Source organism: Ruegeria sp. BA12 (assembly GCF_056539625.1).
Genome location: NZ_JBQFVF010000001.1, coordinates 1 through 57,671, shown reverse-complemented (window position 1 = coordinate 57,671; position 57,671 = coordinate 1). Strand labels below are relative to the sequence as shown.

At 57.4% G+C, this 57,671-nt stretch carries 47 protein-coding genes and 1 tRNA gene (1 of these 48 running past the window's edge); 24 read left to right on the top strand and 24 right to left on the bottom strand.

Going from position 1 to position 57,671, the window contains the following annotated elements; translation table 11 throughout:
• The 3 genes from ACR0B0_RS00240 to ACR0B0_RS00230 form a co-directional block, all read right to left on the bottom strand.
• Positions 1–379: the 5' portion of a prephenate/arogenate dehydrogenase family protein gene (locus tag ACR0B0_RS00240; protein ID WP_170374211.1), read on the bottom strand. It extends 542 nt beyond the left edge of the window; only the first 379 of its 921 coding nucleotides appear in the window; the start codon lies at positions 377–379; its stop codon lies beyond the left edge, outside the window.
• A complete protein-coding gene (gene hisC / locus ACR0B0_RS00235) occupies positions 376–1,461 on the bottom strand; it encodes a histidinol-phosphate transaminase (RefSeq protein WP_480645982.1) in 1,086 nt (361 codons plus the stop codon). The genes ACR0B0_RS00240 and hisC overlap by 4 nt, the downstream gene beginning before the upstream one ends.
• Positions 1,462–1,526: 65 nt before the next feature.
• Positions 1,527–2,942 (bottom strand): aminotransferase class V-fold PLP-dependent enzyme, encoded by a 1,416-nt coding sequence (locus tag ACR0B0_RS00230; protein ID WP_170408960.1) that lies wholly within the window; start codon positions 2,940–2,942, stop codon positions 1,527–1,529.
• Between the two features lie 102 nt (positions 2,943–3,044).
• Here ACR0B0_RS00230 and ACR0B0_RS00225 point away from each other — a divergent pair, with 102 nt between their 5' ends.
• Positions 3,045–3,506 (top strand): Lrp/AsnC family transcriptional regulator, encoded by a 462-nt coding sequence (locus ACR0B0_RS00225; RefSeq protein ID WP_170347805.1) that lies wholly within the window; start codon positions 3,045–3,047, stop codon positions 3,504–3,506.
• 124 nt (positions 3,507–3,630) lie between these two features.
• On the opposite strand, the gene rpsD is transcribed toward ACR0B0_RS00225, so the two are convergent.
• The 3 genes from rpsD to ACR0B0_RS00210 all read right to left on the bottom strand — a co-directional run bounded on the left by rpsD (position 3,631) and on the right by ACR0B0_RS00210 (position 7,430).
• Positions 3,631–4,251 (bottom strand): 30S ribosomal protein S4, encoded by a 621-nt coding sequence (gene rpsD, locus ACR0B0_RS00220; protein ID WP_170347804.1) that lies wholly within the window; start codon positions 4,249–4,251, stop codon positions 3,631–3,633.
• Between the two features lie 203 nt (positions 4,252–4,454).
• A complete protein-coding gene (locus ACR0B0_RS00215; RefSeq protein WP_170374202.1) occupies positions 4,455–4,832 on the bottom strand; it encodes a hypothetical protein in 378 nt (125 codons plus the stop codon).
• Between the two features lie 315 nt (positions 4,833–5,147).
• Entirely contained in the window at positions 5,148–7,430 is a 2,283-nt protein-coding gene (locus ACR0B0_RS00210; RefSeq protein WP_480645979.1) for an adenosylcobalamin-dependent ribonucleoside-diphosphate reductase, read from the bottom strand.
• Positions 7,431–7,559: 129 nt separating this feature from the next.
• Here ACR0B0_RS00210 and ACR0B0_RS00205 point away from each other — a divergent pair, with 129 nt between their 5' ends.
• A complete protein-coding gene (locus ACR0B0_RS00205; protein WP_480645976.1) occupies positions 7,560–7,991 on the top strand; it encodes a DUF1489 family protein in 432 nt (143 codons plus the stop codon).
• Here the strand turns inward: ACR0B0_RS00205 and hisG are convergent, their stop codons facing one another.
• From hisG to hisS, 3 genes are read right to left on the bottom strand one after another with little or no spacing between them, the layout of a single operon-like run.
• Positions 7,992–8,681 carry an ATP phosphoribosyltransferase gene (hisG, locus tag ACR0B0_RS00200; RefSeq protein WP_170347800.1) on the bottom strand — a complete coding sequence of 230 codons (690 nt, stop codon included), beginning with the start codon at positions 8,679–8,681 and terminating at the stop codon, positions 7,992–7,994. It lies immediately after the preceding gene.
• Entirely contained in the window at positions 8,678–9,766 is a 1,089-nt protein-coding gene (locus ACR0B0_RS00195; protein ID WP_170347799.1) for an ATP phosphoribosyltransferase regulatory subunit, read from the bottom strand. Before ACR0B0_RS00195 ends, hisG begins: the two co-directional genes overlap by 4 nt.
• 3 nt (positions 9,767–9,769) lie before the next feature.
• The gene (gene hisS, locus ACR0B0_RS00190) at positions 9,770–11,257 is read right to left on the bottom strand and encodes a histidine--tRNA ligase (RefSeq protein ID WP_170347798.1); all 1,488 of its coding nucleotides are present in this window, start codon (positions 11,255–11,257) and stop codon (positions 9,770–9,772) included.
• Between the two features lie 126 nt (positions 11,258–11,383).
• Here hisS and ACR0B0_RS00185 point away from each other — a divergent pair, with 126 nt between their 5' ends.
• Positions 11,384–11,578, top strand: coding sequence for a SlyX family protein (locus ACR0B0_RS00185; protein ID WP_170347797.1), 195 nt, complete (start codon positions 11,384–11,386; stop codon positions 11,576–11,578).
• Between the two features lie 105 nt (positions 11,579–11,683).
• The gene (locus ACR0B0_RS00180) at positions 11,684–12,442 is read left to right on the top strand and encodes an SDR family NAD(P)-dependent oxidoreductase (RefSeq protein ID WP_480645974.1); all 759 of its coding nucleotides are present in this window, start codon (positions 11,684–11,686) and stop codon (positions 12,440–12,442) included.
• A 44-nt stretch (positions 12,443–12,486) separates the two neighbouring features.
• Here ACR0B0_RS00180 and ACR0B0_RS00175 read toward each other — a convergent pair whose 3' ends face one another.
• The 3 genes from ACR0B0_RS00175 to dnaE form a co-directional block, all read right to left on the bottom strand.
• The gene (locus ACR0B0_RS00175) at positions 12,487–12,855 is read right to left on the bottom strand and encodes a hypothetical protein (protein WP_480635759.1); all 369 of its coding nucleotides are present in this window, start codon (positions 12,853–12,855) and stop codon (positions 12,487–12,489) included.
• Between the two features lie 5 nt (positions 12,856–12,860).
• Positions 12,861–13,082: a YMGG-like glycine zipper-containing protein gene (locus ACR0B0_RS00170; protein WP_480645972.1), complete on the bottom strand. Its 222-nt coding sequence runs from the start codon at positions 13,080–13,082 to the stop codon at positions 12,861–12,863.
• Positions 13,083–13,167: 85 nt separating this feature from the next.
• Positions 13,168–16,668, bottom strand: coding sequence for a DNA polymerase III subunit alpha (gene dnaE / locus ACR0B0_RS00165; protein ID WP_480645970.1), 3,501 nt, complete (start codon positions 16,666–16,668; stop codon positions 13,168–13,170).
• 343 nt (positions 16,669–17,011) lie between these two features.
• Here dnaE and xdhA point away from each other — a divergent pair, with 343 nt between their 5' ends.
• The 8 genes from xdhA (at position 17,012) to ACR0B0_RS00125 (ending at position 27,878) form a co-directional block, all read left to right on the top strand.
• Positions 17,012–18,373 (top strand): xanthine dehydrogenase small subunit, encoded by a 1,362-nt coding sequence (gene xdhA / locus ACR0B0_RS00160; protein WP_480645968.1) that lies wholly within the window; start codon positions 17,012–17,014, stop codon positions 18,371–18,373.
• Complete coding sequence (gene xdhB / locus ACR0B0_RS00155) at positions 18,370–20,784, top strand: xanthine dehydrogenase molybdopterin binding subunit (protein ID WP_480645966.1); 2,415 nt, start codon at positions 18,370–18,372, stop codon at positions 20,782–20,784. The genes xdhA and xdhB overlap by 4 nt, the downstream gene beginning before the upstream one ends.
• Entirely contained in the window at positions 20,784–21,719 is a 936-nt protein-coding gene (xdhC, locus tag ACR0B0_RS00150; protein ID WP_170347791.1) for a xanthine dehydrogenase accessory protein XdhC, read from the top strand. Before xdhB ends, xdhC begins: the two co-directional genes overlap by 1 nt.
• Positions 21,716–23,233: an ABC transporter ATP-binding protein gene (locus tag ACR0B0_RS00145; RefSeq protein ID WP_170347790.1), complete on the top strand. Its 1,518-nt coding sequence runs from the start codon at positions 21,716–21,718 to the stop codon at positions 23,231–23,233. Before xdhC ends, ACR0B0_RS00145 begins: the two co-directional genes overlap by 4 nt.
• Positions 23,234–23,269: 36 nt before the next feature.
• Positions 23,270–24,352, top strand: a complete 1,083-nt coding sequence (locus ACR0B0_RS00140) for an ABC transporter permease (protein ID WP_170360597.1) — start codon at positions 23,270–23,272, stop codon at positions 24,350–24,352.
• Positions 24,353–24,355: 3 nt separating this feature from the next.
• The gene (locus ACR0B0_RS00135; protein WP_170374180.1) at positions 24,356–25,276 is read left to right on the top strand and encodes an ABC transporter permease; all 921 of its coding nucleotides are present in this window, start codon (positions 24,356–24,358) and stop codon (positions 25,274–25,276) included.
• Between the two features lie 31 nt (positions 25,277–25,307).
• Positions 25,308–26,381 (top strand): BMP family ABC transporter substrate-binding protein, encoded by a 1,074-nt coding sequence (locus ACR0B0_RS00130; protein ID WP_170347786.1) that lies wholly within the window; start codon positions 25,308–25,310, stop codon positions 26,379–26,381.
• Positions 26,382–26,444: 63 nt separating this feature from the next.
• Positions 26,445–27,878, top strand: coding sequence for an MFS transporter (locus tag ACR0B0_RS00125; protein ID WP_480645964.1), 1,434 nt, complete (start codon positions 26,445–26,447; stop codon positions 27,876–27,878).
• A 19-nt stretch (positions 27,879–27,897) separates the two neighbouring features.
• Here ACR0B0_RS00125 and ACR0B0_RS00120 read toward each other — a convergent pair whose 3' ends face one another.
• Both ACR0B0_RS00120 and ACR0B0_RS00115 read right to left on the bottom strand, forming a co-directional pair.
• The gene (locus ACR0B0_RS00120; protein WP_480645963.1) at positions 27,898–29,130 is read right to left on the bottom strand and encodes an HlyD family secretion protein; all 1,233 of its coding nucleotides are present in this window, start codon (positions 29,128–29,130) and stop codon (positions 27,898–27,900) included.
• A gap of 3 nt (positions 29,131–29,133) precedes the next feature.
• On the bottom strand, positions 29,134–29,514 hold the full coding sequence (locus tag ACR0B0_RS00115; RefSeq protein WP_170349334.1) for a hypothetical protein: 381 nt from the start codon (positions 29,512–29,514) through the stop codon (positions 29,134–29,136).
• 152 nt (positions 29,515–29,666) lie between these two features.
• Here ACR0B0_RS00115 and ACR0B0_RS00110 point away from each other — a divergent pair, with 152 nt between their 5' ends.
• Positions 29,667–30,740: an NAD(P)/FAD-dependent oxidoreductase gene (locus ACR0B0_RS00110; RefSeq protein ID WP_480645962.1), complete on the top strand. Its 1,074-nt coding sequence runs from the start codon at positions 29,667–29,669 to the stop codon at positions 30,738–30,740.
• Positions 30,737–31,390 carry a DUF938 domain-containing protein gene (locus ACR0B0_RS00105; protein ID WP_480645960.1) on the top strand — a complete coding sequence of 218 codons (654 nt, stop codon included), beginning with the start codon at positions 30,737–30,739 and terminating at the stop codon, positions 31,388–31,390. The genes ACR0B0_RS00110 and ACR0B0_RS00105 overlap by 4 nt, the downstream gene beginning before the upstream one ends.
• A 42-nt stretch (positions 31,391–31,432) precedes the next feature.
• On the opposite strand, the gene ACR0B0_RS00100 is transcribed toward ACR0B0_RS00105, so the two are convergent.
• From ACR0B0_RS00100 to ACR0B0_RS00080, 5 genes are all read right to left on the bottom strand, one after another.
• Positions 31,433–33,940, bottom strand: coding sequence for a GcvT family protein (locus ACR0B0_RS00100; RefSeq protein WP_170347781.1), 2,508 nt, complete (start codon positions 33,938–33,940; stop codon positions 31,433–31,435).
• 136 nt (positions 33,941–34,076) lie between these two features.
• Positions 34,077–35,351: a hypothetical protein gene (locus ACR0B0_RS00095; RefSeq protein ID WP_480645958.1), complete on the bottom strand. Its 1,275-nt coding sequence runs from the start codon at positions 35,349–35,351 to the stop codon at positions 34,077–34,079.
• A gap of 66 nt (positions 35,352–35,417) precedes the next feature.
• Entirely contained in the window at positions 35,418–36,839 is a 1,422-nt protein-coding gene (locus ACR0B0_RS00090; protein ID WP_480645957.1) for an FAD-binding oxidoreductase, read from the bottom strand.
• A gap of 12 nt (positions 36,840–36,851) precedes the next feature.
• Entirely contained in the window at positions 36,852–38,645 is a 1,794-nt protein-coding gene (ggt, locus tag ACR0B0_RS00085; protein ID WP_480645956.1) for a gamma-glutamyltransferase, read from the bottom strand.
• Positions 38,646–38,684: 39 nt separating this feature from the next.
• Positions 38,685–39,671 (bottom strand): 2-hydroxyacid dehydrogenase, encoded by a 987-nt coding sequence (locus ACR0B0_RS00080; RefSeq protein ID WP_170349330.1) that lies wholly within the window; start codon positions 39,669–39,671, stop codon positions 38,685–38,687.
• A 170-nt stretch (positions 39,672–39,841) separates the two neighbouring features.
• Between ACR0B0_RS00080 and ACR0B0_RS00075 the strand changes: the two genes are divergently transcribed.
• A complete protein-coding gene (locus tag ACR0B0_RS00075) occupies positions 39,842–40,330 on the top strand; it encodes an SH3 domain-containing protein (protein WP_425081164.1) in 489 nt (162 codons plus the stop codon).
• A 27-nt stretch (positions 40,331–40,357) separates the two neighbouring features.
• Here ACR0B0_RS00075 and ACR0B0_RS00070 read toward each other — a convergent pair whose 3' ends face one another.
• Positions 40,358–40,864: a ferritin gene (locus ACR0B0_RS00070; protein ID WP_170347778.1), complete on the bottom strand. Its 507-nt coding sequence runs from the start codon at positions 40,862–40,864 to the stop codon at positions 40,358–40,360.
• 430 nt (positions 40,865–41,294) lie between these two features.
• Here ACR0B0_RS00070 and ACR0B0_RS00065 point away from each other — a divergent pair.
• Positions 41,295–41,369, top strand: a tRNA-Gln gene (locus ACR0B0_RS00065).
• 332 nt (positions 41,370–41,701) lie between these two features.
• Here ACR0B0_RS00065 and ACR0B0_RS00060 read toward each other — a convergent pair.
• Positions 41,702–42,943 carry a hypothetical protein gene (locus tag ACR0B0_RS00060; RefSeq protein WP_480645953.1) on the bottom strand — a complete coding sequence of 414 codons (1,242 nt, stop codon included), beginning with the start codon at positions 42,941–42,943 and terminating at the stop codon, positions 41,702–41,704.
• Between the two features lie 95 nt (positions 42,944–43,038).
• Complete coding sequence (locus ACR0B0_RS00055; protein ID WP_480645951.1) at positions 43,039–44,424, bottom strand: DEAD/DEAH box helicase; 1,386 nt, start codon at positions 44,422–44,424, stop codon at positions 43,039–43,041.
• Between the two features lie 288 nt (positions 44,425–44,712).
• Here ACR0B0_RS00055 and ACR0B0_RS00050 point away from each other — a divergent pair, with 288 nt between their 5' ends.
• The 3 genes from ACR0B0_RS00050 (at position 44,713) to ACR0B0_RS00040 (ending at position 50,213) form a co-directional block, all read left to right on the top strand.
• Positions 44,713–46,095 carry an amidase family protein gene (locus tag ACR0B0_RS00050; protein WP_480645950.1) on the top strand — a complete coding sequence of 461 codons (1,383 nt, stop codon included), beginning with the start codon at positions 44,713–44,715 and terminating at the stop codon, positions 46,093–46,095.
• Between the two features lie 237 nt (positions 46,096–46,332).
• Entirely contained in the window at positions 46,333–48,255 is a 1,923-nt protein-coding gene (locus ACR0B0_RS00045) for a DUF3604 domain-containing protein (RefSeq protein ID WP_480645948.1), read from the top strand.
• A gap of 782 nt (positions 48,256–49,037) precedes the next feature.
• Positions 49,038–50,213, top strand: a complete 1,176-nt coding sequence (locus ACR0B0_RS00040; RefSeq protein WP_480645946.1) for a hypothetical protein — start codon at positions 49,038–49,040, stop codon at positions 50,211–50,213.
• Between the two features lie 166 nt (positions 50,214–50,379).
• Here ACR0B0_RS00040 and ACR0B0_RS00035 read toward each other — a convergent pair whose 3' ends face one another.
• Both ACR0B0_RS00035 and ACR0B0_RS00030 read right to left on the bottom strand, forming a co-directional pair.
• Positions 50,380–50,754, bottom strand: a complete 375-nt coding sequence (locus tag ACR0B0_RS00035) for a hypothetical protein (protein ID WP_170347768.1) — start codon at positions 50,752–50,754, stop codon at positions 50,380–50,382.
• A gap of 544 nt (positions 50,755–51,298) precedes the next feature.
• Positions 51,299–51,901 carry a helix-turn-helix domain-containing protein gene (locus ACR0B0_RS00030; protein WP_170347767.1) on the bottom strand — a complete coding sequence of 201 codons (603 nt, stop codon included), beginning with the start codon at positions 51,899–51,901 and terminating at the stop codon, positions 51,299–51,301.
• 146 nt (positions 51,902–52,047) lie between these two features.
• On the opposite strand from ACR0B0_RS00030, the gene glyA reads away from it, so the two are divergent.
• The 5 genes from glyA to ACR0B0_RS00005 all read left to right on the top strand — a co-directional run bounded on the left by glyA (position 52,048) and on the right by ACR0B0_RS00005 (position 57,552).
• A complete protein-coding gene (gene glyA, locus ACR0B0_RS00025; RefSeq protein WP_480645944.1) occupies positions 52,048–53,301 on the top strand; it encodes a serine hydroxymethyltransferase in 1,254 nt (417 codons plus the stop codon).
• A gap of 11 nt (positions 53,302–53,312) precedes the next feature.
• On the top strand, positions 53,313–54,692 hold the full coding sequence (gene lpdA / locus ACR0B0_RS00020; RefSeq protein ID WP_425081143.1) for a dihydrolipoyl dehydrogenase: 1,380 nt from the start codon (positions 53,313–53,315) through the stop codon (positions 54,690–54,692).
• A 14-nt stretch (positions 54,693–54,706) separates the two neighbouring features.
• The gene (gene lipA, locus ACR0B0_RS00015; RefSeq protein WP_170374142.1) at positions 54,707–55,651 is read left to right on the top strand and encodes a lipoyl synthase; all 945 of its coding nucleotides are present in this window, start codon (positions 54,707–54,709) and stop codon (positions 55,649–55,651) included.
• Positions 55,652–55,676: 25 nt separating this feature from the next.
• Positions 55,677–57,047 (top strand): alanine/glycine:cation symporter family protein, encoded by a 1,371-nt coding sequence (locus ACR0B0_RS00010; RefSeq protein WP_170374140.1) that lies wholly within the window; start codon positions 55,677–55,679, stop codon positions 57,045–57,047.
• Positions 57,048–57,129: 82 nt separating this feature from the next.
• On the top strand, positions 57,130–57,552 hold the full coding sequence (locus ACR0B0_RS00005; protein ID WP_170347762.1) for a universal stress protein: 423 nt from the start codon (positions 57,130–57,132) through the stop codon (positions 57,550–57,552).
• The last annotated feature ends 119 nt before the right edge of the window (positions 57,553–57,671 follow it).

The window sequence follows — 57,671 nt, the reverse complement described above, 5'->3', positions numbered from 1 at the left end:
CTGCCAGCGGGTGCGCCGGTATGAAATGCACTCCTTCGGGAATATGGGGCGAGACCGCCTCTATCACGTGCCGCTTGACCGAGCCCACATCGGTCACTGTCGCGCCCGGTTTCAGGAGCGGTGCGATTTCTTGCGCGACCGTCCCCATTGCGCCGACGGGTACGCAAAGCACTACCAAATCCGCACCCTCAACCGCCTCTTGCACCGTGTCACAGACGCGGTCGCACAGGCCTATCCGACGGGCAGTATCGCGTGTGGCCTCGGACCGGGCATAGCCGGTGACCTCACCCGCAAGGCCCGCGCGTTTGATGGCCCAGAACATGGACGACGCAATCAGGCCCAGCCCGATCAGTGCGACGCGGTCGTATACCTGGCTCATGCGGCGCCCCCTTTGAATGCGGTGATGGCCGCAACGACACGGCGGCATGCCTCTTCATCGCCCACGGTAATCCGCAAGGCGTTGGGCAGGTTGTAACCCGCCACACGGCGCACGATCAAACCCTGCGTCTTGAGGTAATCGTCACAGGCCTCGGCCTCGGCCTGATCGGTGAAACGGGCCAGTATGAAATTGGTGCAAGACGGGTCTGTAGGCACGCCAATCTTGGCAAGTTCTTCCGAAAGCCAAACGCGCAGCCGGGCGTTTTCGCCGTGACAGAAGGTCAGGTAGTCGTCGTCTTTCACCGCCGCTTCGGCCGCAGCCAACGCGGTCAGAGACAGGTTGAACGGCTGGCGCACACGATTCAGCACGTCGATGATCGATTGCGCGGCAAAGCCCCAACCGACCCGCATCCCGCCCAGCCCGTAGATCTTGGAAAACGTACGTGTCATGATGACGTTTTCGAACCGATCCACTAAAGACGCACCACCATCGAACCCATCGACGAATTCTGCATAGGCTCCGTCAATGACCAACAGACAGCTTTGCGGCAAAGCTTCGGCCAACCGCACAAGGTCCGCCTCGCCGATCATAGTCGAGGTCGGATTGCCCGGATTGGTGACAAACACGATGCGCGTTTGCTCGGTAACCGCGGAAAGGATGTTGTCCACATCCACGTGACGATCCCGTTCCGCCACCATGACCGGCGTTGCCCCGGCCATACGGGCGATAATCGGGTACATGGAAAACCCGTGCTCGGTGTAAATGACCTCATCCCCCGGCCCGGCATAGGCTTGCGCCACGAATTGCAGCACCTCGTCACTGCCCACACCGCAGATGATCCGCGCGGGGTCCAGCGCGTGACGTTCCCCGATCGCGGCACGCAGGCTAGCGTGGTCGGTGCTGGGATAACGATGCAAGGTCACGGCACTGTCGCGCACCGCCTCAATCGCCTTGGGGCTGGGCCCGAACGGGTTTTCGTTAGAGCTGAGCTTGATCACATGCTCGACCCCGGCCACATGCGACTGGCCGCCCTGATACAGCGCGATGTCCATAATGCCGGGTTGAGGGGTGATCTTGGTCATAAGAGGCTCCGTTAATTGGAGCCTCTCATACCCGTCTCAACGCGTTGAGAAAAGCGGCAATTCCGTCACGCCGCTTTGAAGCGGGCCGTTGCCGGGTCAGCGTTGTAGAATGGTACGAACTCTTCGGTCCGGTGGGACAGGTCATTAACACTGTCGATGATGAACTGAACGGTCTCTTCGCTCATCAAATACGAGAAGTTCAGCCGCACCCAGCCGGGTTTCTTCATCTCTTCCCCCGCGGACAGGGCCGCGTGCAATTCATCCGAGGTTGCGCGGTCGATCCCCAGAAGACGGTGCGCATATGGCCCCGCACAGGCACAGCCGCCGCGCGCCTGAATGCCATAAATATCGCTAAGCATCCGGGTGAACAGTTGCTGATGAACAGGCTGGCCAGAGTTATCCCGCACAAGGAAGGAATAGATCGGCAGGCGATGCGGGTTATCGACGCCCAGCAAGGTCAGGTTCGGGTTGTCACCCCACCCGTCCAGCGCCATACGGTTAAATTGCGCCTCTTTTTCGGCGATCTCATCAGTGCCGACAACATCCTTGACGATAAAAGCCAGCGCCGCGCGGATGTCTCCGACCACGTTGGGTGTTCCGGCCTCTTCGCGCGTGGCCAGGTCCTCGCTGTAGTCGTGCCGCCAGGGCGAAACAAAACTGACCGTGCCACCACCGGGCCAACTGGGGCATGTGCGGCGCACGGCGGTCTGATTGACGATCAGAACACCCGACGCGCCCGGCCCGCCCGGAAACTTATGCGGAGACACAACGATAGCATCCTTGCGCGCATCCTCTGGCCCCATGTCCATCGGCAGATAAGGACCACCGCCTGCGTAATCCCAGACCGAAACGGCGCCATGCGCCTTGAGCAGTCGGGTGATCGGATCCGGGTCGGTAATGATTCCGGTTACATTCGACGCAGCCGAAAACGACCCGATGATCAGATCCGATGCAGCATTGTCGATCAGAACCTGCTCCAGCGCCGCCAGATCAACCCCACCTTCAATAGCTTCAGGAATCTCGATCACCTGTGCCTTGCTTTCACGCCACGGCAAAATGTTCGAATGATGCTCGTACGGCCCAATCAAAACGACCGGCCGGTCAGCCGCATCCACACCCAACAAGCTGACCAGCCGGTTCAGACCCGCAGTAGCGCCGGACCCGGTGAATATCACCGCGTCTTCTCCCCTCGCGCCAACGATGCGGGCAATCTCTGCACGCGCCTCGCGGCGCAACCGAGTCATGTATGAACCGCAATAGGAGGCCTCGGTGTGGCTGTTGGCATAAAAAGGCAGCACCTGTTCGGTGACAAAATCCTCAACCTGCCGCAGCGCACGGCCCGAAGCGACGTAATCCGCATAAACCAGCGGCACGTCCCCATGCAGACCCGGGATCAGAACGTTCTCTCCGATCAGCCCGTCGCGCAGGCTTGAATTGCGAGTGGTGGACAGGATGTCTGCGCGAAATTTGGACAGGGTCATGGCATAGTCTCCGTATTGCCCTACCAATGTGATTGCTTTTGCCTGAGTAAACTTCACCGTTCTTTTGATAGATTTTTAAAAATTTGTGTCATATGATCAGGAATGGCGGAAAAAATAGATCAAATTGATAAACGCATCCTGCGTGAGCTGCAAACAGACGCGACCTTGTCCCAACGCGAACTGGCCGATCGGGTCGGGCTGTCGCAGAACGCCTGTTGGCGGCGGTTGAAGGCACTGAATGAGGATGGCGTGATCACCGGCTCAACTGCACGGATTGCCCGCGAGAAGTTGGGGCTAAGCCTTGTGGTTTTTGTTATGCTGCGCACCCGGCATCACTCGGCCGACTGGTTGCAAGCATTTCGCAGCCACGTACTGACCATCCCCGAAGTGGTGGATTTCCACCGGATTGGTGGCGACTATGACTATCAATTGAAGGTCGTGACCGAGGACATGGCGTCATATGACAAGGTCTATCAGCGCCTGATCGAAAAAGTCGAGCTGGACAGCGTGACCTCGTATTTCGCGATGGAAGCAATCGCCGAAGGTCGCCCCTTGCCGATCTGATCCGCTTTTTCATCTGGCCAAAAATACCTCGAGGGAGTCGCGCATCGACTGGGGCAGAGCCCCTACAAACAAAAAAAGACCGCGCTGAAAGCGCGGCCCTTTAAATTTTGCGTCTCGGCGAAGATTAGTTCTTCGCGTAGAATTCGACGACCAGGTTCGGCTCCATCATGACCGGGTACGGCACATCGCCCAGACCCGGTGCGCGCACGAAAGTCGCGGTCATTTTCGAGTGGTCTGCGTCGATGTAGTCAGGCACATCACGCTCGGCCAAAGCAACAGCCTCCAGAACAACAGCCAGTTGCTTGGACTTGTCACGCACTTCGATTACGTCGCCTTCTTTGACGCGGTAGCTGGGGATGTTGACCCGCTTGCCGTTCACTTTGACGTGTCCGTGGTTCACGAACTGACGTGCAGCAAACACGGTCGGCACGAACTTGGCGCGGTAAACAACAGCGTCCAGACGGCGCTCCAGCAGACCGATCAGGTTTTCACCAGTATCACCGTTCACACGGACGGCTTCTGCGTAGATGCGGCGGAACTGTTTCTCGGTCAGGTCGCCATAGTAGCCTTTCAGCTTCTGCTTGGCGCGCAGCTGCAGACCGAAGTCCGACAGTTTACCCTTGCGGCGCTGACCGTGCTGGCCGGGGCCGTATTCGCGGCGGTTGACCGGGGATTTCGGACGACCCCAGATGTTTTCGCCCATCCGGCGGTCGATTTTGTGCTTGGCAGACGTGCGTTTGGTCACGGCTGATCTCCTTCTTAAGGTCGAGGTCCAGACGGACCACTATGAAGGGCGTTGTCCTCTTGAGGTTTCCCCCATGACAGGCATCCCCTTGCGGGGGCCACCAACACCAATGAAGCCGCGCTTATATCCGCGAAACCGGCAGAGTCAACACACCATGCCATGCTACATTGGAATTTCCATTGAATTCGAGGTTTACCTGCGGATCAGTCAGCTCTGCGTCCGACAGAAACCGCCCTCTGCTGATCTTGATCATCCAGGACCGGAGTGGATCGGGATGGGAACGCTATGACAGTCTCATCCATCCCGGTTGCTTCGTTCCCTTGGCCCGCAGATTCGGCGAATTCACTAATCCAGAAATCCTGATCCCGCTCTGGGCAATCCCCTTCGAAGACCAGCATCGGGGCTGATTCGCCAGCAACTGGGAACAACGCCGCTGTGAAAGTTTGCGCACCGTTGGTCAACACAAGCAGGCCACTCGCTTCCTCTGAAAGGTTTTGAACATGCACGCAATGGCTCAGCGTCGCTAAGTCGGAACCAATGTCTTCGGCTCCTTCCAGCATCTGCACAGAGGAATTCTTCAAAAATCGTGCCTGTCCGCGCCACGACCAGGCAGCTCCGACGCTCAAAAAGGACAAGGGCGCTGCCTCAAGTCCATCGATTTCCGTTTGCCTCCAAAAAATGGCTATACGACCGCTTTGTCCGGTTCTCATATTACCGCCTGTACCCTTAAACCCATCACTGCGTACTGGGCTACCCTTATCAACGTAAATTAAGGCGGAAAAGAGACGTTAATGTAATGTTAACGAAATTGTGGCCTTTGAGATTCAACTATTGACTTCTGGCGGGGTATTTTCCCGCCAGAATCGATCAACTTTTGTTGATTTAGGATTTCTAACTCAGCCACACTTGGAATGCCCACAACTGCGGCAGGTCATGCAACCTTCGATCATCACCATATCGAATTGACCACAGGACGGGCAGGCTTTGCCGCGTGGCGCATCCATATTGACCACCTGCGCCTGAGGGTCGGATTTCAGCCCCATGCCTTCCCCTTCAAGAAAGCCGATATTGATCAGGTGCTGCTCGATCACGCCACCAATCGCGGCCAGGATCGACGGGATGTATTTGCCCTGAACCCAGGCTCCGCCGCGCGGGTCAAACACAGCCTTCAACTCTTCGACCACAAAGGACACATCCCCGCCCCGCCGGAACACAGCCGAGATCATCCGGGTTAGCGCCAGCGTCCAAGCGTAGTGTTCCATGTTCTTCGAGTTGATGAACACCTCGAACGGGCGACGCCGACCGCCGATGACAATGTCATTGATGGTCAGATAGATCGCGTGCTCGCTATCGGGCCACTTCAGTTTATAGGTCGACCCCTCCAACGCCTGCGGACGATCCAAAGGCTCGGACATGTACACGACTTCGCCTCCATCGACCTCATGCGGCGCAGCGGCGCTTTCGCCCGGCGCAGTGTCGGCACTTTCCGAAACGGTCAGCACCGACCCGGTCACGTCATTCGGTCGATAGGTGGTGCAGCCTTTGCACCCCTGATCCCACGCCTGCATGTAAACATCCTTGAACGCGTCAAAGCTGATGTCCTCGGGGCAGTTGATCGTCTTGGAAATCGAACTGTCGATCCATTTCTGCGCCGCGGCCTGCATCTTGACGTGATCGGACGGTGGTAGCGTCTGCGCATTGACGAAATAGTCGGGCAATTCCGCGTCCCCGAACTTGTCACGCCACATCTGCACGGCATAGTCCACCACCTCTTCCTCGGTGCGCGAGCCGTCTTTCTGCAGAACTTTGCGCGTATAGGCATAAGCAAAGACCGGCTCGATTCCCGATGACACGTTCCCGGCGTAAAGGGAAATCGTCCCCGTGGGCGCAATCGAGGTCAGCAATGCATTGCGGATGCCATGTTCACGGATCGCATCGCGCACATCCTCGTCCATTTGCTGCATCGTGCCGCTGGCCAGGAATTTCTCGGCATCGAACAGGGGGAACGCCCCTTTTTCCTTCGCCAAATCCACCGACGCCAGATACGCGGTGCGGGCGATCGCGTGCAGCCAGCGCTCGGTCTGACGCGCCGCCTCGTCCGAGCCATAGCGCAGGCCCTTCATCAACAATGCATCGGCCAGACCTGTCACACCCAGCCCGATGCGGCGTTTGGCTTGCGCTTCGGCCGCCTGCTCCGGCAGCGGGAATTTCGACGCGTCGACCACATTGTCCATCATGCGTACGGCGGTGGCGACCAGATCCTGCAATGCGGCCTCATCCAGGTGTGCCGCATCCTCGAAAGGTTCAGCTACCAATCGCGCAAGGTTGATCGAGCCCAGCAGACACGCGCCATATGGCGGCAGGGGCTGTTCACCACATGGGTTGGTGGCGGCGATGGTTTCCACATAGCTCAGGTTGTTGGCCTGGTTGATGCGGTCGATGAAGATCACGCCCGGCTCGGCATAGTCATAGGTGGCCTGCATGATCTTGTTCCACAGATCGCGCGCCTGAACGGTGTGATAGACCTTGTCGCCAAAGACCAGATCCCACGGGCCGTCGGCTTTGACGGCTTCCATGAAGGGGTCGGTCACCAGCACCGACATATTAAACATGCGCAGGCGGGCCGGGTCGGATTTGGCTGTGATGAACTGTTCGATATCCGGGTGATCGCAGCGCATGGTTGCCATCATCGCCCCACGACGCGAGCCCGCCGACATGATAGTGCGGCACATCGCGTCCCACACATCCATGAACGACAACGGCCCCGAGGCATCGGCGGCAACCCCATGCACATCAGCCCCACGCGGGCGGATGGTCGAGAAATCATAGCCGATCCCCCCGCCCTGTTGCATGGTCAACGCAGCCTCTTTCAGCATGTCAAAGATACCGCCCATGCTGTCGGGAACGGTTCCCATGACAAAACAGTTGAACAGGGTCACCTGCCGTGCAGTACCTGCGCCCGCAGTGATACGACCTGCGGGCAGGTATTTGAAATCTTCCAGCGCTTCAAAGAACTTATCTTCCCAATGCCCCTGATCTTTTTCCACTCGTGCCAAATCGCGGGCAATGCGCCGCCAGCTGTCTTCGACAGTCTGGTCGATCGGTGTGCCATCCGCCTGTTTGAAGCGGTATTTCATGTCCCAGATCTGCTCGGCGATGGGGGCGGCAAAGCGGCTCATTGGTGATTCCCTGTACTGAAAGAGGTATCCAGACTATCCTAAATCACACGTCCACCACAACACCTTGATGACGCCGGTCATCAGGCTACAATATAAAGGTGGGCCTTGGGACGACTCTGTGGGAAAGCTGTGGATAAGTACGTAAACCTGATAAAACTCTCGGTCGGATCGGAAAGTGTAGACACGCTGATCGCGTGGCAGGACAGCCGTAAACCGCTGTACGAGGATGGTTGCCCGCGCCATGTCACCCGCATGTGGCCCAAGCGCGAGGCCGAGATTTTGAACGGCGGGTCAATTTATTGGGTGATCAAGGGTGTAATCCAATGCCGTCAGCGCATCCTGCGGCTGGATGAGGTGCGCGGTGAGGACGGCATCCGCCGTTGCGCCGTCGTGCTTGATCCAGAGGTGCACCGTACGCAAACCGCTCTGAAGCGCCCGTTTCAGGGCTGGCGCTATTTGAAACCCGAAGACACCCCTGCCGATCTGCCAAAAGGGCGCGAGCAGGACGACGCCCTGCCCGATGATTTGAACCGCGCGCTGGCCGAAATCGGAGTGCTTTGATCAGGTCAGGTGATCCAGTAACTTGGATAGAACCGCTTTGTCATCGGCTGAATAGTTGGGCACCCTGCTGCGCCACAGCGTCGCCTGCGACCGTAAGATCACTCCGTCCGACAGAATCTTCAGGTGATTTGCCCGCAGGGTTTCACCGGTCGAAGTGATATCCGCAATCGCCTCGGCCGTTTCGTTCATCACCGTGCCCTCGGTCGCACCCTGACTGTCGACCAGGGTGTAATCGGCGACGCCCGCATCGGTCAGAAACTCGCGCACCAGCCGGTGGTACTTGGTGGCAATCCTCAGCCGATGGCCATGGGTTTTACGAAAGGCCGCTGCAGCAGCGTCCAAATCGTCCAGCGTGTCGACATCCACCCAGCAGGCCGGTGTCGCAATGATCAGGTCAGCCTTACCGAAGCCCAGCTGTGACACCTCTTCCACCTGCTGTTCCCAGCGCGGCAGCTTTTCCTGCACCAGATCAATACCGGTCACGCCCAGATGAATGCGCCCAGCCGCCAGTTCGCGCGGAATTTCCCCTGCAGACAGCAGAATCAGCGATACGCCCTCAATCCCTTCGACCTTACCGGCATATTCCCGGTCCGAACCACTGCGCGACAGGGTAATGCCGCGCTTTTCAAACCACGAGAAGGTTTTCTCCATCAACCGGCCCTTCGAGGGCACGCCCAGTTTCAGGCTCATTGCGCGCCCTCCTCGATTTCCAGGATCAGGTCAGGGCGCAGCACGCCACCCACAGCAGGGATTTCAGCACCATTGCCCAATTGCCGGGTCAGCGCATCATACCGCCCGCCCGTGGCAACCGGAGGCAGGTCCGGGCGTCCCTCAGCATAGAAGCCAAAGACGAACCCGTCGTAATATTCCATGGAAGTACGGCCATAGGCAGCTTCGAAGTCTAGCCTCTCGACATCGACACCACGCGCCTGCAATGCGGCCACGCGTGTCTCAAGACGGTCCAGCGCCGGGGTAATCTGCGGCAGGTCTACCGCCACATCGCGCAGTTGCTCTAACGCAAAAGGCATGGTTTCGCGCACGTTGAGCAAAGTTTCCAACCCGCCTAGTTCGCTGTCGGAAATCGGCGGGATGTCGCGGTCTTCGCGCAAGGCTTCGATCCGCGCCTCAATCTCGCTTGCGCGGCGTTTGCCGATCATCGGCACATCAATGGCCAGCGGGTCCTGGGAATCCAGCAAGGCATCACGGCCTTCTGGCACCGGCTTGCGCCCTGCAAACCGATCCAGCAGATTGCGGAAACGACGCGGATGCCACAGGTGCCGCATCAGGGCGGCCTTGCGGCGATCCGTGGTGCGCAGGCCCTGAACCGCAGCCATCAGGATACCAATATCGCCGGTCGCCGCACGCAACGGCAGCCCGCGCAGCTGAAGGGCGAACAGCGAAAAAACCTCGGCATCTGCGCCCGAGGGATCATCGCGGTCAAAGACCTCGTACCCCACCTGAATGTATTCGTTTGACCGATCCGGGTCGTGCTCCTGACGGCGGAACACCTCACCGGAATAAGTATAGCGCGCGGGTTCAGCCCCATCGCTCATGTGCATCTGCACGACTGGCAGCGTGAAATCTGGGCGCAGCATCTGTTCGCCGCGCAGCGCATCCGAGGTCACATAGGCGCGGGCACGGATATCTTCGCCATAGAGGTCCAGCAGCGTTTCGGCTGGTTGCAACAGGGGCGGGTCGACGACCTGTGCACCAGCGGCCTCGAACCGGACCCGCATCATCGCGGCGCGGGCTTGTATCTGGGAACGGTTGGCCATGGATCAGTCCTGACTGTCCAGAATTTCGCGCACCTTGGCGACCAGATCGCCACGCGGCACTTCGAACTGGCTTGGGCGTTCTTTCCATTCCTCCAGCGTGGCGCTTTCGGCGATCTTCGCACCCAGGATCAGGTCTTTGATCTGTACGATGCCATTGGCCTTTTCATCGCCGCCTTCAATCACCGCGATCGGAGAGTTCCTCTTATCCGCATATTTCAGCTGATTGCCAAAGTTCTTGGGATTGCCCAGATAGACCTCGGCCCGGATGCCAGCATTGCGCAGCTCGGCCACCATGGTCTGATAGTCGGCCATCCGATCCCGGTCCATGACAGTCACAACGACGGGGCCTGTCGCCTGCGCAGCGATCCGACCCTTTTCGCGCAACGCGGCCAGCAAACGGTCGACGCCGATGGAAATACCGGTCGCAGGCACTTCCTGCCCGGTAAATCGCTTGACCAGATCGTCATAGCGACCACCACCAGAGACCGACCCAAACTGCCGCTTGCGGCCTTTCTCGTCGAAAATCTCAAAGGTCAGTTCGGCCTCATACACCGGCCCGGTATAGTAACCGAGGCCACGCACGACTGAAGGGTCAATCTCGATCCGATCCGCACCGTAGCCGCCCGCATCCAGCAACGCGCCGATCTGTTCCAGTTCGGCAATACCATCGGCACCGATCTTGCTGTCACCGACAGCAGCACGCAGGTTGGCCAATGTCCCAGCGGTGTCTGCGGCTTTCGAAGTCAGGAAAGCAATCACTGGTTCGGCCTGATCGTCGCTGAGGCCCACGCCGTCGATAAACGCCCCCGAGGCATCCAGACGGCCTTTGGTCAGCAACTCGCGCACGCCCTGCTCACCCACCTTGTCGAACTTGTCGATGGTGCGCAGGACATTGTCGCGGGCAGCAGCGTCTTCGCCCAGTCCCATCGCCTCAAGCACGCCGTTCAGAACTTTGCGGTTGTTGACCCGTACCAAGTAGTCGCCGCGCGGGATGCCCACGGTTTCCAGCGTGTCCGACAACATGGCGCAAATCTCGGCATCGGCCGCCATCGAGGCCGTACCCACAGTATCCGCGTCACACTGGTAAAACTGACGATAGCGTCCCGGACCCGGCTTTTCGTTGCGCCAGACCGGGCCCATCGCATAGCGGCGATAAGGTGTCGGTAGATCATTGCGGTGCTGCGCATAGACACGGGCTAGTGGCGCGGTCAGGTCATAGCGCAGGGCCATCCAGTCGCCCTTGTCATTCTCGTCCACTTCCTGCCACGCGAACACACCCTCGTTCGGGCGATCTACGTCGGGAAGGAACTTGCCCAGCGCCTCAACGGTCTCAACCGCGCTGCTCTCTAAGGCATCAAAACCATATCGATGATAGACGTCCGCAATAGCCCGCAGCATCTCGGTGCGCTGCGTGACTTCCTGGCCGAAATAGTCGCGGAACCCTTTTGGCGTTACTGCCTTGGGGCGGGGCTGTTTCTTGGGCTTGGCCATGTGGGGCGTCCTTGGGCGTTTAGTGTTCCGCGCGCGGTCTATCCCATGGTCCGCATCGGGGCAAGGCGCGCTTTCGCTGGCCTTGGGCCTCACGTGTCGCTATGACCGGCAAAGAAGGAGTCTCCCATGCAGCATTTGGAAGAGCAGATCGCCCATCTGACCCGCACGGTCGAAGAACTAAACACGGTTGTCACCCGCCAGCAATCCGAGATCGACCGCCTGACCCGCCGGGTCGAGATGCTGATGCGTCGCGAAGGCGAACGGGCGCAGGAAGGATCAGGTGGTGTTGTGTTCGGAGACGAACGTCCGCCGCATTATTGAGCGCTTTTTGTGTACCGCCTTTATCAAGAGGCTGAAATTCTATTTCTTCAGTCTCATTGGTGAAACGGGTTGCATTCACAGCAACCAAATAACCGGAGAAAATTAATGGTCAAAAAACTCGCTCTGGTTACCGGTGCCGCGCGCGGTATTGGGCTGGCCACCTCAAGACTGTTTCTCCAGGACGGGTGGCACGTGGCGATGGTCGATCGTGATGCGGAAGCATTGACCGAGGCGGCGAGCAATCTTGATGGCACGATGCCGATTGTTGCCGATGTTTCAGATCCAGATCAGGTGGACGATACAATACAGGCCGTTATGTCAAATTTTGGACGAATTGACGCCGTGGTGAACAATGCGGGTATCGCCGAATTTGGACCAATCGAGCAACACGACTTTGCGGTGTGGCGCCGCGTCATGGAAACCAATCTTGACGGTGTGTTTCTGGTTTCACAGGCTTCAATTCCAGCCCTTCGCGAAAGCCGAGGGGCAATTGTCAATATCGCCTCGATCTCGGGACTGCGGGCCAGCACCCTACGTGTTGCGTACGGCACCTCAAAAGCTGGCGTCATCCACCTGACCAAACAGCAGGCTGCAGAATTGGGAGAATACGGGATTCGAGCCAATTGCGTCTGTCCCGGCCCGGTTCGTACCAAGCTGGCGATGGCCGTTCATACACCCGAAATCATCAACGCGTATCATGACGCCATTCCGCTGAACCGTTATGGTTCGGAAGAAGAGATCGCTCAGGTGATCTTATTTCTTTGCTCGGAAAAGGCCAGCTATGTAACGGGCCAAGTGATTGCGTCCGATGGCGGGTTCGAGAGCACTGGCGTCGGGCTGCCCGCACTGCGGTCACCCGACTGAATTCTCAATCCAGAAATCTGGTCAGAGATACGGAAAACCGTTGATCACAGACCCAGCGTCGTTTTCACCGCATTGTCGACCACCCCGCCCAAGAGGGCATGCTTATCCGCGGCGCAGCCTTCCGACAGTGCGGCTATGAAAGCTTCACGCAGTTGGGCCTTTTCTTCGTCCGTGGTCGCGTGATCTTCGATATTGATCTGGCGGTTGTAGAGCGATAGGGCCGTCATCTTACCAACAACCTCTACAACAAAGGCTTCATCCCCGTCCGCCTCCTCGGCAATCGAGGCGCAGGTATAGTGCATCACAGGCAATGCGTCCTGGACCATCTGTTCAGCAGCCTCATCGGCCGTCGCCAAACACGGGGCCGCCAGGATCGCGGCGCAAACAAGCATTCTGAATCTAACAAACCGCATCACAATCACTTCCAGTTATGTCCGATAATGGCCCCGGCCACGCCACCGATGGCTGCACCCTTGCCGTCGCCGATCAACGCACCCACGCCCGCTCCGATCAAAGCGCCTTCGATCGTTTGCTTTTTCTTCTTGTCATCCTTGTCATCTGCCAGCGACCCGGACGCCACCGCCAGTGACGCAGCGGCTGCCAATGCAAATATTCTGAACCCAATAGCTGTAATTGCCATAGCTGTGCCCTCCTGTGACACACCCCGAAACGGGGCATAAGTCCAGCCTAGCGGCGCAAAAACACTGTGGCAACAAAAGGGTGGGTCAGATTTCCTCGACCATGGTGACGCCATCCAAAGATTTAATGGCCCCCTTGATCTGCGGATTGATTGGGAAATCCTGTCCCAGATCCATCTCAACATCCCCCGGCAGACCGGGATCCAGCAGACAGATGTGGATCGGCCCTTTGGCCGCGCGCTTGGCTGCACCAGCCGCGTCTTCTAGAACCTTGGCGACCGTCGGCAGCACCTCGGGGACGTCAACAAATATTCGCAACCCCGTTGCGCCTGCTTCGGCAACTACAGAATCAACCGGCCCAACAGAATTCGCAAGCAACTTGAGCTGATCGGATTCCATTTCAGCTTTGACGGTCAGCACCACTTGCGACCCGGTCTCTAGAAACTCGCGCGATTTCTCCAGTGTTTCCGAAAACAGCGTGACCTCAAACGCCCCACTTGGGTCAGACAATTGCGCAAAGGCAAAGCGGTTGCCCTTGGCCGATTTGCGTTCCTGACGCCCAGACACCACACCGGCCATCTTGGCAATGAACGGACCCGAGCGCGCCTGTTCCGTCACCTCATCCAATGTCATGACCTTCTTGCGTTTCAGCGCGGGCATGTAGTCGTCCAGCGGGTGACCGGACAGATAGAAACCGATGGCTTTGAACTCTTCGCTCAGGCGTTCTGCAGGCAGCCAGTCCGGCGTCTGCGACAGGCGGGGTTCGGGTAGATCATCGCCAGCCTCACCGAACAATGATACCTGGTTCGAGTTCTTTTGGTCGTGGATCGCCGCCGAGTATTGTACCAGCGGATCAAGGCTTTCGAACACACGGCGGCGGTTTTTATCAAGCTGGTCGAATGCCCCGGCCCGCGCCAGCATTTCAAGCGGGCGTTTGCCGACTTTCTTCAGGTCCACACGGCGGGCAAAGTCGAACAGGTTGACGAATGGCTTGTCGCCGCGGCCATCAACCACGAGGGTCATGGCCTCGGCGCCCACGTTCTTGAGCGCGCCCAGCGCATAGACCAACTGCCCGTCGACTACATCAAAGGTTGACAGAGATCGGTTCACGCAGGGCGGCACGTAGGGCAGCTCTAACCCCTTGCGAACCTCTTCGAAATACACGGCCAGTTTGTCGGTCAGATGGATATCGCAGTTCATGACACCCGCCATGAACTCGACCGGGTGGTTCGCCTTTAGCCAACCGGTTTGATAGCTGACCACTGCATAAGCGGCAGCGTGAGATTTGTTGAAACCATAGTTGGCGAATTTTTCCAACAGGTCGAAAACCTCAGAGGCTTTCTTGGCATCCACGCCATTCTCACCCGCGCCCTTTTCGAATTTGGGGCGTTCGGCATCCATCGCCTCTTTGATCTTCTTACCCATCGCGCGGCGCAACAGGTCCGCGCCACCAAGGCTGTACCCAGCCATCACCTGCGCGATCTGCATCACTTGTTCCTGATAGACGATGATGCCTTGGGTTTCCTCAAGGATGTGGTCGATCAGAGGATGTACGGATTCAATCTTGCGAAGCCCATTCTTGACCTCGCAGTAAGTGGGGATGTTCTCCATTGGCCCCGGGCGATAGAGCGCCACAAGCGCCACGATATCCTCAATACACGTGGGCTTCATGCGTTTCAGCGCATCCATCATACCCGACGATTCCACCTGGAACACCGCCACCGTCTTGGCGGCTGAATAGAGCTTATACGTCGCTTCGTCATCCAGCGGGATAGCGTTGATCTGGTTTTCGGCCCCCTCGGCGGGCTCATACAGTTCCGTGCTATCGGCGGCGATGTGCAGGGGTCGACCGGATTTGAAGATCAGATCCATCGCATTCTGGATTACGGTCAGGGTTTTCAGACCCAAGAAGTCGAACTTGACGAGACCGGCCTGTTCCACCCATTTCATATTGAATTGAGTTGCAGGCATATCCGAACGCGGATCTTGATACAGCGGCACCAGCGCGTCCAGCGGACGGTCCCCAATCACTACCCCCGCCGCGTGGGTCGAGGCGTTCCGCAACAGACCCTCGACCTGCTGGCCATAGGTAAGCAGCCGGTCCACGACCTCTTCACTGCGGGCCTCTTCGCGCAGGCGGGGTTCGTCTTTCAACGCTTTTTCGATGGAGACGGGTTTGACACCCTCGACCGGGATCATCTTGGACAGACGATCCACCTGGCCATAGGGCATCTGTAACACTCGCCCGATATCGCGCACGGCGGCCTTGGACAGCAAGGCACCAAAAGTGATGATCTGCCCCACCTTATCGCGCCCGTATTTCTGCTGCACGTAGCGGATCACCCGTTCACGGCGGTCCATGCAAAAGTCGATATCGAAGTCGGGCATAGAAACCCGTTCGGGGTTCAGGAACCGTTCGAACAGCAGTGAATAACGTAGCGGATCAAGGTCCGTGATGGTCAGAGCATAGGCCACCAGCGAGCCCGCACCCGAACCCCGCCCCGGCCCCACCGGGATATCGTGATCCTTGGCCCATTGGATAAAGTCGGCAACGATCAGGAAATAGCCAGGAAACCCCATGCCTTCGATGATGCCCAGTTCGAAATCCAGCCGTTTCTGATATTCCTCGGGCGTCACCGCATGCGGGATAACCGCCAGACGTTTTTGCAGACCTTCATTGGCGATGCGGCGCAATTCGGCGACCTCGTCATCGGCGAATTTTGGCAGGATCGGGTCGCGGCGATAGGCCATGAAGGCGCATCGTTTGGCGATTTCCACCGTATTCTCGATCGCCTCGGGCAAATCCGCGAACAGTGTCACCATTTCCTGCTGCGACTTGAAGTAATGCTGCGCAGTCAGACGGCGGCGCCCGTCCTGCTGATCGACATACGCCCCTTCGGAAATACAGATCAGCGCATCATGGGCCTCGTACATGTCCGAGGTGGGAAAAAAGACATCATTGGTGGCGACCAGCGGCAGGTTCTTGGCATAGGCCATTTCGACATGCCCACGCTCGGTCAGGTGTTCGGCCTCGGGCTGACCACCCTCGCCCGGATGGCGTTGCAACTCGATGTAAAGACGATCAGGGAACATGCCCGCCAGCCGATCCACCAAAGCCTCAGCCGCCGGGAGTTGGCCTTGCTGCAGTAACATACCCACCGGCCCGTCCGGCCCACCTGTCAGGCAGATCAGGCCGCCCGAGTGCTGTGCCAGTTCTTCCAAGGTGACTTGCGGAAGCTGTCCGCCCTTGTCCACGTAAAGGCAGGAACTCAGCTTCATCAGGTTCTCATATCCGACCTCGGACTGCGCCAGCAGCACCAGCGGAGCCGGGATTTTCGGCTTTTCACCCGGCTGTGCCTGCACATAGGTCAGATCAACCTGGCACCCCATAATCGGTTGCACCCCTGCCCCGCTTGCGGTGACCGAAAACTCCAAAGCCGAGAACATGCTGTTGGTGTCGGTCACGGCGACGGCTGGCATCTCCATTTTTTCGCATAATGCGGGCAGTTTTTTCAGCCGTACGGCGCCTTCCAGCAGGGAATATTCGGTGTGAACGCGGAGGTGAATGAATCGTGTGGTGCTGCTCATACCGCCTACGCTATCCCAGCCAGCGGCGCGGCAAAAGCGGGAACCGATGCTTTTGAAAGCTTAAAAAATCAAAACCGATTGTTCGGTTTTTACAGAAGGTGCTTCGGGCAGAAATTCGTTGGATTGACAGAAAACACTTTAATTTCAGATGCCTGAATATTACAGAAACCCGGTGTTTTTTCGCAAAACGGTCCTAATGGTACATCATATAGGCAGTTTTTCTTGCCAGATAACCTGCCCTGTTTCTAACATCTAATGGCAAGCTTTCCGCCCGCCACTCTTTCTACGTCGCATCGAAGGAGGGCCACAGGGGCGCAACCGGGTAAGGCGACGGGTTTCTCGAATGGATATCACGTTTCTTCTGAACGGAGAGACAGTGGAACTGGCGGATGTCGATCCGACAGCGACCCTGCTGGATTGGCTACGCGAGGATCGGGGCCTGACCGGCACCAAGGAAGGCTGCAACGAAGGTGATTGCGGGGCTTGCACCGTCATGGTCACGGATGAAGGCGGCGCCAAGGCGCTGAATTCCTGCATCCTGTTTTTACCGCAACTGCACGGCAAAGCGGTTCGTACCGTCGAAGGTGCAAGTGGCCCAAATGGCGAAGCCCATCCGGTGCAGCAGGCCATGGTTGATCTGCATGGATCGCAATGCGGCTTTTGCACCCCCGGTTTCGTGATGTCGATGGTGGCCAGTCATTCAAACGACGCAAGGGACCATGACACGCAGTTGGCGGGGAACCTTTGTCGCTGCACCGGATACGCCCCGATCATCCGCGCGGCCAAAGCCGCCGAAGAACACCCCGTGCCCGTTTGGGTCAAGGACAAACCTGTTTCTACACCTGCCACGATGCCCATGCTGCCGGGCTCCTCTGACGAATTGGCCGCGGTCTATGCCGAACACCCAGATGCCACTCTGGTCGCGGGCGCAACCGATGTAGGGCTGTGGGTCACCAAGCAATTGCGCGATCTTGATCCGGTGATCTTCCTGAACCGCTGTGACGATCTGAAAGACATTACAATAACGGACGATGAAATTCGTTTTGGGGCCATGGTCGATATGAACCGCATGGGCGAGGCGCTGACCGATCTGCACCCCTCGTACGCCGAAATGATCCGCCGATATGCCAGCGTTCAGGTGCGCCACGCGGCCACCGTCGGCGGCAACATCGCCAATGGCTCCCCCATCGGGGACAACCCGCCCGCGCTGATTGCCCTGAACGCCACCCTGCATCTGCGCAAGGGCAACGACCGCCGTTCGATACCGCTGGAGGAGTTCTTCATCGACTACGGCAAACAGGACCGCACCCCCGGCGAGTTTGTCGAGGCCGTCAGCTTCCCCCGTCAGGCGGATCGCCTGAAGGCTTATAAGATCAGCAAACGGTTCGATCAGGATATCTCGGCCGTGTGTGGCTGTTTCAACATCACCGTTTCAGATGGTGTCGTCGACCAGGCGCGCATCGCCTTTGGCGGCATGACCGGCGTCCCAAAACGCGCCACTCAAGTCGAGGCCGCGTTGAACGGGAATCCATGGACACGTGAAACGGTGCATACTGCGATGCTGGCCTTTGACGATGACTTTACACCAATGACGGATATGCGCGCCTCTGCCACCTATCGGCTTGAGACGGCCAAGGCGCTGCTGGAAAGGTATTACCTTGAAGATCAGGGCCACGTGACCAACGTGCTGGAGGTGTCGGCATGAGCGTGACAAAACCCCTCCCCCACGACGCAGCGCCGCTTCATGTGTCCGGCACCGCCCGCTACGTAGATGACATTCCGACGCCCAAGGGGACGCTGTATCTGGCGTTTGGTATGAGCCCGATTGCCAAGGGCAAGATCACCGCGATGGATTTGTCCGCTGTCAAAGCAGCCGAAGGCGTCGAGATGGTCATGACGGCCGAAGACCTGCCTTTTGCCAACGATGTCTCGCCCTCGATCCATGATGAGCCGCTGCTGTCTGACGGCACCGTTCACTATATCGGCCAACCCGTTTTTCTGGTGGTCGCCAACAGCCATCTGGCCGCCCGCAAGGCCGCACGGCTGGGCAAGATCGACTATGACGAAGAAATCCCAATCCTGACGGTCGAAGAGGCGCTTGCTGCCAATAGCCGGTTCGAGGAAGGCCCGCGCATTTATGCCAAGGGCGACGCGGATGCGGCTATCGCGGGCGCGACCCATGTTATCGACGGGGGCTTTGAGCTCGGCGGGCAGGAACATTTCTATCTGGAAGGTCAGGCCGCCCTGGCCGTGCCGAACGAAGGTGCGGATATGCTGGTGCATTCCTCGACCCAGCACCCGACCGAGATTCAGCACAAGGTTGCTGACGCTTTGGGCGTTCCAATGCACGCCGTACGGGTCGAAACCCGCCGCATGGGCGGAGGGTTCGGCGGCAAGGAAAGCCAGGGCAACGCGCTGGCAGTGGCCTGTGCCATTGCCGCGCGTGTAACCGGCAAGGCCTGCAAGATGCGCTATGACCGCGACGATGACATGGTCATCACCGGCAAGCGCCATGCGTTCCGGATTTCGTATCGCGCAGGCTTTGATGAGCATGGCCATATTCAGGGCGTGTCCTTCCTGCAATACGCCATCTGCGGCTGGGCGCAGGACCTGTCCCTGCCGGTCGCTGACCGTGCCATGCTGCATTCGGATAATGCCTATCTGTTGCCCAATGCGCGGATTGAAAGCCACCGGCTGAAAACCAACACCCAATCCGCCACCGCCTACCGCGGATTTGGCGGCCCGCAGGGCATGATCGCGATTGAACGGGTCATGGACCACGCCGCTTATGAATTGGGTCTGGACCCGGTCGAGCTGCGCCGCCGGAACTATTACGACCCTGCCCATCCGCCAACCATGGAACCTGAACATCTGGCGAAGCGTCCGTTGGAACGCGTCGATCCGCATGAGGATCTGACAAGCCTTGGCGCTGTTGAGCAGGTTGAGACCGCTCCGCCCGTGCGCCCGGTGCCGGAAGGCGGCAATACAACGCCCTACGGCATGGAAGTCACCGATTTCGAACTGCACGGCATGACCGAAGCGCTGCTGAAATCCAGCGACTATGCCGCGCGCAAGACGGCGATCGCGGCGTGGAACGCCGAAAACAGCGTGATCAAGAAAGGCATCGCCTTCTCTCCGGTGAAATTCGGGATTTCCTTCACGCTGACCCACCTGAACCAGGCGGGTGCGCTGGTGCATGTGTATCAGGACGGTTCGGTCCACTTGAACCATGGCGGCACAGAAATGGGCCAGGGCCTGTTCCAGAAAGTCGCGCAGGTTGCGGCCTCGCGCTTTGGCATTCCGCTCGAGTTGGTAAAGATCACCGCCACAGACACGGCCAAGGTGCCGAATACCTCTGCCACGGCCGCGTCTTCGGGCAGTGACTTGAACGGCATGGCGGTGAAGGCCGCGTGCGACACGATCCGCGATCGGATGGCCGACTATCTGGCCGAACGGCATCAGGCTGATCCGTCCAGCGTTACCTTCACGGATGGCCACGTCTCGGTCGGCGAAGAACGCTATACCTTCGCTGAAGCCGCTGCATTGGCGTATCAAGGGCGCATCAGTCTGTCGGCAACCGGGTTCTACAAGACGCCTAAGATCGAATGGGACCGGATCAAGGGCCGGGGCCGCCCGTTTTACTACTTTGCTTATGGCGCTTCGATCACCGAGGTTGCCGTCGACACATTGACCGGAGAGAACCGCATTCTGCGCACCGACATCCTGCATGATGCGGGTGCGTCGCTGAACCCGGCACTGGATATCGGGCAGGTAGAAGGTGGCTATGTGCAAGGCGCAGGCTGGCTGACGACCGAAGAACTGGTCTGGGACGACAAGGGCAACCTGCGCACGCATGCACCGTCAACCTACAAAATCCCCGCCTGTTCGGACCGACCCGACATTTTCAACGTCGCACTCTGGGACGGACAGAACCGCGAAGACACGATCTATCGCTCAAAAGCGGTGGGTGAGCCGCCCTTTATGTTAGGAATTTCCGCCTGGCTGGCACTGTCCAACGCGGTGACGGCCTGTGGAGACAGCTACCCGGCACTGGATGCGCCTGCCACGGCCGAAGAAGTCTGGCGCGGCGTCCAAAGGGTGAAGGGAGGCATCTGATGGGATTCGACCTGGAGGCTTTGAGGGAGGCGGTCAAAACCAACGGGAAAGTAACTCGGGTGGTCATCGCGGCGATCAAAGGGTCGTCCCCACGCGAAGTTGGGGCCGCTATGCTGGTTTGGAAGGATGGGCAAAGCGGTACAATCGGGGGTGGCGTACTTGAATACGAAGCAGCCCAGGCCGCACGAACCCAAATCGTATCCTCGCGACTGACGCATCATGCGCTTGGCCCAGACATGGGGCAGTGCTGCGGCGGCGCGGTCTCGTTGTTTAGCGAAGTCTTTGACGCCAACGCGGTGGACGCTCTGGACGATATGGTCATCGCAAGAACGGCAGCGGGAGGTGACATGCCCCTGTCCGTCAAACGCCTGCTGGCGGCTGCGCGCGGTCAGGGTATCGCGCCCGATCCGCAACTGATCGACGGCTGGATGGTTGAACCGGTACACAAACCGGCCCGCAATCTGTGGATATGGGGTGCAGGTCATGTCGGCCGTGCACTTGTGGATGTGCTCGCACCATTGCCCGATCTGGCAATCACATGGGTCGACACTGCACCTGAGCGTTTTCCGAACACGGTTCCAAACGGAGTAACAGTGGTTCCGGTAGCAAAACCGGCCGAGTTGGTGCGCCACGCGCCGACCAATGCCGAACATCTTGTGCTGACTTATTCACACAATCTGGACCTGGAGCTGTGCAACCGGCTGCTTTCACACGATTTCCGCTTTGCGGGGCTGATCGGCTCGGCTACGAAATGGGCGCGATTCCGGTCTCGGTTGGCAGCGCTGGGGCATATGCCCGAACGGATTAACCGGATCACCTGTCCAATCGGCGACCCCGACTTGGGCAAACACCCGCAGATGATCGCCGTTGGCGTCGCAGCAGACCTGCTGCGTCCCGCCCGGCAGAACGAATTGAAAAAGGACCTGAGCGCGTGACCACTCCACTGCTAAGCTTACAAGGTTTAACCAAGGCCTATCCCGGCGTCGTGGCCAATGATCAGGTGTCCTTTGACATCGGCGAAGGCGAAGTTCATGCCCTGCTGGGCGAAAACGGCGCGGGTAAATCCACGCTGGTGAAAATGATCTATGGGCTGGTGAAGCCCGACAGCGGCACAATGCTGCTGCGCGGTCAGGCTTTTGCGCCACCGGAACCCCGCGCCGCACGAGCCGACGGGATCGCGATGGTGTTCCAGCACTTCTCGCTGTTTGACGCGCTGAACGTGGCCGAAAATATCGCGCTGGGGATGGAGAACCCGCCGCCGATGGGCGATCTGGCCTCGCGTATCCGCGAAGTGTCGGAAACCTATGGCCTGCCGCTGGACCCGTTCCGCACCGTTGGCGATCTTTCCGCCGGCGAGCGTCAGCGGGTCGAGATCATCCGCTGCCTGTTGCAGGACCCCAAGCTGCTGATCATGGACGAGCCGACCTCGGTTCTGACCCCGCAAGAGGTTGAGATCCTGTTCGAAACACTGAACAAATTGCGGTCCGAGGGCACCTCGATCCTGTATATCTCGCACAAGCTGGAAGAAATTCGCACGCTTTGCGACCACGCCACCATTTTGCGTCTGGGCAAGAACGTAGGTGAGTGTGTGCCCTCTGAAACCTCGGCGCGGGACATGGCCGAGATGATGGTCGGCTCGACCTTGCAGACACCGGAACGCTCGGGGCGTGAATTTGGCGAGGTAGCGCTGGATGTAAGCGGGCTGTCGGTTCCGTCGCCCTCGGAATTTGGCACGGCTTTGAAGAACGTTCACATGACAGTCCGTAAGGGCGAGGTTCTGGGGGTCGGCGGTGTGGCTGGCAACGGTCAGGATGAACTGCTGGGCGTCCTGTCCGGTGAAATCCAGACAACAGCAGATGCCATCAAGTTTAACGGCCAGCCGATCGGCAAGCTGGGGCCGACGGCCCGACGCAAGCTGGGCGTGCTGACCGCGCCCGAAGAACGGCTGGGCCATGCAGCGGCCCCGGACATGAGCCTGACCGAAAACGCTTTGCTGACCGGTTCGGTGCGCGAAGGTTTGGAAAGCAACGGCTTTCTGAAGTGGTCAGAAACCAAAAGTTTCGCCGAGAAAATCATCAGCGCCTTCGACGTCCGCACGCCGGGCCCCGAAAATGCGGCGCGGTCATTATCAGGCGGCAACCTGCAGAAATTCGTGATCGGACGCGAGGTGTTGCAGAACCCTGACGTTCTGGTGGTGAACCAGCCCACCTGGGGCGTGGACGCGGCGGCTGCAGCCTCGATCCGGCAGTCCATTCTGGACCTGGCGGCCAAAGGAACCGCAGTCATCTGCATTAGCCAAGATCTAGATGAATTAATGGAAATCTCGGACAGCTTTGCCGCCCTCAACGAAGGGCGTCTGAGCGCGCCGCGCCCAACCACCGGCCTGACCGTGGATGAGATTGGCCTGATGATGGGCGGCGCACATGGCATGGAGGTGGCCCATGTCTAATCCATTACAAAAGAATGAAATCAGGGGGATGAGCGGATGATTGTGTTGGAGAAACGGCCGCAGCCGTCCAAGGCGTGGTCTTATGCCACCCCGCTGGTGGCGGTGTTGGCAACGATGGTGTTTGGCGGCATTCTGTTCGCCATTCTGGGTAAGAACCCGATCGAAGCCATCGGCACTATTTTCTGGGAACCTCTGTTCGGAGAATTCGCCTTTTATTACCGTCCGCAATTGCTGGTGAAAGGGGCACCTCTGGTGCTGATCGCCATTGGCCTATCGCTGGGTTTCCGCGCCGGTATCTGGAATATCGGGGCCGAGGGTCAATACATCATGGGTGCCATCTTTGGGGCCGGTGCGGGCTTGGCCTTCTATCCGCTAGAGGCGTTTTACGTCTTTCCGATCATGGTGATCGCTGGCGCGCTTGGCGGTTGGTTGTGGGCATCCATTCCGGCCTTTCTAAAGGTCCGCTTCGGCACCAATGAAATACTTGTTTCGCTGATGCTGGTGTACGTGGCCGAACAGATGCTGGCCTCGGTCTCGCTGGGCCTGCTGAAAAACCCCGAAGGCTTCGGCTTTCCCGGCTCGCGTAACCTGCAATCCTATGAAAGCGCACATAATGCGGAACTGATCGCGGGGTCCGGGATGCACTGGGGTGTCGTGACCGCGCTGATCGCGGTGATCTTTGCCTATGTCCTGCTGAACCGGCACATGTTGGGCTTCCACATCCGGCTGACCGGAGAAGCCCCTCGCGCGGCAAAGTTTGCAGGCGTGAACCCGGCGCGGCTGATCTTGTTCTGCCTGGGTCTGTCCGGCGCGCTGGCCGGGCTTGCGGGCATGTTCGAAGTGTCCGGCCCCTCGGGTGTGGTCAGCATCGACTTTAACGTCGGTTATGGCTTTACCGCGATCATCGTGGCCTTTCTGGGCCGTCTGCATCCGGTGGGTATCCTGCTGGCCGGTGGCCTGATGGCGCTGACTTATATCGGCGGTGAAATCGCGCAGTCTCAGCTGGGCCTGCCCGCCGCTGCCATTCAGGTGTTCCAGGGGATGCTTCTGTTCTTCCTGCTGGCTTTCGATCTTTTGACCAACTACCGCATCCGTGCGGCCCATAGCGAGGTGGCGTGACCCATGGATTTAGGTGAAATCAATCCCGTACTTCTGATCGCCTCGCTGATGGTGGCCGCAACTCCGCTGCTGTTGGCTGCAATCGGAGAGTTGGTGGTCGAGAAAGCAGGCGTCCTGAACCTTGGCGTCGAGGGTATGATGATCGTGGGTGCAATCAGCGGATTTGCGATCTCGGTCGAAACCGGCTCACCCTGGCTGGGGTTCATTGCGGCGGCCATCGGCGGCGCCGTACTGTCGCTACTGTTTGTGCTGCTGACACAGTTCGCGCTGGCCAATCAGGTTGCAAGTGGTTTGGCCCTAACCCTGTTTGGCCTGGGTTTCAGCGCCCTTCTGGGCCAAAGCTATGTAGGTATCAAGCCGCCCAGCATGGGTGACATCCACATCCCGGTGATCAGCGATATCCCGGTGATCGGCCCGATCCTGTTCCAGCATGACCCGATCCTGTATGTCGGTATCGCACTAACAGCCGCCGTGTGGGCCGTTCTGAAATACACTCGCGTCGGTTTGATCCTGCGCGCGGTGGGTGAAAACCACGATGCGGCTCACGCCTTGGGTTACAAGGTTATCAAGATCCGCATCATGGCGATCCTGTTCGGTGGCGCATGCGCGGGCCTCGGCGGAGCCTATATCAGCCTGATCCGCGTCCCGCAGTGGACCGAGGGTATGACGGCCGGTGTCGGCTGGATCGCCCTGGCGCTGGTGGTCTTCGCCAGCTGGAAGCCATGGCGCGCCTTGCTGGGTGCCTATTTGTTCGGCGGAATCACGGTGTTGCAGCTTAATTTGCAGGCGGCGGGCGTTGCCATTCCAGTCGAGTATCTGGCAATGTCGCCCTATATCATCACGATCCTTGTGCTTGTGATCCTTTCGGCCGACAAGAGCAGCGCACCTGCCTCACTAGGCCGGATCTTCCATGCCTCACACTAGGGGCCAATTAAACCAACTTGGGGAGTAACACATGAAATTCACATCACTTTTGGCAAGCGCCGCCATGGCGCTGGGTCTGGCGACAAGCGCCATGGCCGAAGACAAAACCAAAGTCGGTTTCGTCTATGTCGGCCCCGTCGGCGACGGCGGCTGGACCTATGAACACGACAAAGGCCGTCTGGCGGTCGAAGAGCATTTCGGTGACAAGGTTGAAACCGTGTTCGTTGAATCGGTGCCCGAAGGCCCGGACGCTGAACGTGTGATGACTCAGATGGCGCTGGAAGGGGCTGACCTGATCTTTACCACTTCGTTCGGCTATATGGACCCGACCATCAACGTGGCCAAGAAATTCCCGAACGTGAAGTTCGAGCATGCGACTGGCTACAAGACCGCCGACAACGTCTCGGTCTATTCTGCTCGCTTTTATGAAGGTCGTGCCGTTCAGGGCCACATCGCCGGTAAAATGACCGAGTCGAACATCGTCGGCTATATTGGTTCCTACCCGATCCCCGAAGTGATCCGCGGCATCAACTCGGCCTATATTCACGCCAAGAAGGTGAACCCGGATGTCGAGTTCAAGATTGTCTGGGCCTACACTTGGTTCGATCCCGCAAAAGAAGCGGACGCCGCCACCGTTCTGATCGAACAGGGCGCCGACGTGATCCTGCAGCACACCGACTCGACCGCACCGCAGGCGGCCGCGCAAGAGGCAGGCAACGTGATCACCTTCGGGCAAGCCTCGGACATGAGCGAATACGCCCCGAAGCCACGCGTATCCTCGATCATCGACAACTGGGCGCCCTATTACATCGCGCGCACCCAGGCTGTTATGGATGGGTCGTGGGAAACCGTGAACACCTGGGACGGCATCAAAGAAGGCATGGTTGAGATTGGCGAAATCTCGGACGCGGTTCCTGCCGAAGTGAAAGAAGAAGCGCTGGCGATGAAGGCCGCCATGGCCGCAGGTGAATACCACCCCTTCACGGGTCCGCTGAAAAAGCAGGACGGCAGCGACTGGCTGGCAGAAGGCGAAACCGCCGATGACGGTACACTGGCAGGGATGAACTTCTACGTCGAAGGGCTGGAAGGCGACATTCCGCAGTAAACCTAACAACACTCACACCGAAGGGCTGGCCATTTGGCTGGCCCTTTTTTGTTGGAGTGCGCCTTGACGAACGGGCCGGCACCAGACCTGATGGGGTCGGTGATCCATCAACGGTGGGACGAAAAACCGATGCAAACCAAGGCACAAGATCGCAGCCGCTGGTGGATACTTGGCGCGATGGGGGCCATTCTTGGCGTCATATTGCTGGATGAAACAGTCGTCAGTGTCGCGTTGCCCACCATCCGGGCCGAACTAAATCTGTCGCGGTTGGATGCGCATTGGGTGGTCAATATTTACCTTTTGGTGTTGGCCTGTTTTGCCGGCGCTGCGGGACGATTGGGCGACATTTTGGGCATCCGGGTTTTGCTGAGCGTGGGCCTTTTAATCTTTGGTCTATCCTCAGCGTTGGGAGGGTTTGCCGAGAGCGGCCTGGCGCTGCTGACGGCCCGCGCGGTTCAGGGCGTTGGTGCTGCGCTGATCTTTCCCTTGTCGATGGTGGTGCTGATCCAGTCCTTCGATGAAAAGGAACGCGGTCTTGCCCTTGGTCTGTACGGCGGCATCGGAACAGTCTTTCTGTCACTCGGGCCACTGGTCGGAGGCATACTGACCGAATACTTGTCGTGGCGCTGGATTTTCTGGGTCAACCCGCCAATTGTATTGGCTGTTGCCGCGATTGCCTGGGCCTACTGGCGTGATCCACCACACCAGCCTGTACTTGGGTTTGACTGGAAGGGTCTGTTGCTGCTGGTGCCGGGTCTGGCTGCGCTGGTGTTCGGGATCATGGAGGGGCCAGATCGGGGCTGGACCCAGCCCGAGGTGATTATGGCGCTTCTTGCAGGCTTCGTAGCGCTGGCCCTATTTGTCCGGGTCGAACAACGCATTCAAACGCCACTGATTGCAATATCACTATTTGCAAAGCCGGGTTTCGCGGCCTCGAACATGATCCTGTTCACTGCGCAGTTCGGCAAGATTGTCCTGTTTGTGTTCGGCGCGTCGTATTTTCAAACCAAACTTGGCTTTTCACCGCTGGCCGCCGGTGCCGCCCTTTTGCCAATCGCGTTTCCGCAGATCTTCGTGGCCCCATTGGCCGGTAAGGTGGCCGACAGGTTTGGCACGCGCGGCCCATCGCTGACGGGCACAGCGTTGGGGACACTGGCCATCGTGCTGGTTGCGTTGGGAATGCATCTGGAAGTCACGGCGCCGATCTTCGCTGGCTATGTTTTGTGGGGGTGTTGCGTACCGTTCCTGTTTGTCCCGCCCCGACGGACCATCATGCTTGCCGTGCCACAGGATCTGCACGGGCAGGCCAGCGGGATATCCATGACGTTTCAACTGTTGGGTGGCACGGTCGGCATGGCCTTGGGCAGTTCCGTCTATGCCCTCAGCAACTCATACACCATGGTATTTGGCTTTGTGGCAGGCTTCGCAGCCTGCGTTCTGGCCTATTCTTATGCCTCGCTGACCGAGGCGAAAATACCCGGCCGCGCGACTAAGTGACGGCGCGGCCGGGGTTGGTTTAATGACCGGTCAAAACCAACGTATTCACCGGCATCAGGATCAGACGCAGGCGCAGGCCCGCAGCGTGAACAACGCCAATCGTGTCGATCACATGCAGCGTTGCAGATTTCCAGAAACCCAAATCCTCATGCTCTAGCCGTTCGTGGTTGTCGGTATAGACATTGGCCAGACAGTTGCTGCCCGGCGGGATGTCATCGGCCATGCTTTTATAAAGCGGCTCCATATACACCAGGATTGATCCGGGATTGGTATTGGCCTGCACATCCCGCAGCTCATCCGAAGGGCGAATTTGGCCCGAGGGGATAACATCCTGCACCTCAACCACGACCATCGGGATCACGGTGAACGGCTTGGTCATACAACCCAGCTCTCCGATCATTCCTGGCTTGATAACCTGAGCGGACATTTGGTTGAAAGCGGCCTGAAACCGATCATGGCCCGAGTGTGACGGCACCAAGATACCTGCCGGACGCAACAGAGGGCTGACATAGTCGCCGACCTGCAGGCCAAACTGTTCAATCCGGCCAGTGACCCCGGCGCTGATCACGGTTTTGTCCAGCTCGGTCAGGGCAGCGTCCAGCTGAGCGTTGGCGCTGGCCAGTTGAGCGGGGATCAACTCCTCGATCTGCTGCACGACTGCTGCGCGCTGTGACTCGGCGGCCCGCAATTGTGCCTCACGCTCGGCCACCAGGTTTTCCAGCCGGTCAATCTCGGCCAGACGCACGGCGCTGGACCCTTCGTCCCGCAGCGTGGTGTTGCGTTCAAGATCCTCAAGCGACTGATCCAACGCAGCGCGTGCCCCGGCGATGCCAGCCTCAGCCTCAGCCAGATCGGTCTGCGCCACCCTGAGCGATGCCTGAACCTGCGCTATATCGGCGTGCGCGGCCTCGACCATGGCTCTCTGTGTGAAATCCTCGATCCGGAAGATCGGCTGCCCCGCTGTCACGAGTTCATTGTTTTTCACATAGACCTCGGATACGCGACCACCCAGTTGTGGCAGGATCGTCACGGTGCGGAAATACGAGGCCGCCGTCTTGCTCGCCGGATGAAAGTAGAACAGCGTGGTGATCACGGTCAGCGCCAGAATCGCACAGGTGGTCAGACCCCAGCGCAGTTCGTACCACATGGTAAACAGGGTAATCTCATGCCCGATCCGCTTACCCTGCACGTAGCGTCGAAACAGGTAGTCGGGCAGCACCGTCACCAGCGCGCACATCAATGTCTCAAGCATATTCTAATGCTCCTGCTGCGCGGTGGGTTCGGTGGGTTGGGCCGGTGCGGGGCCTTCGGGGCGTTGATTGCCCAAAGATCGGATTGCATCCGCAATAGCTCTGAGTGGAGCGGCCACATCGGGGAACTGGAACCCAGCCACCAGAATGGCGGCGACCCAGAACAACCCGTTATGGGTGAACAGCGCCAGCAAGGCCAGTATCCCGACCAACTGGAACTGAGGGTGGTTGGATTCGTGCGCTATTTTTTCGGGGATCGAATGCAGGGTGAAATATCCAACCCCGATCAGAACAATCACCAAAACGGTAAACACAAACATGAACGTTAAAAGAAAATCACTGCCGTCCGCCTGGGTCACGTAGGACGGAATATGCCCCGTGGCCATCGGGTGTAAATCTGCGGTACTCACCCTGCCCTCCTGTTATTGCTTGTTACTTCTTTGGATGGGTTGATGCGCAAATTCAAGCCTGCTTAGAGTTCCAGGCAGGTTGGGACGATCGGTTTCGCCATAATAGGTACGCGGTGAAAAGGGGACATATGATTGATTTTCTTGTCATAGGCGGCGGTATCGCCGGTCTGAGCGCCGGGGCACGCCTGTCATATCACGGTCGGGTAACTGTGCTCGAGGCTGAGGATGCGTTGGGCTATCACGCGTCTGGCCGGTCCGCCGCGTTGTTCGAGGAAAACTATGGTCCGCCCTCCGTCGTTGCGCTGAACAGGGCCAGTGCCGCGTTTATGCGAGCTGAAAACGGCGGGTATCTGACGCCCCGCGATCTGATGTTGGTTGGTCGTAAGGATCAGGCCGAAATCTTAGAACGGGACGTCCAGGATCTGAATATGCAGGTGATCCAAACGGCGCAGGCGCTGGCACGTGTGCCAATCCTGAACCCCGACACTCTTGGGTTCGCAGCGCTCAGCAGTGGGGCATTTGATATCGACACGGACCGGTTGCTGCAGGATTTCGCCCGCACCATTCGCGGCAATGGCGGTGACGTGGTGACCAAGGCCAAGGTCACCGCCATTCGCAAGGATGGGCGCTGGGTCGTCGAGGCTGGGGAAGTCTTTGAAGCCCGCATCCTGATCAATGCTGCCGGCCCTTGGGTTGACGAGATCGCCGTGATGGCGGGGATTGCACCAATCGGAATAATTCCGAAACGCAGGTCGATGGCGCGGCTGCCTGCCCCCGGCGGGCATGACCTGAGCGGCTGGCCGATGATGTTGGGCGCGGGTGAGACATGGTATGCCAAGCCCGATGCAGGCAAACTGTTGGTTTCCCCGTGCGAGGCCGACCCCGTACCACCGCAGGATGCCTACGCCGATGACATGGTGTTGGCTGAGGGGCTGGCCCGGTACGAAGAGATGGTGACCGAACCCGTCACCCGGGTTGAGGTAAACTGGGCAGGGCTACGCAGCTTCGCGCCGGATGGAACTTTGGTATTGGGGCCCGATCCGTCTGATCCGTCCTTTGTCTGGTCTGCGGGTCAGGGGGGCTATGGGTTCCAGACCTCTCCGGCGGCTTCGCAACTGGTTGCTGATCTGACAACCGGCGCGACATCTGAACTGGACCCTGAAATCATTGCTGCCCTCAGCCCGAAAAGGTTGCGTCGATGAGCAAAAGAACCCTCCCCTCCAACGCCAGCGTTGCCACCGAAGGTCAGGACGGGCGGCTTGTCGCCCCTGCCGCGACCCGCAATGCCGAAGCTTTGTGTGACCTACTGGCTCAATGGACCCCCAAGGCAGGCCGGGCGCTGGAAATTGCCAGCGGCACCGGCCAGCATGTCAGCGCATTCGCCCAGTGCCTGCCAAACCTCATCTGGCAACCGACCGAAGTCGAGGTCGAGCGGATAACCAGCATCAAAGCCTATGCTGCCGATCTGCCCAACGTTGTGGACGCAGTGGCTTTGGACGCCACAGCGCAAGGTTGGCACACCGAGTTCGTCGGTCAGGACCTGATCGTCCTGATCAATCTGGTGCATCTGATCAGCTGGCCGGAAACACAAATGCTGGTGACCGAAACCGCGCAGGCGTTGGCCCCCAAGGGGCGGTTTATCCTGTACGGACCATTCAAACGTTCGGGGCAATTGACCAGCGATGGCGACCAACGCTTTCACGATGCTCTGGTCCAGCAAGACGCTGAGATCGGGTATAAAAATGATGAAGACATTGCCGCGTTGATGCGCGCCCAGAACCTGACCGTCCTCGGGATGGTCGAGATGCCTGCGAACAATCTGGCCTTTATCGCAGAAAAGCCCGGCCAATAGTAAAACAGGCGGCACCTTCGCGCCGCCTGTTCTCTGTCCGGGTTAACCGTCCTTGCGGATGGTTTCGTTTTTCGGATCGTAGGGGCTGTCGCAGGTCACGACCGCATCCCAAAGCTTGTCCTGAATTTTGACCTTCAGCTTGGTGCCTTCGACTGCCATTTCAGGTTTCACGTAGCCCATACCGATGGATTTTTCGAACGCCACCGAGTAGCCGCCTGAAGTCAGACGGCCCACACGCTCGCCTTCTGGCGTGTACAGCGCCTCGCGGCCCCACGGGTCGGCATCGTCCGGTCCGTCGATCAACAAAGTGCAGCACTTCACACGCACGCCGGTTTCTTCCAGCTTGGCCTTGCCGTGGAAGTCCTTTGACAGGTCGACAAAACGCGGCAGGTCAGCTTCCAGCGGGGTCGCGTCGCGGCCCAGTTCGGTTCCAAAGGCGCGATAGGATTTCTCCTGACGCAACCAGTTCTGGGCGCGCGCGCCAACCAGCTTCATACCGTGCTTCTCACCCGCTTTTTCCAGCAAGTCGAACAGGTAGTTCTGCATCTCGATCGGGTGGTGCAGTTCCCAGCCCAGTTCACCGGTATAGGCCACTCGGATCGCGTTGACCGGGCACATGCCCAGTTCGATCTGACGGGCCGACAGCCACGGGAAACGCTTGTTGGACAGCGCGGTTTCCGGATCGGCGTCCTTGATGACCTCTTTCAGAACGTCACGCGACTTGGGTCCGGCGATGGCAAAAACGCCCCACTGCGTGGTCACGTCCTGGATTTCGATATAGCCGAACTCATCCATCTTGTCCTCAGCCGCCTTACGCAGATAGTCGGCGTCATACTCGGTCCAGGCGCCGGCTGAAACGATGTAATAGTTATTCTCGCCATTGCGGACGATGGTGTATTCGGTTCGGGTGGTGCCATGCGAGGTCAGCGCGTAGGTCAGGTTGATACGACCAACTTTGGGCAGCTTGTTGCAGGTGAACCAGTCCAGAAACTGGGTAGCACCGGGGCCTTTGACGACATGCTTGGTAAACGCGGACGCGTCGACCAGACCCACGCCTTCACGGATCGCTTTGGCCTCTTCGACTGCGTATTGCCACCAGCCACCACGACGGAACGAACGGCTTTCCTTATCAAAGTTATCTGGCGCATCGGTGGGACCGAAGTAGTTCGGACGTTCCCATCCGTTAACCCAACCGAACTGCGCGCCGCGTGCTTTCTGACGGTCGTAGGCCGGAACAGTCCGCAGCGGACGGCAGGCTTCACGCTCTTCATCCGGGTGGTGCAGGATGTAGACGTGCTCATAGCATTCTTCGTTCTTGCGGGCCGCGAACTCGGTGGTCATCCAGTTACTGCTGTAGCGTTTGGGGTCCAGCGAGGCCATGTCGATCTCGGCTTCGCCATCCACCATCATCTGTGCCAGATAGTAGCCGGTGCCGCCTGCAGCCGTGATACCAAAGCTGAAACCCTCAGCCAGCCACATGTTGCGTAGGCCCGGAGCCGGACCAACCAGTGGGTTGCCGTCGGGGGTATAGCAGATCGGGCCGTTGAAATCGTCTTTCAGACCAGACTCGGCGCAGGACGGCACGCGTTCGGCCATCGCCATGTACTGATCAGCAATCCGGTCCAGATCCAGCGGGAACAGGTCCGCGCGAAAACTGTCCGGAACGCCGTGTTCGAACTGCGCAGGCGCGCCGTGTTCGTAAATACCCAGAATCCAGCCGCCACGTTCCTCGCGGGCGTAAGATTCGTTGTCAGCATCACGGACAACAGGGTGTTCGGGGTTGCCAGCTTCGCGCCATTTGACCAGCTCGGGGTCTTTGTCCATGACGATAAAGGTGTGCTCGACCGGGATCGCAGGCATTTTGATGCCCAGCATCTTGGCCGTGCGCTGCGCGTGGTTTCCGGAAGCGGTGACGACATGCTCGGCGGTGATAACAACCTGCTCATCCGAAGGAATGAGGTTGCCGCCCTTCTCGACCATCTTAGTGCAGGTGACTTCCCAGTGGGTACCGTTCCAGTGGAACGCATCGGCTTGCATCTTGCGGACGATATCGACGCCGCGTTGACGGGCGCCTTTGGCCATCGCCTGCGTCACGTCGGCCGGGTTAATGTAACCATCTTCAGTGTGGTAGATCGCACCCTTCAGGTCCGACGTCTCGATCAGCGGCCAGCGTTCCTTGATCTGGTCCGGGGTCAGCCATTCATATGCAACGTCGCAGGTCTCGGCGGTGGACGCATACAGCATGTATTCGTCCATACGTTCTTGCGTTTGGGCCATGCGCAGGTTGCCGACCACAGCAAACCCTGCGTTCAGACCGGTTTCTTCCTCAAGCGTCTTGTAGAAGTCGACCGAGTACTTGTGGATGTGAGTTGTCGCGTAGGACATGTTGAACAACGGCAGCAGGCCAGCGGCGTGCCAGGTCGAGCCGGACGTCAGCTCATCCCGTTCAATCAACATCACATCATCCCAACCCGCTTTGGCCAGATGATAGGCAATCGAGGTCCCAACGGCGCCGCCGCCAACAACCAATGCTTTGACTTGGGTTTTCATAACCGGGCGTCTCCCCTTGAATTCAGTTGACACCATATGGCGCATTTGAAGCACCCGGCGCGACATTCATCCGACCAGTGAGAGAAAAAAAACGACCCGCTACCGTAAACAGACTGCGGAATCATCGTGATTGGCGTTATTGCCCCGAGGCTGAACACCGCTTGATGCTGCCAACCTGCGCGCAGGACGTCCCTAACCCGCCCTTATGCACGCGCACTGGTTGCGAGGTTTTTTTCGGGGCCGGTTTCACTGCCGTATCCTTGTACTTGGGCGCGGCAAAGGCTGGCAGCTTGTTTTTCAGCCTGTTGAAAAACCCCGATCCTTTGGCCTGGTCCTCTTCTGCCAAAGCCGCCTGGCGCTGATCAGAGTCCAACAGCAGTTTTTGCGCCCGACCATATCCGATTTGCAGGATGTCCTGATTTTCGAATACCTCACCCCCGGTAATATCCATGATGCCATCGCTGTTGAAATCCGACGCCGTCATCGAATTGACCATCATCGCCGTGACATCCAGATTCTTGAGCTTTTCATCGGTGATCTTTTCCTGAACCAACTGCATTTCCTTATACAGCTGATCCATCTTTTCGGCGACCTCTGGCTGGCGGTCTTGCTGGACCGAAACACCCTGCCCCACCACAAGCGACGGATAAGTCAGTAAAGTGTTAAGGGCGGCATAATCGACGGCCTCCAAAAGCTCTAGAATCGTGGCGTCATCGGCATTAGTGCCCATCCGGATCACAACCTCTTCGTCAATCCCGATCCGCCCGATGATCCTGCGATAATCCACCGCTTCGGTGGGATTGGTCAGGTCCTGAGTGATTTCCATGAATGCGACACCGTCAATCACCGCAAAACCCTGTTTGATCGCGGTATGCGACATGAAATTTTGCTGCCGCGAAAGGGCCATGCCCGCCAGCGAGTTACGCGCCGATTTAGGTTTGAGGCTGATGTCGAACCAGACGACCTCATCACCTTTGGCATATACCAGCCCGGTTTCGCTCAGCTTGCGCGCGATCCCTTTCTTGCCGCCTTTCACCAGACGCATCAGTTCAGCCGTACCAGATACCGAACTGATCAGGGGGATCGGGGCATAATTCGAAAGCACCGTATCGACGGGCGCGCTGTCCATCTGGGTCAGCTCAAATTGTGCCCATCCGGCGCTGGCTGCTGGCAGATAAGACTTGGCCCCGGCTTTCCAGCGTTTTTTCCGGTTACGTTCGACGGCTTTGGCCTCACGCTCTTCCTGTTGTTGCGCAAAACGGTGCTTGATCGATTCGACATAACCACTGACGGACAAAGTGCCTTCGTGCTTTTTGCCCTGTTGGTAATAATCAAGGCCCACAATAGTCGATATTACGACCACCATAAAACCAAAAATCCGCAAAATGCCCATCTGAGATTCCAAAATCAATCGCTGCTCATTTTTGCGAAAGATAGAATGGAATTTGGGCAGCCTTGTGGCTTTCAGCCCGAAATTTTAATGATGGTCGAAATCTGCATTCGACAGGATTTTCCCAGGGTTCATGATGTTGTCCGGGTCGAGTGCTTTTTTGATTGCATCCATATAGCTGACCGCCGCGCCCAGTTCCTTGATCAGATAGGGTCGCTTGCCCTGCCCGATTCCATGCTCACCGGTACACGTGCCCTCCATCGAGATGGCCAGATCGTTCAGCCAACCGACAAACCCATCCGCCCGCGCCACCTCATCGGCGTTGTCCATGTCGATCAACAGCAGAGTGTGAAAATTCCCGTCCCCCACATGCCCCACGATCGGTGCCATCAGGCTCAGTTCCTTGGCCTTGTCCCGGGTCGTGGTGACGCATTCCGCCAGGCGCGAGATCGGAACGCAGACATCGGTGGAAATCCCCCGCGCACCGGGGCGCAGTTGCAGGCTGGCCCAGTACATATCATGCCGGGCCTGCCACAGCCTGTTGCGCTCTTCCGTTGCTGAGGTGGCGGCGAAATCCATAACACCGAACTCGTCAGCGATCTGACCAAAGGTTTCGGCCTGCTCAACCGCGCCGGATTCCGATCCGTGGAATTCCAACAGCAGCAAAGGCGTTTCCGGCAGGTTAAGACCGGAATAGGCGTTGGCTGCCTTGACTGACAGTTCGTCCAACAGCTCGATCCGGGCCACGGGCACGCCGTATTGGATCGTCATCATCACCGCCTGACAGGCCGCATCAACTGTTGGAAAGGAGCACCGGGCCGAGGTGATCGCCTCGGGGATGCCCTGCAGGCGCAGGGTGAGTTCGGTGATTATGCCCAGCGTGCCCTCGGCCCCAATCAGCAAGCGGGTCAGGTCATACCCGGCCGAGGATTTCCGTGCCCTGCGGCCGGTGCGGATGATCTGACCATCGGGCATGACCGCTTCAAGGCTGAGGATATTGTCCTTCATCGTGCCATAGCGCACCGCGTTGGTGCCCGAGGCCCGCGTTGCCGCCATCCCGCCCAGCGATGCATTGGCACCGGGGTCAATGGGAAAGAACAGGCCCTGATCGCGCAGATGGGTATTCAGGTCTTCTCGCGTCACCCCTGGTTGCACGACGCAATCCAGATCACCTGTATGCACGGCCAGCACCTGATTCATTTGGCCCAAGTCGACCGAGATACCACCCGCCGGGGCGTTCACATGCCCTTCCAGCGATGTGCCAGTGCCAAAGGCGATCACCGGCACCTTGTGCTGGGCACAGGTTTTGACAATCTCGGATACTTCCGCGGTCGAACGGGGAAAAACCACCGCGTCCGGGGCCTGATTGTTGATCCAGGTTGTCGTGTGCCCATGTTGTTCTCGGACTGAAACGCCGGTTTGCAGGCGATCACCAAACCTCTGCTTTAGAATACTGACAGCCGTTTCAATCCCGGCCTCGTTTCGCGGCAACGCTGCTGCCTGCACCATGTAATTTTCCTTTTATTCGCCCAGCGCGATGCCTTCGCGACGTGGATCAGCGCCACCGGTTAGGACCTCTCCGATCTCGATCGCATGCAGGCCAGACGTCAGATCGCGCGGGTTCACCTCGAACCCCAGCTCGATCAACGGGTCCGAGAACCCTTCGGCTGCGGTGCCTTGTTCCACATCATAGGTGCCAAAGCGATTAACCAGATGCGGCAGTGACAACGCCTGTTGTACATCCATATCCCAATCAGCCCAGGCGATAATCGACTTGGCGACATAGCCAATGATACGGCTTCCACCGGGTGATCCGATGGCCAATACCGGTTTGCCATCTTGCATGACTATCGTCGGGCTCATCGAAGAGCGAGGCCGCTTGCCGGGCTCTAACCGGTTAGCAATCGGAACACCATCGCTGTGGGTTTTGAACGAGAAATCGGTCAGTTCGTTATTCAGCAGGAACCCGTTGGTCATCAACCGTGAGCCGAACCCGTTTTCAATCGTCGTGGTCATCGACAGCACATTGCCATATTGGTCGACAATCGAGATATGCGAGGTCGAGGGCAACTCGAGCGAGACATCATCCGCCCAGTTCGACGCGTGATCGAACTCTGGATTGCCCGGGGTCGCTTCGATCAACGCGCCCTCGCCGCCCAGCAGTTGCCCGCGTTCAGACAGATAGGAGGGTTCGACCAGACCCTGCGTGGGCATCGGCACATAGTCGTGATCGGCCATGTAACGGCCGCGATCCGCAAAGGCCAAACGCGACGCATCGCCGATCAACCGCCAAGCATTCGCATCCTCGGGGCCCATCGCGGTCAGATCATACCCGTCTAGCATGCCAAGGATCTGACCGACCGTCAGCGCCCCGGATGAGGGCGGCCCCATGCCGCAAACCTCATAAACACGATAGGCAGCGCAGACCGGTTCGCGTTCAATCACCTGATACAGCGCCAGATCTACGCCGGACAGAACTCCGGGATTTCCGGGCGCTCCGCGCACCGTGCTGACGATGCCGGCGGCGATTTCACCGCCGTAGAACCCGGCCGACCCTTCACTGGCCAAAACACGCAACGTGTTCGCATAGTCCAGGTTCATCAGGCGCTGACCTTGCTGCAAAGGCGTACCACCGGGCAGGAAGTATTCAGCCGTCACAGGAAAACGCGATAACCTCTCAGCATCTGCCTCGACCAAAGTGGCCAATCGCGGAGATACAAGGAACCCTTCATCCGCCAGCGTGATGCCATCCTGAAACAGGCTGGGCCACGGGCTGCGACCCCAACGCCGGTGCGCCTCTTCCAGCAACGCTGGCGTACCGGGCGTACCGACTGACAGCCCCCCCACCACGGCATCGTAGAACTGCAAGGGCTCACCATTCTCATTGTGGAATAGGCGGTGGTTCGCTTCCAGCGGAGCCGTCTCGCGCCCATCCAGCGTGGTCACATTGCCAGTTGCCGCGTCGTACCAAACCAGAAACGCGCCGCCACCAAGGCCCGAGGATTGAGGCTCGACCAACCCCAGCACGACCTGCACCGCGACCATGGCATCCGCCGCAGACCCTCCGGCCCGCAGAACCTTGGCTCCGGCCTCAACGGCCAACGGGTTCGCCGCAGCAACCATCCAGTTCTGCGAAGTTACGGGCTGACCGGCCAACTTCGCCTCAAGCGAGGCAATCACTTCGTCGGTCAGGCCCTGAACCTGCCCGTCCGAGGCACCCTCGGGTGCTACCGCATCCGCTGTTTCCTGCGCAAAGGACGCCCCGCCAAAGGTCAATGCCGTCACAAACAATCCTGATATCAGATTTCGTCGCATCGTATCCTCCTGAAAAATTGTTCCTTCGGCGCGGGTGCGTCACAACATGGATGGCACAACCTGATCCGGCGGGCGGTGCCCGTCTTCGAAGGTCTTGATATTGATAATGACTTTCTCGCCCATCTCGATCCGGCCTTCCAGCGTGGCCGATCCCATATGAGGCAGCAGAACAACATTAGGCAATTGCCGCAAACGCGGGTTCACTTGAGTGCCATGTTCGTAGACATCCAACCCCGCGCCTGCGATATCACCCGATCGGATCAGGCGCGTGAGCGCATTCTCGTCAATCACTTCACCCCGAGAGGTGTTGATAACTACCGCCGAGGGCTTCAGCAACTTTAACCGACGCGCGTTCATCAGATGAAAGGTAGACGGGGTCGACGGGCAATGAATTGAAAGAACATCCATCCGAGCGACCATCTGGTCTAGGCTTTCCCAATAGGTGGCTTCCAACTCGTCTTCGACCTCAGGGCGTAGGCGACGACGATTGTGGTAATGCACCTGCATTCCAAAGACACGGGCACGGCGGGCCACGGCCTGGCCGATCCGACCCATGCCCAGAATGCCAAGGCGACGTCCACCGATCCGCCCACCCAACAGTGCGGTCGGCGCCCAGCCGGTCCAATCCCCCCGTTGCATCACACCAACGCCCTCGGGAAAACGCCGCGTGACCGCAAGGATCAATGCCATGGTCATATCGGCCGTATCGTCTGTCAGCACACCGGGGGTGTTGGAAACAAGAATGCCCCTCTGTCGCGCCGTCGACACATCAATATTGTCGACACCGGCCCCGTAATTGGCGATCAAGCGCAGGTTTTCGCCCGCCTGCCCCAGCAAACCGCCATCAATTGTGTCGGTCACCGTTGGAACAAGGACATCTGCACTCTGAACTGCTGCGACCAGCTCTTCGCGCGACATGGGGGTGTCATCCTCGCGCAGCTGGACGTCGAACAACTCGCTCAGTCTGGTTTCCACTGCCTCGGGCAACCGTCGCGTTACAACAACACTCAGACGTTCTCTTGGCACTTTCGCCCTCCCATCGCTTTGCAAACCTTCGCGCGCCATGGCATCGTGGCGCAGGATAAGGCGGGGCACAAGAACCCCAACGCATTGAGACGACCTTTTTTCGGAACCAAATCAACAGGCACAAGAGCAGGCAGTCAGTGAGTGGTTTTCTATCGGTAAAACGCCGCCTTCTGGTGGTTTTGTCCGTATTTCTGTTTGTGCTGGGCACTTTGGCTGCCAGCGCACAGGATGCCCGCGGCCCTGTGACCAACCTGCCATTGCCAAGATATGTTTCGATGAAAGCCGCCGAGGGCAATGTTCGGCGTGGTCCTTCGTTAACACATCGAATCGACTGGGTGTTCAAACGGCGCGGCATGCCGCTGCAAATCACGGCTGAATACGGCAATTGGCGCAAGGTTCAGGACCGTGACGGTGCCGGCGGGTGGGTTCACTATGCCCTACTGTCCGGTGTGCGGACCGTATTGATCGAATCCGAAATGCTGCCTGTCTATGCCAGCCCCGACCCAAATGCGCAGATCAGTGCCCAATTCGAATCCGGGGTGGTGGCGCGCCTAGGCAGTTGCAGCCTGGACTGGTGCCAAATTTCTGCTGGCGGTTACCGCGGCTGGGCCCGGAAATCGAGCCTATGGGGAGTCGACCCCTCTGAAATCCGCGAGTAACGGGGGCGACCGCAGCCGTCCCGTCGCCTATTCCGTAGCCTGGGTGGGTCGCGTGCCCATATCCTTGTCCAACAGCAACAGGTTCCACCGATCGCCATTGGCCGCCTTGGTCTTGTCGAGAATCTTGCCAAACAAGTCTTCTTCTTCGTTCTGTTCGGCCAAAAACCAGTTCAGCATGTTTTGCGTGCTGTATTCCTTGACCCCGTGCGCCAGTTCAAACAGCGCATTGATCTGACCTGTGACCTTTTCTTCATTGGCAAGCGCATATTCCAGTGCCTCGACTGGCGAGTCATAGTCCATCTTGGGTGTGTCGATACCCTCCAGCTCGATTCTCCCGCCGCGCTGCGCCAAAAAATCGAAGATACGCATGGCATGTGTTTGTTCTTCATCCGAGTGGCCGCGGAACCACTGCGCGAATCCTGGCAGGTCCTGCGATTCAAAATATGCGGCCATGGCAAGGTAGATATAGGATGCCTGAAGCTCACTGTTGATCTGACGGTTCAGTGCTTCTGCGACATTCGGGTTCAGCTTCATCTTCGTCTCCTGTAACGCGGGGTACCAGTGCATTTGCATTGCTACGTATTTTCCAGAAATCCTGCAACCTGATTGGTTGTTTTTATAATTTAATTTCAATATTTTAGACGCCATTTTCTGCGAATGAAAGGCGTTTGCAAATCTGGGGCGAATTTCCGGTTCAATGTATTTCCCAGCTTCAAAACGCCGCTCAGAACGTGAGTGAAAGACCCTCCGCCCTTCGAACACAGTGGCCGTGTTCAACACTTTCAGACCTTTCCCATAGGCTTTGTGACCAATAAATCCTTTTCCAGATAGGCAATCCATGACCGGAAATTTCGCCAATTTGGATCGTCGGGAGCGTGGAAAAAAATTTTTGCTCCAAGTCAGTTTTTTTCACTCGAAAGCCCTTGAACCCTCCAACCAACAATCGTAGACAGCGCCTCACCGTTGGGGTGTAGCCAAGTGGTAAGGCAGCGGTTTTTGGTACCGTGTATCGTAGGTTCGAATCCTACCACCCCAGCCAGTTCATCGGTGTGGCGTCCGGTATGAATCGCGACTTGTTCGGTTAGAAAACCAACTTTTGTCGGGCAAGAATGCAACTTTCACCAAATTCGGCGGATTTGATAGTGGGTCCTCGGCATAGTTTGCTGAAGTAAGCTTTTCCAAGAACCACCGTGGCACATGCTGTCTGGCGACTTAAAAACCGGTACCTGGTACGGAGAGCCGAAGTTCGCCGAATAGCGGCGGTGTTCAAGGGAGTGGCCCGCAAGCGAACATTCTTAATTGGGCAGAATGGTGTCAGTTGAAATCGCAACAAAAATGTGGTCGCTAGACTTTGGAAGGCATGCTTGTAGGTCATGCTCGTCCGCAAGGGAGTCCTACTTTTTCAGCTTCCGACCAACACGTGCTCTGAAAAATACAAGCCCGGCAACATGTCCTCATATCGATAGGAGCAATCTTGCATCGTTTCTGTCTTCGATCTTGAATCGTTTGGTGCGCGCAATGATAGATTTGCTCGTCTGTAAAGAACGCCCTAGGTCTTCTTGTAACCTTAGAGTTGATCGCAGTGTCGCCAATTTGGCAGCCGGCGTTTCGGCAGTTGGACCAAGAGTGAAAGCTGCACTCTGTTGAGGGTCGATCAAATAAAAAATGCGGGTGGTCACCGGTGACAACCTGCCATTGATCGGCTCTTGAGCGTAACGGTTTGAGATATTCAGGACCATCGCCCTCAGAAAGTGGCACTTCGTGCCTGTAAGCCTTCGGAAAACCCGCGAAATTTTCGAGTGGAGCAGCAGCAAGCTCAACACCAAGTTCATCGGAACACCGGTTAAGTAGCGCCGAAGACTCTATCTCAACACTAGAAATATGTTGATGTAGTGTGTGTATTCCTAGGTCATCCTCCTCCAAAAAAAGTTCAAAGGGGTCTTCATGGTCAATAACCGTTAGAATAGCGCCGTCACTCCTCTGCAGTACTATGGCAGGGTAGATTTGGATACGGGGGCGTGGTGAAAAAACGTCAATTCCAGATTCTTCATAGTTCACAAAAACGGAATAGTGCGCCGACAAAACACTCGCCGCCGAAACATAATTGTTCAACTGTGTAGAGCGGATTTTCAGCGGTGTTACTGCGCCGATAGAATTTCGGGAGAGTAACCTGAAAATGTGGTCTGATTCTTCAACATATTGTTCTTGTTTAAATATACGGAAACTATGTTCACCTAGTTTGCCGTTGCAGAAGGTTTCTGTAGGTTCGGTGAAGACAAGCAACCAATCTCCGCGCGACAGAACAGCTCTCGCAACTTTGTGACCATAGCGGTCGTTTGAAGTCTGAACGTAACCAGCTAGCTGTTCCAAGTAATCGTGCCAATCCCCGATTACAGGAGCCCCTTCCCTTGTTCCGCCTTGGGTTACATGTTGGATTGCTTCGATTAGCAGGTGTTCCGAGGACGTGTGTTTTCTTAGAGTACCCTTTCCTTTGATAAATGGCTTGCCCCAAGCCTTGGCTTCAAAAATCATAACGGGTGCGCCCGTATCATCGTTGAGCCCAAGATAATCGATGAATTTAGTGGTGTCTGCCTTGATGCGAACTTCTTCCATAACATCCCCGTCCGGCCCGAGTGACCATCCCAAAAGACTCAGGAAGCCGTCGAAGAAATAAGAGCGCGTATCGTGCTCATGGAGCGTGTACTCGCCTATGCCCTGATAAGGGTTTTCATGAGGCTCTCAACGCGCGCCGGGCGCAAGTCCCACTCGGTCAGCTTGCCAATCTGCTCTGAAATCGTCTCTAGCGCTTCAGAGAGATCTTCCGGTGACATGTGGGCGTGTTCCATGCCAAGGCTTCTGGTCCGTTCGTACGCAGTCTCCAGAGACTGGGCGCAGACCAGCTGGTTGCGTTCCAACATCAGGCCTGGCGCAGAATCCTTGAGAAGCAGCAGGCGAGGCGGGAAGAAGCTGTTGCTCTTGTTTAGCCCCTTGAGGTGCAGTGCCGTGAACTTCTCACGAGCGGATAAGAGCGCCAACTCGGCGCCCCAGGTGCCTTGGATCTTGGCCTTGTCGATGAGTTTATAGCGGTCTTCGGGGATTGTTTGCTTGGTGCGTTCCAGCACGTCGTGAAAGTTATTTTCGCGGAGCCGCCGCGGGGATCGCAGGTATTCAACGACACTCTCGAGGATCAGTTCTGCGTCTTCGGTGCTTTCTTCTAAGACGGCGTCTATTAGCGCCTCCCCCGCCAAAGTTTTATAGTTCTCTATGCGCTGGGCGATTTTTTCGTCAGATGCAAACTGACCTACTGGCACATCAACAAGGTGGTAATTGACGACCCCGAACTCACTATCGATCCTATCGATCCTACCCAGACCTTGGATGAGCTCTTTCAGGTTCGAGGTCAGACCAAGGAACACCAGCGTGTCTGACGACTGAAGGTTGATGCCTTCAGCCATCTTGTAAGTCAGAAAAACCGATGCAGATCCTTTTGGTTCGTTCTTTCCTCCAGGTCGGAAGTAAGACTCCACGGACTTGCCCTGTTTGATACGCTTGAAACTGTCGGGGCCATCTCCAAAGATCGCCTTCACTGCGCGATCTTCACCCTTGGTTTGGTTTCCCACGACATAGTTGGTGTGGTGGCCTCTGCGCGACAGCGCTTCTGCAAAAATCTCGAGTGTGTCCGTCCGTTCTGCGAGAAAGACGACCCTGTCTTTTTCATTTTGTATTCTCAGGCACGCCTCATACCGCTTCTCATCAAGCTCCTTGAGAACACTGAGACCCAGTTTTTGGTTTAGAGCGTCGCATTTCTTTGTGGGTTCAGGCGCTTCTATTCCCAGTGCTGCGAACATGTCGGACTGGTCGCGGTGGGATACCTTTTTTTTCGATTTTCCACCACGCTCGAAGTCGCGAAGCGATTTGCCAATAGCTCCATTAGACATCTCCCAATGGGCTTGGGCTGCACTCACGCGCAGAATGTTCAAAAGGTTTCGGATGTAGAGCTGATCCTGCGTGCTTTGTTGCGTGCTGACGTGTCCGAAGCGGCTTTTCTCGACTGCGGTCAGCCTTGGGCGGTGGGTGCAAAAGAAAACCCCCAACGAGAACGCCGAGGGCAGACAGGTACTTCATGGATCAAACTCCTGCAGTTGCTTCTTTATTTAGATGCAGGAAGTTGCTCGGTTTTTAGGGGAGCGGATATTCAAGCATTCTGGACGAGTTTCCGTCAGGCGAACGAAGTTGCCGTTTGCAGCATTCGCAAAAACCTAGCCCATTCTATGAAGCATCTACGCGTTTGAGTGAATTCCCGTCGAACAGTTTGGTGCTGACCGGAGAATCGACGAATATAAACTTCAGACGCATTCATAACTTTGGTACGTATTCAGCAGATGTCCGGCTCTATTGTTGAAAAAGCAAATCAGGTTCGCAGCGGATCGCTCTCGGCGGTTTCGCTCGTCGAGCAGGCGTTTGATGAGATGGCTTCCAACAGTGAAATCAACGCTTTCATTTCATATGACCGGGACAAGGCCTTGGCAGACGCGAGGCGGGTGGATCTGTTGATTGGCTCTGGCGGCAACACCGGGCGATTGGCGGGTGTACCACTTGCTATCAAGGACAATATCGATGTTGAAGGGTATCGGACCACAGCAGGCACCCCGAGTATCAATTATGTTGCCTCGAAGTCGGCCCCGATTGTCTCCCGCCTGACATCCGAGGGTGCAATTGTTGTTGGCAAAGCGAACATGCACGAACTTGCCTTTGGGGTGACGTCTAACAACGCAGCGTTTGGCGCCGTTCGAAACCCCGCCGATCTTACCCGTATCCCGGGCGGGTCATCAGGTGGAACCGCTGCAGCGATTGCGTCCGGGATCGTTTTGGGTGGGCTCGGAACCGATACCGCGGGTTCGATCAGGGTTCCCGCCGCACTGACAGGCGTGGCTGGGTTTCGACCCTCGACGTCGCTGATAGATATGAACGGCATTGTCCCTTCTGTCCCGACGTTTGACGTTGCAGGCCCCATGGCGACAACCGTTGGAGACGTTGCGTATATGTTTTCAATTATGACTCATCAAACAATGCCTGAACCTCGTGACCTGCGAGGTCTGCGCCTAGGTTTAGTAAAAGACTACATGGTGAACCTTTCGCCCCATGTGTCTCGCGCCGTCAGCGATGCTTTCGCAAAACTCGAACAGGCTGGCTTTACCCTGATCGAAGTCGACATATCGCCGATAAGCGCTGCATCTTTCGAAGTGGGGTTCTCCGCTGGTTTTTACGAAATGAAAAATGCAATGGCTGCTTGTCTGGCGCAAAAGCAACCAAACACAACATTGCAGGACATGGTCGACAAGATCGCTAGCAAGGACGTCAAGAACACGTATGTCAATTCGGTCTTGGGTGACGACGCGCCATCAGAGACTACTTATCGTGAGGCAATCGCCAGGATTGATGGGATCAGACAGATTTATCTAAGGCTGTTTGAGGAATTTGGACTCGATGCCCTGATCTTTCCGACTGCACCACTTGAAGCCCCCCCAATTGAGGGATCTGATGAGGCCGTTTTCCTGAACGGTGAATATGTGCCTATATTGCCTGTTTTCATGCGAAACGTTGCTGCAACCGGGGTCTATGGTGCTCCGGGAATATCAATCCCCCTGAGTGCTTCAGAAAGGGATCATCTACCTGTGGGGTTGGAACTTGACGGGCGCCCGGAGGCTGACCTCGATCTGCTTAGTATTGCGAAAGCGGTTGAAGCTGCTCTGTTGAGTGCCTAAGATTTTGGAGAACAGAAAACGTAATCGTAACCTTGTACCCACCCACTTAACATCCTTGATGATCTGTTATTCGCTCCTCAGCAAAGGCGCAAAAGGGCTCACACCGCTCAACCGACGCTTTCTATCGGGCTTGTGGTCTGTCCCGACATGACCAGCGCCGGCTGTGCGGACTTAGCAAACCTTCAAACTCAGTCGAAATAACTTCCCGAGCAGAGTTATGCTATGGTGCCTTCAATTATGGAGGAAAAATTGTTTCGCTATGTTTTGCCGGCAGCTCTCATTCTGGGGAGCCCAGTCCTAGCTCAGGATGCAATAAATCCGTCAGGCCTTTCAGGCCCTTCCGGTCGACCTTATTCACCTTACGCCGAACGTGCGTATCCAACTCAAGTCTATTTTGGTGACACTCACGTTCACACTGGTCTTTCCGGGGATGCTGGTGGGGGCGGTACGCGCCTCATGCCTCATGATGCCTATCGGTTTGCGCATGGCGAAGAAGTTGTGTCGAACACGGGGCAACCTGTAAAGTTGTCGAGGCCTCTCGATTTCTTCATAATTACAGATCATTCGGATGCTATGGGTGCGATTACCGATATCATCGGAGGTGCTCCCAATATCTTGGCAGATGAGCAAGGCAGATATTTCCATGAAGAATTCAATAAGGGCGGAGAAGCCGCTCTAGCGGCTGCGCTTGAGCTTACAGCCGCGTTTGCGCAAGGACAGGTTTCCCCTGCGCTGAACTATCAACCAGGCAACCCTGCGTATGCCCGTGTTTGGGACGAAATTATCGATGCCGCGGAAGAGTACAATGATCCGGGCGTGTTCAGCACCTTTATTGCCTATGAATGGACATCTCTCGTCGCAGGGAACAATTTGCACCGAAATGTGATCTTTCGCGATGGCCCTGAGCTCACAAGACAGATACTGCCTTATACAACAACGCCACCTGTGGGCTCACCTAACCCTCGTGATCTTTGGAAGTGGTTGGAGAACTATGAACAAACGACAGGCGGGCGTGTTCTTGCTATTCCACATAATGGGAACTTGTCTAACGGCTGGATGTTCCCGTTAGTCGATGACTTCGCGGATGGTGTGCCGTTAGACCCCGCATACGCAGAAGCGCGAAACAAATGGGAAAGACTATACGAACCAACGCAGATTAAGGGAGATGGTGAGGCCCACCCGTTCCTATCACCTGACGATGAATTTGCTGACTTCGAAACATGGGATTACGGCAATCTGGATGCTTCGGTTCCGAAAGAGCCAGAAATGTTGCCCGGTGAATACGCTCGATCCGGGTTACTTCGAGGCTTATCTTTGGAAAAGGCTTTGGGAGTAAACCCTTTCAAGTTTGGCCTGGGTGGGGCTAGTGACACACACACAGGTTTAACGGCTCCAGATAACGACAATTTCTTCGGGAAGTTTACCGGTTACGAGCCCAGCGAAGAGCGCAGCCAACATGTCAGTAAGACCTATGCTGACGGGACTGTTGCGCTGCTTTCGTCGCAATACATTACTGGTGGTTTGACAGCTGTGTGGGCGCAGGAGAATTCCCGAGAAGCCATTTGGGATGCGATGCATCGGCGTGAAACCTACGCAACTACAGGACCTCGAATGCGCGTCCGTATGTTCGGAGGATTTTCTTTTGCCGAAGAAGATGCCCTACGGCGCGACTTGGCGCTTGTGGGATACAGCAAAGGGGTGCCGATGGGTGGTGATCTTTACCCCGGTGAAGGCGCACCTTCCTTTCTAGTATATGCGCTTCGTGATCCGATGGGAGCAAACCTGGATCGAATCCAGATCATAAAGGGCTGGTTAGATGCAGATGGAGAGCAACGGGAAAAAGTCTACGACGTGGCCTGGTCTGGTTCCCGCGAACCAGATGCCGCTGGCAAGTTGCCGTCGGTAGGCACCACAGTGGACCTTTCTATCCCCTCGTGGACCAACACAATTGGAGCCTCTGAGCTGGGAACCGTGTGGGAAGACCCGGATTTCGATCCCTCGGAAAGCGCATTTTATTATGCCCGGGTTATGGAAATTCCGACCCCTCGCTGGACGGCGTATGATGCAGTGAAGTTCGGAATAGACATGCCGGATGGCGTCCAATTAACAACACAGGAACGGGCCTACACTTCGCCGATTTGGTACTCGCCACAACAATAATTCGATTTACGATGTCGGTCGGGTATGGGCTCGTTGCGGACGTTGACAGCAATCCGCTCGAACGATCGCCCCAGCCCCACCAAAGCCCACCCAACCGCCAGCACCAGCGACTACCCGTCAGCACCCGGAACCAGTCGTCAGCGGTCCAGTCAGCGCCAGTGAACGGTCGATCTAGCGGTCTCGTCAGCACTTGTCGGCACGGGTTAACGACCTCTCTAGCGGTCAGGCATGCCCCGTGTTCCCTCCCGAAATGCCTCGGAACCGCCCCAGTTTCGGCCGCCGGTTGGAAAAGCTCTTAGGTTTCATCGGACGGCAAAGATTCCTACCACCCCAGCCACATGCTTCAAAAAATCCAAGAAAATAAGAGCTTTACAGAGTCCCTGAAAAACGATGTGTCACAGCCATCCGAAACTGTGACACATAGTGTAACACATGCCGATGCGCGCTATGCCCGCAAGCGCGCCGACTCGTCCCACCGAAAACCCAAGCTCTGCGCCGGCCCCTACCTTATGAGAAGGGGCCGGTATTTCTATTTCCGCAAGCGCCTACGCAGAAGCTTATCAAACCCTCAAACAAACTCATTTCTCTGTTTTTCGTTGCGAACCGATCTCCCGCGCGACGCCGTGATGTGAGCCGCAAGGCTCTTCACGGTCTGCGAGCAAAAGGAGATCGAAATCGTGGACACGCTGAATACAACTGCCCTGCCCCCTGCCGACGCCAAGGCCCTGCTGAATGAAGCCCTCCGGGTGGAGTTGTCCCGGATCCTGGCCGAGTAGAACAGCATGGGTAGTCTGTCCAAGGAAGATGTGGACGAATGCATTGAAAAACTCGAAGCTGAAAACAAGAAACTGCGCCGCGCCGCCAGGCGCGGAAATTGGGAGGGAGTTAAAGAGCTGCTTAAAAAAGCCAGTGAAATGATATCGCTTGCCTTGCCGAATCCGCTCTCGCCGGACCTCGGTCGCCAGGCCATTTCGCTCAAGCGGCGCATTAACGATGTCGAGAGTGACGTAGCCGATGGCGACGATGTGCGGACTGCCAGCCGTGAACTGCTCAAAGAACATGGTATCGAGGATTTCGACGGCTTCGTTCAGGAGCCCGTTCTTCTCTCACACGCTTGGGGCCAGACCCCGGAAAAACCATCCAACCCCGTCAATGCAGGGCAACATCAATGCCCTAGAAAAGCTGACGCTGGAATTCTTCGGCGATATTCCCGTCTCGGCGATCACGAGGAACGGCAAAAAGAGTTCTTTGCTTGGGAAGCCCGACTACCCCGCACCCAAGGTCGTAGTCACGGTAAGAACCGCTTTAACAAAGAAGGAAAGATAATCTCGAAGGCGACCGAGATCTCTGCAGCTGATGCTCATGACCTCCTGGTGACCGAAGAGATCAGGGGGCGAGACGATATCTCGGTTGCAGAAAAGCGGGTGATCCTGGCCGATAACCTGGTTCCACGCCGCACCATAACGACTATCAAGCGAGATCGGGATGGGCGGAATCGTATGTTCAAGAGTGCCAAGAACCTCGGCATCAATCCTCCAGAGGCGTTGTCCCATAAAGAGGTCGAAGGGCACATCGCGGCGCAGGCCCCGAATGATGAGCTCTATGTACGCGTGACCATGCCCAAGATCCAAATACCCTGGACCGAAGAACGCCTGGCAAAGTTCCTGACGTCGCCGATTTTCACCGGCTGTCTTTCGGCCCATCGCCGGTGGAAACGAGGCAAGCTTATCATCCGGGATGCGACCTACTGGGTTCCGCTTATCGTTCTTACAATCGGCTCTCGGATTGAGGAAATCCTCCTGCTCAAATGCAGCGATATCCGGTATCGCAATGGCGATTATTGCTTTGCCATCGGGACAGGGCCGGAACAACCGGGTAAGCGCGGCCACAGCTGCCAATGCGGCCTGGTGCACCCCTTCACCCGCGCGTTCCAAAAAAACAGAATGAACCGTGTCTAGCCCGCGCCTTGGCGAAACTTACTACATCCTCGGGCGCCTAGTCTGGATTAGGAGCTTCGCCACTGAGCCGCGCCTTTGCCTAAAAGAACACATTGTATTCGCTTAGTTTATCCCTTGCCTCTTTCTATTGTTTCTTGCCGTCTTCCGTGGTCGGCTGGGGAGGCACTTATGCAATCTCCGACATGCCCTCAGTGTCAGGCTTAGAAAAAATTTGATAGCTGGTGCTTTCGACCATTCGTGCCCACTCTTCGGCATTGCGCCTGACAGCCTCGATATGCTCGACGTTGCCAAATTCCTCATTGAAATAAATCGGCAGGTGATGTTCGTACCCGGCAATCTTTGATTTGAAGGCGTCGCGCAGCTCATCCGAGGCCGAAAACAAAGCTATAGGAGCCATGCTTTGTAGGGTGCGAGTCTTGTGGGTTCTCTCATCAAGATATTTTAGCGCCTCGCGTTCTTTGTCGGTCGTACCTTGCAGTGGATCTATGCCCATCAAGTTTAGTCCACGTCCAAACTCCTGAGCTTGCCGGTTGATGTCCATGTCCCAAATCCTAAAATTCGCGATGAAGGGAAGACTGACTTCGGAGACATGCTGAGTCTAAAGTATTTTCGAGGCAGCAACGCCAACGGCCGCGACACTTTCGCTCCCTTCCAAAACCTGCCTGATGAGGGCGTCGGGGTTTTCACCGGCATCAATCTTCTTATGAGCCCAATAGGAAAGCACCAAATATGCGCTTTCAATGGGCTGAGGGCCAAGAGAACCACGCGACCATAAGTACGTGTTTCTCCCTCCTCAAAACTCTTGCTCGCCCCACGGAAATTCAAGCTTCAGCGGTATTGGGGTTCCGGAATCGCGGTTTGGTAACGAATGTGTTTGACGCCAACTAAACGAAGTTGACTGCATAGATTGTTCTTAAACCGCGACAGCAAAGGATCACAGCAGGTTTTAGCGGTCTATCCCAAGACGTCTGATCTCAATATTGAAACTTCCACAAACTGGGTTTTTAGTTCTTCTGTGCGCGAAACCCAAGCCACACCGGAAAGGTGATAAACTGCGGTAACGCCAAGTTTCCCAGGTACACGACCTATTCCAACGACACCCAAAGAACCTGCGCGTCTTCTTCACTGGTCGACACACAGCCATGCCCCATGCTGCTGTCATAATACAGCGAATCACCCGCTTTCATCGGCAGAGGGCGGTAGTGTTCCGAGATGAAAATCAACTCGCCGCTCAGCACGTACATGAATTCTTCGCCCGAATGTCGAATCCAGGGGTCAAACTCAGAGATATCGCGGGCCCGTATCGTGGCCACATAGGGCAGCATGCGTTTGCTTGTCAGATCCGAACACAGCAATTCGTGCAAATAGGTGGCGGTTTCCCTGAACTCACCCTGCCCCTTAGCGGTATAGTCCCGCCGACCGTTTATGCCTGACTGACCCGATTGAAGAAAAAGTTGCGGAGGGTTCATATCCAGCGCCTGTGTCAACCGCCGCACGATCTCAAAGCTGGGTTTGGTTTGATTGTTTTCGATCTTCGACAGGGTCGATCGCCCGATACCTGCTGCACGCCCGGCCTCTTCCAGAGTCCAGCCCTTTTCCCGTCGCGCGTCGCGGATGGAACGCCCCAAGGCCGCCCCTTCATCCAGTTCTTCGGGTGTAACCCCTTCGTTTCTTTGGTCTTCGCCCATGAAAATCTCCCCGTTCTTTCCAGCTTACATATTCCCTTAGTCGCACGCAACTTCACGAATAAGAGATTTATGTTGCCTTAAGGGAATCAATTCCACTATAGGAAACATAGTTTCGAACCGGAGATTCGAAATCAGAGGAGATGACCATGTTCAAAACGTCGCTTACACAGGCCGATCCGACCATTGCTGCATCGATTGCACGCGAGGGCGCCCGTCAGGCCGAACAGATCGAACTGATCGCATCTGAAAACATCGTCTCTCAGGCTGTGATTGACGCTCAGGGCTCGGTTCTGACCAACAAATATGCCGAAGGGTATCCCGGCCGCCGCTATTATGGCGGATGTGAATATGTGGATGAGGTCGAGCAGGAAGCCATCGACCGGTTGAAGCAGCTGTTTGGCTGCGAATTTGCGAATGTGCAGCCCCATTCGGGCGCCCAGGCCAATGGCGCGGTCAAGCTAGCGCTGCTCAGCCCCGGTGACACCATTCTGGGCATGTCGTTGGACGCGGGCGGTCACCTGACCCATGGCGCGAAACCGGCGCAATCCGGCAAATGGTTCCGTCCGATCCAATATGGTCTGACCGATGCGGGGCTGATCGACTATGATCAGGTCGAAGCACTGGCCAAGGCCGAAAAGCCCCAGTTGATCATTGCAGGCGCGTCGGCCTATTCACAGAAAATCGACTTTGCCCGCTTCCGCGCGATTGCGGATGAGGTTGGCGCCTGGTTGCTAGCCGACATGGCGCATATCGCCGGTCTGGTTGCAACCGGCCTGCACCCTTCTCCTGTCGGGCACGCTCATATCGTGACATCGACCACGCATAAAACCCTGCGCGGTCCGCGCGGTGGCATCATCCTGACCAATGACGAAGCGCTGGCGAAAAAGATCAACTCAGCCGTATTCCCCGGTTTGCAGGGCGGCCCGCTGATGCATGTGATCGCCGGTAAGGCCGTCGCTTTCGGTGAGGCTCTGAAACCCGAATTCAAAGAGTACATGCAGCGCGTCGTCGACAGTGCCTCGGCTCTGGCCAACGTTATGATGGCACGTGGCTGCGACATCGTCTCGGGCGGCACGGAAAACCACCTGATGCTGGTGGATCTGCGCCCGGTTGGCGTAACCGGTAAAGACGCCGAAGCCGCGCTGGAACGCGCTGGCTTTACCTGCAACAAAAACAGCGTGCCCGGTGACCCCGAGAAACCCACCATCACCAGCGGTATTCGTCTGGGTACTGCGGCCGGTTGCAGCCGGGGCTTTGGCCCCGAGGAATTCAAGCAGATCGGCCATCTGATCGGTGACGTTCTGGACGCGCTGGCGCAGAACCCGGGCGGAGACGAAGCCGTTGAAAAAGCAACCCGTGAAAAAGTGCGCGCCCTGTGCGCAAGCCACCCGATCTACTGAAAGTTAGCGTCATGACCTACGATCTGATTGTCATCGGGGGCGGACCTGGCGGCTATGTCGCTGCGATCCGCGCGGCTCAGCTGGGACTGAAAGTGGCCTGCGTCGAAGGGCGCGGGGCACTTGGCGGGACCTGTCTGAATGTGGGGTGCATCCCCTCCAAAGCGTTGCTGACCTCCTCGGCCAAGTATGCCGAACTTGCACATCTCTCCTCCCACGGCATTGCGGTCGAGGGGGCCAGCATCGACGTACCCGCGATGATGGGGCGTAAGGACAAGATCGTAGGCGACCTGACCAAAGGCATCGCGTTTCTGTTCAAGAAAAACGGGGTCGACCATATCGATGGCTGGGCCAGCATCCCCTCTGCCGGACAGGTCAAGGTCGGCGATGATGTCTATCAAGCGAAAAACATTCTGATCGCCACCGGCTCGGAACCGACCTCGCTGCCGGGGATCGAGATCGACGAGCAGGACATCCTCAGTTCGACCGGTGCGATTGCATTGGAGAGCGTACCGGACCATCTGGTCGTGATCGGCGCAGGTGTGATTGGGCTGGAACTGGGGCAGGTTTGGTCCCGTCTGGGCGCAAAGGTTACCGTGGTCGAGTATCTGGACCGCGTTCTACCCGGCATTGATGGTGAAATCGCCAAGCTGGCACAACGCGCACTGTCCAAGCGCGGGTTGAAATTCCAGCTGGGTCGTGCGCTGAAAACGGTCGAAAAGACCGATACCGGTCTGGTGCTGACCGTTGATCGCGTCGGCAAAGACAAAGAAGAAGTGATCGAGGCTGATAAGGTCCTGATCGCTGTGGGCCGCCGCCCTGTCACCCGTGGGCTGGGCCTGGAGGAGCTGGGCGTTACAGTAAGTCAGCGCGGCTTCATCGAGGTGGATGGGACGTTCCAGACCTCGGTTCCCGGCATTTACGCCATCGGCGACTGCGTGCCCGGTCCGATGCTGGCGCACAAGGCCGAAGAAGACGGCGTCGCCTGCGTGGAAACTCTCGCAGGACAAGCTGGCCATGTCGATTACAACACCGTGCCGGGGGTCGTGTATACCGACCCCGAGGTCGCTTCGGTCGGTCTGACCGAAGAAGCGCTGAAAGAGGCTGGCACCGAGTATTCGGTTGGCAAGTTCGCCTTCATGGCCAACTCGCGCGCCCGTTCGACCGGCGACACCGACGGCGCAGTCAAGGTTCTGGCGGACCCAAGCGGCAAAATCCTGGGCGCCCACATCTGTGGCGCCCACGGAGGAGACCTGATTGCCGAGTTGGTTCTGGCCATGACCAAAGGCGCAACCGTCGCCGAGGTCGCTGCCACTTGTCATGCACACCCAGCCATGGGCGAGGCGGTCAAAGAAGCCTGCCTTGACGCCATGGGCCGCGCAATCCACGCCTAAGAGGGACCTGCCAGATGACCATCCAGCTTCGCCCCCGCCACCCTGAAAAGGCCAAGAAGGCAGACAGTGTCATCCCGCGTAAGCCCAAGTGGATTCGCAAGAAAAAGGGCGACAGCGCCGAGTATTACGAAACCCGTCGTCTGATGCGCGAGCACAATCTGGCGACCGTCTGCGAAGAGGCCGCCTGCCCCAATATCGGCGAATGCTGGTCCAAACGTCACGCCACCATGATGATCATGGGCGAGATCTGCACCCGCGGTTGCTCCTTCTGCAACGTGGCCACGGGACGTCCCGATGCATTGGACGCATTTGAACCGGGCCGCGTCGCAGCGGCGGTCAAAAAGCTGGGCCTGCGCCATGTGGTGATCACATCCGTGGACCGGGACGATCTGGCTGATGGCGGGGCCGAACATATCGCTCAGACCATTAGGGCCGTCCGCCACCAAAACCCAGGCACAACGGTCGAGGTTCTTACCCCCGATTTTCTAGGTAAAGGCGACGCGGCGGATGTCGTGTTCCAGGCTGCCCCAGACGTCTTCAACCACAATTTGGAAACCGTTCCACATCTGTATCCGTCCGTTCGCCCCGGCGCGCGCTACTATACCTCGCTGCGGCTGCTGGACGATGCCAAGCGCGCCAACCCCGAGATCTTCACCAAATCCGGCTTGATGGTCGGGTTGGGAGAAACCCTAAACGATGTTCGCCAGGTGATGGATGACCTGCGCGCGGCTCAGGTCGATTTCCTGACGGTCGGGCAATACCTGCAACCGACCGCGAAACACCACCCGATTGATCGTTTTTGGTCTCCGGACGAATTCGCCCAACTGGAGCAAATCGCGCGCTCCAAGGGCTTTCTGCACGTGTCAGCAACCCCGCTGACCCGTTCGTCGTTCCATGCGGACGAAGACTTTGCCGCCCTCAAGCAAGCCCGCCAACGGGCTATCGCCACCGGGGCATAATCCAAACGCAAATGGGAGGGAAACCATGGAAGCGTTAAATTCAATCGTAGGGGCCATCAATGGCGTCGTGTGGGGGCCGCTCATGCTGGTTCTCATTCTTGGCGTCGGCTTCTTCTTGCAGGTGGGGCTGAAATTCATGCCGATCCTGCGCATCGGCACTGGCTTTAAGCTGTTGTTCGCAGGCCGCGAAGGTCAGGGTGACGGTCAGATCAGCCCGTTCAACGCGCTGATGACGTCGCTGTCGGCGACCATCGGTACGGGTAACATCGCCGGTGTGGCCACTGCTGTCTTCCTGGGCGGTCCGGGCGCATTGTTCTGGATGTGGATGACCGCCCTGGTGGGCATGGCCACCAAATATGCCGAAGCCGTTTGCGCGGTGAAGTATCGCGAGAAGGACGAGCTGGGCAATTTTGTTGGCGGCCCGATGTACTACATCAAGAACGGTCTGTCGTCGAATTGGCACTGGCTGGGTTGGGCCTTCGCCCTATTCGGTGCCATTGCTGCCTTCGGCATCGGTAACGGTGTACAAGCAAACGGTGTGGCACAAGTTCTGGAATCGAATTTCGGCGTGAATACCTCGATCACCGGAATTGTTCTGATGGTCCTGACCGCCGCCGTTATCCTGGGTGGCATTACCCGCATCGGTGCGGTTGCCGGTAAGCTGGTTCCGGCCATGGCGATCGCTTACATCGTCGCTGGCCTGTTGGTTCTGATCATCAACATTGGCGAAATCGGTAACGCCCTGTCGCTGGTCTTTACCTACGCCTTCACCCCATCTGCCGCTGAAGGCGGTTTTGCAGGTGCAGCTGTCTGGGCCGCCATCCGCTTTGGTGTGGCACGTGGCGTGTTCTCCAACGAAGCCGGTCTGGGTTCCGCTCCGATTGCACACGCAGCGGCCGAAACCAAAGGTCCGGTCAATCAGGGCCTGATCGCGATGCTGGGTACGTTCATCGACACCATCATCGTCTGCTCGATCACTGGTCTAGCAATCATCTCGACGGGCGCATGGACCTCGGGTGAATCGGGCGCGGCTCTGACGTCGCTGGCATTTGCAACCTCTCTGCCGGGTGGTGGTCACCTGATCGCAATCGCGCTGTCGATTTTTGCCTTCACTACCATCCTTGGCTGGTCGTTCTATGGCGAGAAATGTGTTGAGTTCCTGCTGGGCGTTAAATCCCTGCTGCCCTACCGCATCCTTTGGATCGTTGCGATCTATTTCGGTGCGACTGCAGATCTGGGCTTTGTCTGGCTGCTGGCGGATACGCTGAACGCCATGATGGCCATCCCGAACCTGATCGCTCTGGCATTGCTGAGCCCGATCGTCTTCAAACTGACGAAAGAGTTCTTTGCCTCGAACGGTCAGTCCGAAGAACCGGGCGGCTCACCTGCCGAATAACTTCGGCACTGACAAAATAAAACGGGGGGCCAACCCGGCCCCCCGCCTTTGAAACAAATTTTCTATCTCGAGGAGAGACGTGATGGCCACGAAAATCCTGCTGCCGATTGATCACACTGACGACCGCTCGTGGAAACTGGCTTTGCCGGTCGCTTTGGAACAGGCAAAATTCTATGGTGCCGAACTGCACACGGTCGCCGTCATCCCCGAGATCATCCAGTTGCCGAACCTACCCGCCAACTATGGCGCAGGCGCCAAAGACCACGTGCGGGGTGCGGTTCAGGCCATACTGGATCATGCCAATGCCTCTGATGTGCCGGTGCATGTCGAAGAAGGCAGCGTCTACCGCGAAATTCTGAAGCTTGCCTATAAGGACGGCTTTGATCTGATCGTCATGGCGTCGACCAAAGGCGATTTCCCGAACTATGAGATTGGCCCGAACCTGGCCCGTGTTGTGCGCAACGCGCATTGCACCGTCATGGTTGTCCGTGACCAGTCCCGTTGATTGAAAGGCTACAGCTATGACTGACTTAAAACGCACTCCTCTCTACGATCTCCATGTTGAGTTGGGAGGCAAGCTGGTTGATTTTGCTGGGTGGGAGATGCCTGTTCAGTATCCGCTGG

Bases quoted from the DNA above. Each gene is read 5' to 3' on its own strand.
- hisC (WP_480645982.1), bottom strand. From the start codon at position 1,461: ATGACCAAGATCACCCCTCAACCCGGCATTATGGACATCGCGCTGTAT.
- ACR0B0_RS00230 (WP_170408960.1), bottom strand. From the start codon at position 2,942: ATGACCCTGTCCAAATTTCGCGCAGACATCCTGTCCACCACTCGCAAT.
- ACR0B0_RS00225 (WP_170347805.1), top strand. From the start codon at position 3,045: ATGGCGGAAAAAATAGATCAAATTGATAAACGCATCCTGCGTGAGCTG.
- ACR0B0_RS00210 (WP_480645979.1), bottom strand. From the start codon at position 7,430: ATGAGCCGCTTTGCCGCCCCCATCGCCGAGCAGATCTGGGACATGAAA.
- hisG (WP_170347800.1), bottom strand. From the start codon at position 8,681: ATGAGCCTGAAACTGGGCGTGCCCTCGAAGGGCCGGTTGATGGAGAAA.
- ACR0B0_RS00195 (WP_170347799.1), bottom strand. From the start codon at position 9,766: ATGGCCAACCGTTCCCAGATACAAGCCCGCGCCGCGATGATGCGGGTC.
- hisS (WP_170347798.1), bottom strand. From the start codon at position 11,257: ATGGCCAAGCCCAAGAAACAGCCCCGCCCCAAGGCAGTAACGCCAAAA.
- ACR0B0_RS00185 (WP_170347797.1), top strand. From the start codon at position 11,384: ATGCAGCATTTGGAAGAGCAGATCGCCCATCTGACCCGCACGGTCGAA.
- ACR0B0_RS00180 (WP_480645974.1), top strand. From the start codon at position 11,684: ATGGTCAAAAAACTCGCTCTGGTTACCGGTGCCGCGCGCGGTATTGGG.
- ACR0B0_RS00175 (WP_480635759.1), bottom strand. From the start codon at position 12,855: ATGCGGTTTGTTAGATTCAGAATGCTTGTTTGCGCCGCGATCCTGGCG.
- ACR0B0_RS00170 (WP_480645972.1), bottom strand. From the start codon at position 13,082: ATGGCAATTACAGCTATTGGGTTCAGAATATTTGCATTGGCAGCCGCT.
- dnaE (WP_480645970.1), bottom strand. From the start codon at position 16,668: ATGAGCAGCACCACACGATTCATTCACCTCCGCGTTCACACCGAATAT.
- xdhA (WP_480645968.1), top strand. From the start codon at position 17,012: ATGGATATCACGTTTCTTCTGAACGGAGAGACAGTGGAACTGGCGGAT.
- xdhB (WP_480645966.1), top strand. From the start codon at position 18,370: ATGAGCGTGACAAAACCCCTCCCCCACGACGCAGCGCCGCTTCATGTG.
- xdhC (WP_170347791.1), top strand. From the start codon at position 20,784: ATGGGATTCGACCTGGAGGCTTTGAGGGAGGCGGTCAAAACCAACGGG.
- ACR0B0_RS00140 (WP_170360597.1), top strand. From the start codon at position 23,270: ATGATTGTGTTGGAGAAACGGCCGCAGCCGTCCAAGGCGTGGTCTTAT.
- ACR0B0_RS00135 (WP_170374180.1), top strand. From the start codon at position 24,356: ATGGATTTAGGTGAAATCAATCCCGTACTTCTGATCGCCTCGCTGATG.
- ACR0B0_RS00130 (WP_170347786.1), top strand. From the start codon at position 25,308: ATGAAATTCACATCACTTTTGGCAAGCGCCGCCATGGCGCTGGGTCTG.
- ACR0B0_RS00120 (WP_480645963.1), bottom strand. From the start codon at position 29,130: ATGCTTGAGACATTGATGTGCGCGCTGGTGACGGTGCTGCCCGACTAC.
- ACR0B0_RS00115 (WP_170349334.1), bottom strand. From the start codon at position 29,514: ATGGCCACGGGGCATATTCCGTCCTACGTGACCCAGGCGGACGGCAGT.
- ACR0B0_RS00110 (WP_480645962.1), top strand. From the start codon at position 29,667: ATGATTGATTTTCTTGTCATAGGCGGCGGTATCGCCGGTCTGAGCGCC.
- ACR0B0_RS00105 (WP_480645960.1), top strand. From the start codon at position 30,737: ATGAGCAAAAGAACCCTCCCCTCCAACGCCAGCGTTGCCACCGAAGGT.
- ACR0B0_RS00100 (WP_170347781.1), bottom strand. From the start codon at position 33,940: ATGAAAACCCAAGTCAAAGCATTGGTTGTTGGCGGCGGCGCCGTTGGG.
- ACR0B0_RS00090 (WP_480645957.1), bottom strand. From the start codon at position 36,839: ATGGTGCAGGCAGCAGCGTTGCCGCGAAACGAGGCCGGGATTGAAACG.
- ggt (WP_480645956.1), bottom strand. From the start codon at position 38,645: ATGCGACGAAATCTGATATCAGGATTGTTTGTGACGGCATTGACCTTT.
- ACR0B0_RS00070 (WP_170347778.1), bottom strand. From the start codon at position 40,864: ATGAAGCTGAACCCGAATGTCGCAGAAGCACTGAACCGTCAGATCAAC.
- ACR0B0_RS00060 (WP_480645953.1), bottom strand. From the start codon at position 42,943: ATGGAAGAAGTTCGCATCAAGGCAGACACCACTAAATTCATCGATTAT.
- ACR0B0_RS00050 (WP_480645950.1), top strand. From the start codon at position 44,713: ATGTCCGGCTCTATTGTTGAAAAAGCAAATCAGGTTCGCAGCGGATCG.
- ACR0B0_RS00045 (WP_480645948.1), top strand. From the start codon at position 46,333: ATGGAGGAAAAATTGTTTCGCTATGTTTTGCCGGCAGCTCTCATTCTG.
- ACR0B0_RS00040 (WP_480645946.1), top strand. From the start codon at position 49,038: ATGGGTAGTCTGTCCAAGGAAGATGTGGACGAATGCATTGAAAAACTC.
- ACR0B0_RS00035 (WP_170347768.1), bottom strand. From the start codon at position 50,754: ATGGACATCAACCGGCAAGCTCAGGAGTTTGGACGTGGACTAAACTTG.
- ACR0B0_RS00030 (WP_170347767.1), bottom strand. From the start codon at position 51,901: ATGGGCGAAGACCAAAGAAACGAAGGGGTTACACCCGAAGAACTGGAT.
- glyA (WP_480645944.1), top strand. From the start codon at position 52,048: ATGTTCAAAACGTCGCTTACACAGGCCGATCCGACCATTGCTGCATCG.
- lpdA (WP_425081143.1), top strand. From the start codon at position 53,313: ATGACCTACGATCTGATTGTCATCGGGGGCGGACCTGGCGGCTATGTC.
- lipA (WP_170374142.1), top strand. From the start codon at position 54,707: ATGACCATCCAGCTTCGCCCCCGCCACCCTGAAAAGGCCAAGAAGGCA.
- ACR0B0_RS00010 (WP_170374140.1), top strand. From the start codon at position 55,677: ATGGAAGCGTTAAATTCAATCGTAGGGGCCATCAATGGCGTCGTGTGG.
- ACR0B0_RS00005 (WP_170347762.1), top strand. From the start codon at position 57,130: ATGGCCACGAAAATCCTGCTGCCGATTGATCACACTGACGACCGCTCG.